The sequence below is a fragment of the Algibacillus agarilyticus genome, assembly GCF_003286125.1.
Classification (GTDB): Bacteria; Pseudomonadota; Gammaproteobacteria; order Enterobacterales; family Alteromonadaceae; genus Algibacillus; species Algibacillus agarilyticus.
On record NZ_QMED01000035.1, the window covers coordinates 1 to 49,821 of the forward strand.

Consider the following 49,821-nt stretch of genomic DNA (forward strand, 5'->3'; position numbering starts at 1 on the left):
GGGACATATATGGTCACTCCGATTAAATCAAGCTATATTGCCTGTTTTTTTGCCCGAAAATAGGGGTAAATCATTGAATAAATTACATATTTCTTTCTTACTAAACTGGTTTTATGCTTGGTAAAGTAACGGTTTCTTGACATATATCCGGCGTCTTGATGGCTTTAAATGCAGCCGCGCCCTAATGAGTTCCTGAATAAGGATGTCTTATTTGCCTTTGCAGGCATAATGCTTCTTCGACTCGTTATTATGCGTCTAGAGCAGCTGTCCCGGCGAGGTTCCAAATAAGACAAAACCGTTTAAATCATCAATACATATAGTACCGTTTAGCCCTTAAATGAGTGAGTGGTTTTATTTCTTAAATTCTACGTTTTTTTTGATTAAGCACAGGCCTTGTTTATGTCGAAATCTTGCTTATATGCCATGACTGACCAAGTGATACGCGCAAGTTTATTCGCTAATGCCACAACCGCTTTACAACCGTGCATACGGCTTTTTAGTTGCCTTGCCCAGCGATGTAATGAGGTATCTTTTTTAGTACACCAATTCATCACCGCTCTTGCGCCCATGATAAACAACCGCCTTAATGTGCTATTCCCGCGTTTGGTTATTTTACCCATTCTATTTTTATCACCACTGGCATGCTGAGAAGGGGTTATTCCTGTCCAAGCAGCAAACTGCCTACCGTTTTTAAAGGTGTTGGCATCAGTAACACTGCCCATGATCGCTGAAGCGAGTACAGGGCCAACACCAGGGATTGTCATTAAACGTTTATATTCTTTTTTATCTTTAACCAAGCTATCAAGCTCTTGTTGAATTGCGTCAAGTTGTTCATCTTGATTTTGTAAATTTTGATAAAGCCGACGAATGATTTTGCGGGCTGTCGCCGTCAATTCCATTTCATTACACTCTAAAATAATAGGGATTTCATTCATTAATGCGACACGGGTTCGCGGTACGACAACACCATACTCCGCTAATAACCCCCGTAATTGATTAGCATCACCGGTGCGTATTTTTATCATGCGCTCTCTGACGCGCTGCAATGATTGAATATCTTGTGCTTCAAGTGATTTAACTTCTATTTTTCGAATGGTTGGGCGGAAGAATGCTTCCGCGATAGCCAGTGCATCGTTGCGATCGTTTTTATTGCCTATCACAAAAGGTTTAACCGCAAATGCCGGGAGTAAAGAAACTTTATGGCCTAGCATTTTAATTCTGCGCCCCCAAGGGTTAGAGCTATAACACGCCTCCATTGCAACTTGAGTGGGTTCGTGTTGGCGAAGTTCGTGTAACAAAGCAGAGCGTTTCACTTTTTTGTTAAACAAAACGTTTCTGTTTTCATCTAAGCCACAGATTTGGAAAATATTCTTTGCTAAGTCAATACTAATTACGCTACATTTCATGATGGTCACTCCACAGTTTGATTAATGGTTTTGTCGCTTACAATCATGGCACATTATGATGCCGAATGTGGAGTGACCATCTCAGCAGTCATTGAATTACAGTGACTGCCGAGACGATTTTCACTCGTACCCTAACACACGCTATCAATATTCACTATGAGTGCTGACAATGTGCATTAAGGCAGCAGAGTTTAAATGGTTTTAGTTTTCATTTACTAATGCTTTTTGTTCTTGTGATTTAGCTAGATCGTAAATAACTGAGCCTGCAAGCAAATAAGCGCCAACACCGTAAAGCTGAGAGTCGCCATACTCAACGACGCCTGGCGCGGCATTTACGCCTTGCACCCAACCTAGTTTTCCGTCAGGGTGAACAGCATTCACCATCACTTGCCAGCCACTAGCAACCGTTGGCCAATATTCTGTTTTATCTAAAATACCGTTTTTAATGCCCCAAGCTAAACCATAGGTAAAGAACCCTGTACCGCTAGTTTCAGGGTAGGGGCTTTGCTCTCTTGCTAACAATGACATTGCCCAAGAACCATCACGTTTTTGCAATGTTTTCAATTTTGCGGCTAGCTTTTTAAAGGTGTTTTCATAAAAGGCGCGATCAGGATGATCGGTTGGCACATATTCTAACGTGCGGACTAGCCCGCCAATAACCCAACCGATGCCACGTGACCAAAAAACTTGTTCACCGTATTGGCCTGTTTTTGTTTTGGCGCGAAAACGGCTGTCACGGTAAACAAGATCCAGTTCAGTGTCATAAAGGTAGTCAATAGTGGCTTTGAATTCTTTGGCCGCATAGTTTGCATAACGTTGATCACCAGTAGCCTCGGTTAATGAGTACCAAGTGGGTGGCGACATAAATAACGCATCAGCCCAACACCAGCGTTTAAAACAGGGGTAGCCTTTTCCTTTTTCTTTAAAATATTCCAAACTGACTGTTGGATTTGCTTCAATGATGGTATCAAACGTCTTTTTAATATGTGCTATTTTATGCTTGCCGCCATAGCGCTTGTAATGCCATAAATATACATCGCCAAATAAGTGATCGTCGGCGTGAAATGCTCTATGGCCCAACTCCCACTTTGAATCGTTTCCTCGTAAATTAATCCACTTTTCATAAATAGGGTTATTTGAACGCTCTGCTAACTCAGCTAAACCAACAAAAAACGTGCCTTGTATCCATTCTTTCGGGCTTTCAGAGCGTTTACGTTTAAAGCCTAAATAATCTAATTTTTCTAAACGGGGTAACTGCCAATTAGCGACTTTTTCCATACCTTTCATGGTTTCCGTACTCGATGGATAGTTACCCGTATCAGCCGTTGGCTGTGGTATCGATTTTACGGTACTACAGCCGCCAACGAGTAATGCCAAGGCTGCCATGGCCGTAATAAATTTAGTTCTCATGTATACCCCTAAAGTATCTTTTAAAAGCGGCTACCAATATTTAACGCCGAAACCTTTGCTGGTAGGCAAAGAGCAAAAATAATCAATTCTATTTGTTACTTAAGATTAGTCATTTGAATAACAGTATTACTACCCCCCCTCCTTGATCAAAAATGATGGGTTTGATTAATTTTGCTAACCTTGATGCTGGCGATAATGGTTTTAGAATCGCCGCTACTCGCTAGTGTTAGTACCAATATTAAAGTCGGTGAATAGGGCACAGTAACGCTTAAACTGCCAAAAAATTGCTAATTATGAAGTATTCTCAGTGCAAGTATTCGATAGGCTAAACCCTTTAATCATTGATAAACGTTTGCTGGTCACCGTGCCAAAACATGGCTTTAGAACGGCACCAAATCGTACTTATCAACAAGATAAAAACGATGCGTTTACCTTCTATAGCCAAAAGACCATCCTGATGTTTAATAAAAACAGTCTGGTTTTTCTTTTTCGACGTGATTTCAACCGTTGGTTCTAAATGGAAGCCGGCTAAAGTGTTTGGGCCTGACGCACAACCTAAAAGGGTTGTGGAGCAAAGTAGCGGTAAAATTTCGATGCTTATCAACTGGAATAAGTCTGATAGCCAAGCCGAGCGTATTGATATAGAGATCGAATAACATTAAGCTCTATCAATCTAGCCAGTGAGCGTGTCATTTCTCGTTTGCTGGCGATTATTTTTACAGGAGTTGTTATGCACCCAGGTTTAAAAAGCATGTTAGGGTCAAGCTTGAAAAACAAGTTATTACTGCCTTTATCTTTATTGGTTTTTAGTCTGCCGGCATCAGCTAATAACGTTTATAAAGTTGATGAGTCATTTGAAGATGGCGGCTGGAACGCCGAACAACCAATGGGATTTACCCCCGGTTTAAAAAAAGATATTGCTAAGCGTTTTATGTTTAATCAAATGCAAGCTGATCACGCGTTTGTACTTGAAGATAAGGTGGTTCGCAACGGTAAATATGCTGCCAAGCTTGTGTGGAAACACCAGAACCCCGCGGCGTATAACGGTAAAAAAGATAAAGTAGACAATGTTGATCGCAAAGCAATGTTTCACGGCTATAAAACTGAGCAAGTGATGGGTGCTGAAGCTTGGTTTGGTTTTAGTTATTATTTCCCGAGTGAAGGCACAAAAACAGAGCCTAACCATTGGTTATTTTTTCAAATCCACGGCAGTGCTGATAAGCGTCTTAAAGAACACTCTAGAAATCCGCCGTTTAGCATCACCATGAACGAGAATGGCTTACATGGCAGTTGGAAATGGGATCCGGATGAAAAAAGCAAAACCAGAACCGGCAAAGGTACCCAGCTCTATACTATTCCTGGCGCTAAAAGTGGTTACTTAGATCGTTGGGTTGATTTTGTTTTACACGTTAAAGTGGATTATTCAGCGGCAAAAACCGGCTTAATTGAACTTTGGGTTGATGGCAAAAAAGTATTAAACCAGCATAATATCCAGTTTGGTTATAACGATGATAAAGGTATTTATCCTTCGTGGGGCATGTATTTTAATGGTGACTTAAGTGTGATGAAAAATGACCATTACTTGTATCTTGATGAAGTGAAAATGGCAGATTTTCCTGGTGCTACGTATGATGATGTTGCGCCTAAAGGAAATAAAACCAAATAATTATTGTTAATAAATCTTGCTTTGATAACCGATTCGTCAACGTTTACCGGTTTTTAAAGCAAGTATTTTCAGCCTAATCTTTGCGTTTCAAATCTATCTTATCAACACGCCCTAGCACCTTAATTTTGCCTTTTATATTCACGACTCAACGATTAAAACGCCTCTAGGCGCTGCGCCTTGCACCTCTCCAGCTTAGTCCTTGGCGTGTCATCAAATCTCACTAAATATTAGTAAAATACTCGTGGTTCAAAACCTGGTTTTTGGCCGCTAAGCAAGTTATGTATACCTGCTGAGTGTCATTGTTGTATCTGTACTGTAAGTAACTTGTTAATCATTCGGGTGAATATTGTTACTAAAATATCCTATTGGGGGTAGTAATTTTACACCCGAAAAGACTCTTGTTTAAGAGCGCGCGAGCGAACTCACTTTTAAATCCAAAATATCTAATAAAAAATATATAAACGAGGTAAGTATGGGAATTTTAAAACAACTACGAGGAGCCGGCTGTCGTCCGATTAAAACCGCTACGATGCTCTCTATCCTTTCTACATTGGTTCTAACCAGTAATGTAACCAATGCCACGGTAAAGATAACCACAGATATGACTAACTCAGATAATAAAAAGGGGAAAATTCATAACTATTGGAATGTGCGTAATGAAATTCCGCCTTACCCGAATTTGACCAATGTCGAGGTAGATAGACAAGATTCAATGAACCTCATTCGCTTGCTAGGCGGAGAAGCAAAGTCAGGGCAGAAAGTGACCGATAATGATGCCATTATTTACAAAAATGGCGAGTACGTTTTCCGATATTGGAAAGTGAGATCTCGTATTGATGCCGTAAAAAGTCACGGCTATAAAATTCATCAAATCGTATTAGATAACCCGCCATGGGCAATGCAGCGAGGTTTAAACTTTGTTGAAAACCCAACTAGAGAAGGTGAGTATGACATTGATGACAAAATTTCGACCTACGGAAATTCATTTCCGCCAGGCGAACCAGCAGTGTGGGCCGATTTTATTGAAAAGCTCATTGGTAATTTAATTCAAAAATACGGAGTTGAAGAAGTTAGCAGCTGGCGTTTTCGTGTACACACAGAAGCTGATTTTATACCACATCATTGGTCTGGCACTAAAAAAGATTATTTTGACCACTATAAAAATACGGTAAGAGCCGTTCGCAGAGCATTGCCATCAGCAAAAGTTGGCTCGCATTTCTTACCGCCGCCAAGTGGCTCAAACCGCTACGGTGTAGAGTTTGTTGGTTGGACGAGTGAACAAAACTTGCCACTTAATGATGTTGGTTTATCTTATTATCCTTTTTACAATAACAGTGCTCATGTCGACATGGACAGAGTATGGGAAAAGTTTGTAAAACCATTTAAAACATCATCAGGGTGGAAGGCGGGTACAAGCTTTAGTATTCCTGAATTTACCTTATTTACAGAAAGAGATGATGATGGCTATAACGTCCCTGTAGGAAGTGCGCATCGAGATGCATTTTACGCGATGATGTCGAAAATGGTTTTCGAAAAAGGCATTAATAAAGTACACACCTGGGGTGATAAAACGAATAATCCATTTTTCTTAGCGATTAAAACAATGGCAGGTAAAGATCGTTATAAAAATTGGCGCTCTGGAACACCACTTCAAAGTGGCAATATGGTCGACGGTTACTTTGCTGCCAGTACAGATAAAAAGAAGATTGATGCCATCGTGTTTAATTACAACGCTGATCCTCTGTATAAGGCGGATGACAAAATAGAGATTGCTGTAACGGTACCCTACCCACCAGGTACTCGTTTTAACTTTCGCTCTGCAATTAAGCGACGCGCCAATAATGCCCAACACCAATTTGCTCAGCAATATGTAAATGCTGACAAGTATGTAAGTGACGGTGGCTGGGTACTTGATAAAGTTAGACCTGATGCAACGACTAAAACAGACAAAAACGGGGATTATGGCACCATTTTAACGACATGGGGCAAAAATAAATGGAAAGAAGAAAAAGAAAACTTAAGTGGGTATCAGTCCTTAAACTTCTCCAGTAATACGACGGTACATAGTGTTGCGATTGGATCGAATCAAACTAAGTCTCAAATCAAAGTGCAGGTAAGCATGCCTTCATTTTCATTTCGTAAGGTAGAGTTTAGAAAGCAATAACGCCTTTTATACACTCTCAATAAATTTGAAAGCCTTGATATGAATATCAAGGCTTTTATCTTTATCAACGGTTAAATCCATATGTTTAGCTATACGCAAGTGACTTGGGTGTGTATGAAACATGAATTTTTTTTATTGCGGGTAGCAGTCACATTATTGATATGACTATTCTTTCTATAATTACGCGAATTTGTCACTACTTGGTACTGTTATGAATATTAATTTGATAAAAAAAATGGCATGGGCATTTAGCCTTACTTGTTTGTCCGCTTTAGCGGTAGCCCAGCAACCCAATGTGCTCTTTATTGCGGTTGATGATCTTAACGATATGCCGCGCTTTATGGGCAGTTACCCTGATGCTATAACCCCTAATCTAGACCGCTTAGCCGCCAAGGGAATTTCATTTGAGCGAGCTCACGCGCAAGTACCACTTTGTGGCCCGTCACGCGCTAGCGTCATGACCAGCACGATTGCGACCACACATGGATTTCATGGCCATATGTCTGACCAAAAAGTACAGCAGCGTGGCAAAGAAATGGGCACCAGTACCATCCCTGAGTATTTTAAAGATAACGGTTACCATGTTATGGCGGTGGGTAAAATATTCCATAAACATGTGCCTAACGGTGCCGTTAGTGAGTCAGGCGGTCGCGGTGGTTGGAATACCCACCCTAAAGGTAAACAAAACTATACGGGTGGCAGAACCTTTACCGATTGGGCGCAGTGGCCGGGCGCAGAAAATGAAATGACTGATTATCAATCAGCTGATTGGGCTGCTTCAAGGCTTAAGAAAACATATGATCAGCCCTTTATGATGATGGTGGGTTTTTTAAGACCGCATGTGCCATGGATAGTGCCAAAGCGTTGGTTTGATTTATACCCAAACCCTGAGCAATTAACGTTACCGCCTTATAAAGCAGACGATTTAGACGATGTGCCTGCTATGTCGGCTTTTTTAAATTTAGATGATGAAATGCCACGCACGAGTAAATTAATAGAGAAAAAACAGTGGCAAGATGTTATTCACGCTTATTTAGCGTCCACTTCATTTGTAGATCATTACGTAGGTAAAGTGATTGACGCTGTTGAAGCCGGCCCTAATGCTGACAATACGATTATTGTTCTGTGGTCTGATCATGGTTATCACTTAGGTGAAAAAAATACCTTTCAAAAGCAAAGCTTATGGGAACGTAGCTCACATGTACCCTTATTGTTTGCCGGCCCTAATATTAAGCCCCAACAAGTCAGTGGCCGCGTCGTTAGCTTAATCGATATATTACCTACGTTGGCGGAGTTATGTGGCTTACCAACGAATCAGAACTGGCAAGGACGCAGTATTAAACCGTTAATCGAAAATCCCACTAAAACATGGGACTATCCAGCGATCACTACTTGGGAAGGTAAAAACACAGCAGTACAGACCGAGCAATATAGATACATACATTACATCGATGGTTCGGAAGAGCTATACGATCATGAAAATGATTACAACGAATGGCATAACCTTGCCAAAGATCCTAAATATCGTGCCATCAAGAAAAAGCTAAAAGCACATGTACCAACAAGCTATGTTGAAAAATCGGTTGGTAAAAAGCAAAGAGGTATGGCTGGGGTGATCAGGAAGAAAAAGACGACTAACAAGAAAACCAACTCATAAAAATAATAATGACGAACACTAGGGAAAACAATGAAATTTACTATTAAGCACGCGGCTTTATTGACATTAGCTTGTTCGGTATTGCCTAGCTGCTCTATCAACAATACCTTATCAGAAGATACAATCGCGCCGCGATACACACCTTATGTTGAAGAAAGTCTTAATAACTTGATGGAATTTGGCACCGATAGATACGGCTCTGTGCATTCACCGATGTTGGTGACGATTTTAGATAATGACAGTAAAACATCGCCCAAACAACCCAAAAAATTAGATGGATATTATCGTGCTACTCGACTATTTAGACGCTCGCCAGCAGGGTCTAATTTTTTGACCGATCAGCCTACCATTAAAGCATTTCATGCGCTAAGTACTATTTCGGGTGATGAAAAATATACAAGCTTTGCCAATAGCTATGCTGATTATTTCATGGAAAATTTAACCGATGAACAAGGATTTTTTTGGTGGGGCTGGCATCGATATTACGATGTTTACGATGAGAAGAGAAAAGGCATTCATTTCTATAAAGCAAAGTGGGGAACCAAAACCTTTCCGCATGAAATACATTCTCAAATAGAAATTCACTGGGACAAATTATGGCAGATTAACCCAAAAGCGGTGACTGCTGAAATGGATGCCATTTGGCAGTGGCACGTTTTTGATAAAAACAGTGGTGAAATTAATCGTCATGGCGATGGGCTGAAAGGTTGTGACTTTACTATATCGGGTGGTTCTTATATTAATGCGTTTGCTTTTATGTATGCAAAAACCAAAGATGATAAATGGTTAAACCGCGCTAAATTAATTGCTGATTATTATTGGCAACAGCGAAACCCTAAAACCAATCTGTTACCTGAGCGACCAAATGCCCGAAAGCGTTTTGACGGCAGTACGTTTACCACTACAGTCACTGGTGTTCATAGTTTTGGTTTATTAAAGGCTTATGAACTGACCGGGGATGAAAGCTTTAAACAATATGCTCACTCTTATTTAACCGCTTATGCAAAATATGGCTATGATCAACACTCTGGGAAATTTTGGGGTGCGTTGAAACTTGATGGCACGCCAATTTCTGGGCCACGAGTATATACCGATAATGTTGATTCGCCAGCAGGTTACCTAGCGTCACAGCCGAGAGGTCATCTAGATTTGTGGGAACCTTATATTCTGGGTTATCAATACGGCATATATACAGCTCAAATGTACGCATATGCTTATCAATTGACCAAAGATCCGCAAATGTTAAAAAATGCGAAACGCTTTGCTAAATGGATCGAGCAAACACCGCCAGGAACACCTGAAAGTAAAGAAGCTTGGTACCGAGATTACTCAAACAAAGAAGGTAAACAAGGCACTTATGCGGGAAAATACGGACGTAGCATCTCGTTTTTATTGCACCTTTTTACTTTAACGGGTGAAAAACCATTTTTAGACCAAGCGGTTAAGCTTGCAGATGAATCTGTCGATAAACTTTTCTATAAAGGCTTATTTAAAGGCCATCCAGCAAAACCTTATTACGAAGCAACTGATGGTGTTGGTTATCTGCTTTATGCACTATTACAATTAGATCAAGTATTACAGGCGCCTAATAAAATAGTAGCAGAGCAAACCATTAAAATCGGCAAAAACAATGTGGTGATGCCGTTAGATAATTGGTAATCAACTTTATTTTATGAGCGTAAATACCTTCATTGAATCTACTTAATCTGAGTTCAGGTTACTTATATAGTCTTCTCGCTCAGGTTTTATGGTTCATTGTCAGCGCTTACTCTCGACTTTGGCTCCTGCGTCGTTCTAACACCTAAATCCATTTAGGCGGCCCCAATCACATAATAGAGCATATGCTCATGGGGTCTCGAAGCTTGACGGCTTTGCTTACATGGATGTAAGTACTTCGGTTTCGTCTGGAACTAGAAACCTGCCCCTAAAACACGATCGCTTTGACTATAGTGCGAGGAGTAGGACGTTGTTCTATACAATGAAGGTTATTAACGTGGCTAAACTAAATAAAAACAGAGTTAATACCTGGGTAAAAGTTATAAAGTGAACGATAAACGGTAAACAAATAAGGGGATGCTCATGCGGTTATTGTTGTTATTTGTATTGATATTAGCTGTTAGCAGCTATTTAATTATTCAATCTATTTTTCCAGCTAATGAGCCGCAGCTAAACGGTATTATTGAGCAGCCCTCAGATGAGCACTATATACACTCTAGATTTGACTCCAGCCAAGCACTGGTTAAGCGGTCTGATAGCGCGACACACAGTACTTTACGTAGCGAAGACACTGCGAGTAATGTAAACCATGGCAAGATATTAACGATGGAAGCGTTAATGAATTACCTAAAATATGCCCGTTTAAGCACGTTTGAAATGAGCAGGGTTATCGATTTGATCAATGCTTCGGAGCAAGCATACAACTATGTACTCGATAGTTACTTTGATACCCCAAACCCTGAACAGCGATCAATCTTGTTATCTATTCTTTATATTTGTGAGCGACCCGAGAAGACGGCCTTAGCACTTGATTTTATTGACTCAATTAACAAAGAAGAACGAAAACTAGCATACGCTTGGTTGTCTCAAGCAGAACAAATGGACTCTGAACAAACTACAGCTTTGTTTATTGATGCCCTTCTACAAGAGCAAAACAATGGACTGTTGTTACAGTTACTGCTAGCGACGCCTTTTCCTGAAGGGGAAGATAATACCCATTTAAAAGATAGCTCTGTGGCGCATATTCAGTCACTTATTTTCCATGAAAGTGAATTAGTATCATCGGTTGCGATCTCAACCCTTGCTCAGTTAGCGCCTAATGAACATACATTAACGATACTCAGTCCATTTTTAGCTGCGGAGTCTGAAATTAAAGTGCTAGCGGCAATAAAAGGGTTACATAATTATAAAAATTTGGAAGAGGATTTGATGGATACCCTGCGCACCTTGAAGCGTGATCCAAATATATCGCCTAAAGTCGTTGCAGCGGTTGCCAATTTGTTAACGTCGTTAGGGGAGTACCCTATTGGTATCACTGATCCTTTTGAAGAAAGTTAATCTTTATCGTGCTGTAACTTATTTCAAACACAGTAGCGCTATGCGGATAATACAGAAATTACGATTGTTGCTTAGATATCGCATATTGGTCAGCAAAAGGTATTGAATAAGGGAGTAGGGGGGAAATCGCAATGGTGCAAAGTGGCAGTAAATTGAAAATGCCTAGCTAAAAGCTAGGCATTTTACAGGTTGCTGTACTGCTTCAATAAGTCGAAATACAGCTAAGTAAATTATTGCGTCGTTAAAGTTTAGGCTCTGCCTTTTGTGCTGCACTTAGTTTACTTGCTTCGCTTTTTACACGCTTAATAATACCGTTATTACCTAATAAGATTAAGTTAACATAATCTTTGCTGGTACGATCCACTAATACATAACGAGCATCAGGGTGTGAATCAACAATTTCATCTGAAATATCCATCGACCCAGAGCCGCCATTGTATACTGTTTCGCCAGCAGTAAAGGTTTTGCCACCGTTGGAGGTTTTCCAACGAACTACTTTACCTACACCGTTTACTTTACCTGCAATTAACATTGTTGCATTGCGCGGCCAGTCAACATCCATGATGCCACGACCACCAGGTAGGCTTGCATCTGAATTGTTAGTCCATTTTTGTGCATTTCCATCCCAGCGGTAGTAGCGAAGTGTTTTAGGGCCACCAGATTTACTGCCATCGTCAGCACCTTCATTTAAGGTGATGTGAGGCCAGCCTTTTCTATCTAATACAACTTTGGGTCCATTTGACCACTTATTACTCGCTGTTTTAACCACTAACGCTTTACGGTCTGCGTAGTCTTTTTTGATCGGCATGGTTAGCTTTTCATTTTTAACGTTTTTAAATACACGGCCCCATGTTTTCATGTACATGTAATAACCATCACGGCGCTCTACGTCATGTGGACGATTTTCAGCATGATAATTAAAGGCAAAATCAATGCGATCGTTGGCTGTTTTATGTACGGTCATATACCAGTTATGGGTATGTGTATTATCTGTTTGCTTATCTGACGGGATCTTTTCCGATTTTAATACCGATACAGGGGGCTCAAAAGTAATACCATTATCGGTTGAGCGAGAATATACCCAATCACTGCTATGTGCGCCATGACGATAGAAAAGGAATATATCACCGTTGCCCATAGCTAGTGCCTGAGTGTAAGTACCAAATGGAGGAATGTTATCTAACGTTCTCCAGCTGGAAATATCGTAAGGGTTTTTACTAACGCGGTGACGCATCTCACCGCTATGGGTATTTCCTAATGGGTTAGCCCCGTGTAACGCTGTGTCTCCACCGTGGCCACCGTAAAAAACATGAATATAGCCAGCTTTATCAACCACTAACGATGGACGGCCATGGTTATCAATTTTAGTAACGTCGCCATCACCAAGTATGCTATGGCCGGCACGATAAGGCCCTGCCCATTTTTTGGTTTTATGATTATATGAAGCGACCCACGGGTTTTCTTTAGGGCCTTGATAGGTGATATAAGTCACGTTGCCATGGTGCACTCCAGGGGAGTATGCGACTGAATTACCAAATCCATTGTCAGTAAAGTAATCTGCCATGGTCGCTGCTTGGCTTGTAAAGGCGAGTAATAAAGTACTCACCGAGAGTATTAACAGTTTAACCTGCTTAATTATACTTTTTTTCATAGATTAATAACCTTGTAGTTTTGTTGTTTGTATAGGGTTAATCATCCATGATTCTTATTTCTTAATTCCGTATCCTTTTTAGCTTCCATCCGGCATCTTAGTTAATAGTTAAATACCGGAAGGCCTTTAATAACCTGACCTCTGGTTAACAATTTGCTTTCTAGTGGCTATTTTTATTAATCCAGATCTATAGTGGTCAAGTATTTCTGCATAATTTATTATTGTTCGTGAGCTCATCTTTTTTTATGAGGTTTTTGACTCAACCGATGCAAAGTGATAACCGATCGGCTGAGCACTATCACGTTGGTTTATTTAACTATTTTTCTTTCTTTCAGAGGGTACCAATCATCAAGTTTTGCCAGTAACGCTTTTACTTTTTCTGGGTGTTGGCTGGCTAAGTTGGTGGTTTCATATTCGTCATTTTTGAGGTGATACAGCTTAGGCGCCGTTAATTGATCATCATGAAACGGCTTGTATGAGGCATTTTTACCGTCGTAGCTGACAATTAATTTCCACTCATCGCTAATCACCCAGCGGTAAAGCAGCGTTGATTCAGGTTTGTTTAAGTCATCCATATCGTGAGCAAAACCTTCACCAAAAATGGCATCACGCTCAATCGGTGTTTCGTCTTTTAAGTGAGCGAATAAGTTTTTACCTGGCATTTCTGCGGGTACATCAATGCCGGCAGCCCCTAACACGGTAGGTACAATATCGATACTGTTTACGTACTCTGAACGCATTTGTGCTTTGAATTGGCTTGGCAGTGAGAACATGATGGGGGTACGGACACCGCTTTCATTAGGGCTTTGCTTAGACTTAGGTAAAAAACGGTTGGTTTTTTTCGGGTTGGTGATCCAGCCGTTGTCTGAAACATAAACCACTAAGGTATTGTCTTTAAGTCCTTTTTTCTCTAAATGATCCATCAATTGGCCGTTGGTTTCATCAAACCACTCGATCATCGCGTAGTATTTTGCAATCGGCAGCGCTAAGCCTAATTTGGTATATTTCTTTAATAAACGCTCTGGTGGTCTATGCGGTGTGTGCGGCATTAATGGTGCGTACCAAACCATAAACGGTTTGTTTTGCGCGCTAGTGCGATCAATAAAGTCTGTAATCGGTTTTACACCTTTTCGTCCGATAGATAAGCCGGCATCACCGTGGCGACCGCCTTTATGTGGAAAACCACGCGTCATGCCTTCATCAAAACCACCATGTTGATAACTGCCTTCCCACCACTTACCCGTTTGAAAAGAGACATAGCCTTTTTCTTTTAATAAATTAGGCAGGGTTTTAACGGCAGACAACTTATCAATAATTTGTCCCAGTTGTTTTTGGTACTCTGGCCCATTTCTACCACCAACGACTTTACCTGATGGGTTATTGCCAGTAATGCCATGCTGCGAAGCATATAAACCGGTAGCAATAGTGGCTAACGATGGGCGACATAATGAGGTAGGTACATAACCATGCTTAAAGGTGACACCTTCGTTAGCTAACTTGTCTAGTGATGGCGTTTTTACGATATCATGCCCCATAAAACTGTAATCATTCCACGCGTGATCATCAGATAAAATTAACAGAATATTTGGCGGTGGGGAGTTGTCAGCTTTTACAGAAAAATTGACATCTGTCGCTGTATTACTAACGCTACTGCAGCCAGCGGTTAGCATAATGATGGCGCTACATAATAGTGTTGAACGTTTAAATTTCTGCAAGCGATAAAAGCTGCGAGCGAGTGTGAATGTCTTCATAAATTACCTTGTTATGATAAGTTGTGTGGCTAGTTGACTCAGGTTAATTTGAGCAAACTAGCTGTTGGGCTTAAGCAGCAGCTGTTATAAAGTGTTAGCAGTGCTGCTCTTAGAAAGTTAATGGTGCACAATGGTGGCAGAGGTTGCTCTTAAAACCACTGGCCCCACTAAGCCAGCATCAATAAGTGGATCATCTTTTGTCACTAATTTATTGGTGACAAAACTAAAGCGTTTACTGGCGGGTTTGGGTTGGTTATTGGTATACCATTTAGGCATGACCGCGACTTTTTTATCTTCTTTGGTGAAAAAGCCTGCAGCATAGCCAGATGCCTCTTTTTTATTTTCTTTGATGAAAAAGCCTGAGGTATCTGGGTAGGCTTCATCAGTGATCAGGCGGTTTAGCCAAGTGTTAGCCACTTCAACCGTTAAATAGTTGGTGCCTGCTTGGACAATGCCGGTAACATCAAGGTGGTGTGGTGCCATCCAACTTACGCCTAAGTCTTTACCATTAAGAGTGACTTTGGCTGAGTCATACACTTGGCCTAAATCTAAACGCAGACCTTTCGCAGCTACCAGTTCAGCATTAAGTTCAAATGATTGCTGATATACAGCAGTACCAGAATAAGCACGTACTTCGTCGTTGTCAGAATCTTTCCAGCTGGTTAATTCATTAAAGGTTAAGGTCTTGTCAAAGCCGTATTTTTTGTTAAAGCTGACTTGCCAATTGCCCGTTAATATTTGTGGTGGTGCAGCACGGTTTAGTGATATTTCTTTTGTTTGGCCGTTTAGGGTGACAGGCACGGGGGCAGAGATATTTTCCGTTGTACGTAATTCAATTTGGTTTTGTTGATTGTAAATAGCGTCTACCCCGTGGTCGCGGGTCAGGCTTGGGTCAACCCGAGGCAAGCTTGCTGTCTCATCTTTATTAAGTGCTGAAAATACAACAAAAGTAGATTCTCCTGCTGCTAAGTTGAAAGCGACCTGGGTGAAATTTTCGTTGGTTTCATAGGCGGCTAATGGCGTAATTTTGCCTGTGTTAGCATTCCACAACGCCGGCGACTTATTGCCGACATTGGCTGTTAAATCAAATAACGCGTTGTTATCTTCGTCGTTGTAAACAAAGTAAATATCTTGCTCACCTAAGGTGCGATGCGCATAGAAAGCGTGGTCTTTATCTTTAATGCGTAAGTCAAAAGGAAGATTGTTGTCTTGGTAAATTTTATCCCAATTTGCAGTGCGGTAGGTGGTTGGCTGTGACCAAATAAAGTTAACCATTTTATCGAACTGCTGCTGTTGTTGGGCGGTAATATTTCGGCCCGCGAGTCGTTTAATTGGCTCACCAATAATGACACCACCTTGCAGGGCAAGTTGATAAATCTTCTTAACAGAGTCAAGGTACAAGGTGTCATGGTTGGTTAAATAGAGTGCTTTGTATTTCACTCCATGGTCGAAATAATAACGGCCGTTTTTAAACGACAACTCTGTTTGTAATTTCTCACGATTTACACAATCGTAATTAATATAATTTGGCAGTTTTTTGGTAATATTTTTGCGATCAGGGCAAGTGGTTGGTGCTGCGTCGCCTACATACCACAGTAAATCAGCAACGGGTAAACCTTGTCGTAATAAATATTGCCCGCGGCGTATATAGCTCATCCAAGCTTTACCTGCGGTATCCCACCACGGTTGGGTGCGGTCAATGTTTGCGCCCCAGTCGGCCATGGTCATACCCGGTAAAACATGGCTATTCGGCTGGTGAGCAAAACGGTGAAAAACGAATTGGTTAATACCAAAGGCCCAATTACGATCGCCATCTAACTTGCCGTAGGCAGGATTAAATACCCAGCTATGTTGCTTTCCGGCGGTAAACGATTCGGCACTGATAATATTTTTATTATAAATATGCGCAGCGGAGGTACTTGAGGCAATCATATACAGTTTGCTTTTTAGCCAAAACTCACCCATGGGAATGTCAGCTTTACTAGCCACATCAAGGTCATTAAATGGACCAAAACCATAAGGTTCAATGTAAGTGGTTAAACCGTCTTTATTGGCCAGTTCGGTAAAATAACCGTAGTAATTGTCGCTGGCTAATTGGTTATTTAAATCGCGGGTATCCCACAGTACATCTTGTGAGGTTGTGGCCGAGTCGATAAATTTACCGGCATATAAAGGCAAATAGTGAATCAAGTCGTACCCGTATTTTTGCTCGAATAGCTCGGCATAACCTTGGGTCCAGTTTTGGCCGCCAACTTCGTAACTGTCTATTTCGATGCTGTGTAAAGCGCCGGAGGCCACTTTTTTGGTTTGATTGATCACATTTCTGACATAATGTTCGTAGTGATGTTTAAACGCAGAGCGACTGTATTTATCTACCTCGAGGCCTTTACCGGCATCGGTGGCGGGTAAATTTTTCACGCCAGTTGAGGTGTAGCCAAAACGTAAAATGGTCCAGTTACCGGCAGGTAGTGAGGTTGTTAATTGACCTTTACTGTTCATATCGGCACTTAAATTACGGATTTGATCTGCTGGCACAATAAACTTGGCGTCAGGGTTACCTATTTTAGGAAACTTAGCAAAGTCAGTGCGTGCGCCTGAGCTTCGACCTAACGGATTACCGATCATGTCAGTGGTAAATAAATCGGCTTCATATAAGCGAATCGATTTATCCATCACAATGCGGAAGTACTTGGCGGTAATGCCTTCTAAATTGTGATCAATTTTATAGCGATTTTTACCTGGGCGACGCACGGTCATTTTTTCATGCTTAGTGAAATTTACCCCGTCATTAGAACTTTGAAATTCATATTTATGTCTTTTGCCTAGAAAAATATTCAGGCTCGCAAACCTAACGGTTACAGGTTGTTGATAGGAGAATTGCAGCCATACGGGTTGTTTGCCTTTCGCATTAAGCCAAGTGTATTCGGTTTCTTGTTGGTCGCTTAATAACGCGATATTAGTTTCAGGATCTGATGCGGTAATAGTGGGCTTGACTGCCGAATCATGCACTTCACTGTCGAGTGACGGGTAGGCTAACACGGCGATATCTTGATAATAGTTTTGCAGTGCCATGGGGCTGCTAAGCTGTACTTTAGTTGTTTTTGACGTTCCAGCTTGATTTTCAGGCACGTTAACAACCGTTTCACTCCACGTCACTTTTTTCATCGACAGCTCAGGTGTAATCCAAGGGCCGCCACTTGACGACCAACCATCACAATTATGGATACCAAAACTTAACCCTAAACGTTTTGATTCAGACGCCATATGGCCAATTAATTCAAGATGTTTAGGCGAGTTAAATACCACTGGGCCCTTTGACATAAAAATACCAATGTTAAAGAGAATGGTACCGCCAATGCCAACTTCTGCCATCGATTCTAAATCAGCGGTTATGCCTTCTTTTGACATGTTTCCATTCATTACGTGATACCACGTCAGTGGTTTGTATTCGTCTGCTGGGGTCATAAACTGCTGTTGCAATAGCGCAGTAGAGTTAGCGTCGAATGTACGGGCAGGCTTATGATTTAGTGCAGTTGATTGATCTGAACAGCCTATGAGTAAGGTCAGGCTCAACAGACAATAAAAAAAAGAGGTAATTGTGTTACGCAATACATGCATAAGTTGTTTCCATTTCTATTATTAATTTCTATACAACAATAGGCATTACCACATAACCAATTACTACCCCCGCATCTGTAAAATTGGAACTTTTTTTTAATTGCTTAAGTAGCTGTATTTTATTGCTTTTATTTTTTCGTGTTTTTATATGGGTACTGCGAATACGTTTTTATTACTTATTCGCAGACCATTTTGTTATTAAGGTTATATTGTTAATTAGAGATCACATCACTTTGTAGGTAGCCAATACGATGGGCAAACACTTCTAACTTCGCCCCTTGCGGTAAGGCGAATGGTTTTTGGTAAATAGTCCAACTTTTTGATGGCTTACCTGATTGCTGAATAATTTTGTAACCAATAGATGCCCCGTCTGTTTTACTCGTTATTGATACCATGCCATGCTTAAGGCTGATTTCAGGGGCTTCAGTAACGGGTTGGCTATCGCCACCATTCCACATGTCTGTGATCATTTGACGTTCTGGATAGTCTGGAGTGTCGCCAATTTCAGCTAACCAGCGGTCCATTTCGGTACTCAGTTCTTTGATTTTTTCAGCGTATTGCGGGTCGCCAGCAATATCATTGATTTCATGAGGGTCGTTCCAAGTATCAAAAAGCTCTTCTCTGGGTTTACTGGTTCTAAACCATAATGCTTGTGCTTTGGTAAGTTGGCCGGCATCACGTAATCTCAATAACTCCTGCATGGTTGGAATTTTTTCTCGGTAGCTCAGTTTTAGGTAATAAGGCTTTTCCGGTAGGTAATTACGAATATATTTATAGCGTTTGTCTTTAACGGCTCGGATCACGTCACCGTCGGCATCAAATCGATCTGCAGCAGCATGAATATATTGGCGTTTTTTATCACCATTATTGATAAAGTTTTGGCCGTGCATATGCTTCGGCACGTCAGCGCCCACCATCGCTAAGGTTGTTGGTGCAAAATCAATAAAGCTAACAAGTTGATCGTCGGTCATGCCCGCATAACGGCCATCAGGATAGCGAATAATAAGCGGTACTTTTAAGCCTGAATCGTAAATTAAACGTTTTTGTCGTGGTAATGGTCCGCCGTGATCGGTGTAAAAGACAATGATGGTGCTATCTAATAAACCATCTTCTTCAAGGTCTGCTAGTACCGCGCCAATTTGGCTATCGGCCTCGGCTAAGTTGTTATACATTTTCCAAAAGTCGCGTTGTACTAACGGAGTATCAGGTAAGTAAGGTGGAATGGTGGTAAATTTTGTATCTTTAGGTAAGTGCACGGGGGCTTCTGCCTCGCTACCTTTTTTTGGGTTACGCATGTTGTTTAAAGCGGTGATCTTTTGGGTTTGTCCGGCAATATAGTGACGCTGTTCAATATGGCGAATGCCGTAAGGTTCAAATAACCCCGATTCATGCGTGGTGGTAAAGTTCATAATTGAAAAGAACGGCTGATTTTTATTGGGACGACTGCGCCAATGACCCAGTACGCCGCCTTGATCCCACGCAGTCTTGGGCGGTTTAAATTGGTAATCGGTTTTACTGTTATTGGTGGTGTAGTAGCCTTGCAAGCGCATATAGTGGCTGAGCATTTTTACTTCTGCTGGTGGCACAGCTTCATATTTAGGTAGGCCGGTAACATGGGTATAGGTCCATGTGCGCATATTATTTGCGCCAATAGCTGACGGATACATGCCCGTTGCTAGCGCGGCACGGCTAGGCGCGCACACACCAGATGGAGAGTATACTTGAGTATATTTAACCCCTTCTTTGGCTAAGCGGGTAATGTTTGGGGTTTTGACCGTATGGTCGCCATACGCTTCTAAAATCGGGCTCATATCTTCCAAAACTAGCCATAAAATATTTGGTTGCTTGAGTTGTGTGCTTTGTTGCTTAGCATTATGAAGCGATGATTGTTCTGAAAAAATTTCGTTAGTGCAGGCGCTAAGTAATAGCGTCAGGCTTAACAGGGTAACCGTGTGAAATAGTGATTGGTGCAGATGTTTATGTGTCGTGCGTCTATATTGATAATTTTGCATGGCTTTACCGCCTTTCTTAGTTTTTATCTTGAAGTTAGCCTATTGACTACATTCGTCTATTGCGTCCGAATATGCTTGTTACTGCGCTAATACCTAGGGCGTGTTTATCTTTGCAGCACAAATTTCGCTCATACTATGGCGCAATGGGTAAAGTGGTCAAGACGATTTTTAGGTTTGAAAAATTTATTTTTTTGGGGTAGTAGCGGGGGCTCCTGCGAGACTATTACTTAGTTTAGCCTTGATAAAACATGAGTGAATAGGGGGGACTTAGATGGGATTTCTGCAGATGATCTTTCCTGAAAATTAACGCGTAATTTTTGTGTTCTCCTATACCGTGCTCTGCCGGTAAAGTGTATTTTTAAGGCAAGTGGTAACGGTTAATCTTAAGTAAATGACACCATACCTACTGATAATTATTACCGATATTCATTGCTAATTTTTTTGCTTTTTACCAAACCGCGGTGTCATGCCGATGAAAATGTTTCCCCTTTTTTACCCCTTGTGGGTAGCAATGATGTTGATGGACTGACTTTCTAAGATAAGAACTTCATTTTTATGACAATGCTTAAACGTTTTTCTAATGAAGGCATCGCTAGCTACTGGCTAGCGGATAATAAAAATTAATAAAATTAGGATGTTATATGTCAAAAATAAAATTACGCTACTTAATTCCTTTGTTCCTTAGTCAACCAGTGCTTAGTCAACAAGTGCTTAGCCAACAAGCAAATGCTGCTGAACCTGATTACCCTTTTGTTTTACCTGAAAACATTAGTGCGTCGATCGATGTAAAAACTGATCAGCAGCACGTGTTTAATAACTTGCAGCTCGGTACAAATATTTCAAAATTTATTAAAGACAGCGAGCAAAAATTAATTAATCACTTCGACCCGATTACGATCCGTTTCCCTCATGGTTTGCCGTCTAATTGGTATGACTGGAAAGTCGACTATGCGCGTGTTTATGGAACAGAAACCGTCCCTTTCAGAAACACAAGTGGTGGTATTTCAAATCGAAAAATTGACCATTTAGACGTAATTAAAAAATTTGAAAGTATGCAGCACAAAGAAGGGATTGGTGGTTTAGCAAAACTAAATACTGAGAAGAAAACACAATTAGGCCGTGGTTATGACATGCTGTGGACGTTCAATATGAGCGAAGACGGAGAGGATGGCAGCAAGCCTGAATCTGACGGTAGCTCTTCATCGGTAGCCCGTTACCATGCGATGGTAGAGCGTGGCTTTAAAGTTGACTTTATTGAATTGGGTAATGAAAATTTTTATCCTGGCCAGCGTAGTTCTATTATTCCAAATACTGAAGACTATATTGCTCGTGCAAAGTCGATGTCAACGGCCTTGCGGGCGCTAAATCCTAATATTCAGCTGTCTGTTCCTATGCTTCGACGTGCGAATACCGCAAACCCGAATTGGAATGCAGATTTAGCTGAAGATAAAAGCTATTTTGACGCCATGACCGTGCACACCTATGTTGGCAAGAACCCTGATGACAGTACCACGAGTGATGAAGCCTACAGTACGGCACTGGCAGCAAGAAAGTATTTAGCGGCATCAGTCAATGACTATTCATTAAAAGTTGCGCCTAATAAACCGATTTGGTTAACCGAGTGGGGCATTAATTCAGGTGGCGCTAATGCCGTGTCAGCATTGGGCATGGCCGACGCTTATATTTATTTAAGTGAAAACCAACAAACTTTCCAACGCGCTAATTGGTTTACCGTTAATGGTAAATTAAACTCGTTTTTAGCACATGATTTAACCATCACTGATTCTGGTTCGAAAAAAGAAGTGTTAGTCACCCCTTTACAAAAATCCGTGTTTGGGGCTTCTCACGAAATTATTCGCTCTGTTTTCGAAGATAGTGTCTTGCTAGGAAAAACTGTGGCCAGTCCTGAGCTTGAAGTGGGCGTGAAAGCCATTAATGCTCAAGCGGTGATTAAAAATAATAAAGTCACCTTGTTTGTGGTTAACTTAACCAATAAAGCTGCGCCTTTTACCATTAATCTTGATGGTAACATTTATAGTGACAATCTTGTACACAAGGCACTGACCTTCGACAGCTTAGCGCAAGTTCGCCGTTTTGATTATAATTCAACCGCAGAGACTACCCTGCAAACTATTCAAGAAACAGCGGGTGACATCACCTTACCTAAGTATTCTATTAATCGCATTGTTTTAAGCGCTACCGATATTAAGCCTGATGTGTTCGAAGTAAACCTAGCGACCAAGTCAGAGCAATATCGCATCACAAAAAATGACGCTGTTACTTTATATTCGGTGTTTGAACATAATGCAGACGACATTGAATTAGTCACTTTCTTTGCGAATAACAACGAAATAGGTAAAGCGACGACGGCACCATTCCAACAAGCATGGACCGCAACCACTGTTGGCATGAACGAGCTTAAAGTGATAGCCAAACGTAAAGATGGTAAGCAAGCTGTTACCGCTAAAAAGATCTATGTTGATTCTGATCAGGCGACGGTGATTAATGCCAGTTTAGCTGTTACAGCAACCGAAATTGAACTTGGACAAAGCGTATCGTTATCGGCAACGGCGTCAATCAATGTGGGTTCAATCAGCACGGTGAACTTTAGAGTAGATGGTGTAAGTGTGCATCAGGCCGCAACTGCGCCGTTTACTTATAATTGGACCGCCACTAATCTTGGTAGCTATAGTATAGATATTGAAGTTATTGCTGACGATGGCATTAAGCAGATATCAACCGCGCAAACCGTGACGGTAAGTGCTGTACCGGTTGTGATTGATATTAGCTTGGCTGAAATAACGATGACTGAAATCGAAGTAGGGCAGAGTGTGCCATTAAGCGCAGAAGCGTCTGTAGACCGTGGTCGTATTACTAAAGTGAACTTTATGGTTGATGGTACAAACGTTAACCAAGATAGCACTGCGCCGTATGGCTTCAATTGGGTGCCAACCGCAGCGGGAACCTACACTCTTGATGTGGAAGCGACCGCAGCAGACCAAAGCAAAAAAGTATCAAGTTCACAAACGGTTATTGTCAAAGCAGCGGTAGCAGTTGAGCCTGAAAAGCCAGCAACACCTGATGATAATAGCGGCGGTGGAACAGGTTACTTTGTACTGTTACTGCTCGGCCTAATGGGTTTCTATCGTAAACGTTAATGCATGTGCATAGTCCTTATCAACGTGTTTGTTCGTAACGCCATTGATAAGGACTTATGATTATTGAGTTGGTAGCAATAGGTTATAAAATAAAATTATTTTTCATCACTAACGACTTCAAGTGGTTGGCCTGTCAGCCGATCTAACGTCATGGTATTTTCGGCAGGTAGGAGAATTTTTATGTGCCTTGATAAGTACTTAGCACTTGGCGGTAAACCAAAATAATTATGTCCTTGAGACAAGTGCTTAGTATGCTCATTAATGATGTATGCGGATAATGAAAAGTTATAAAAAGCGACTTCATCAATCACGCCATTGAAGGCTGCATTCTTATGACGCTTTGATAATTTTGGACTGGGGAAGTTGGGCGAATTACCAATGTTGGCTTGTCCAGCACCGCCACTTAGCATTTTTGTGCTGGGCGGGTATTGGTAGTTTGCATGTAGTTTGCCATCAAGATAAATGGCTTTAATGCCTGTAGATGCATTATAGGTAGCAACAAGATGGTGGTAATTACCATCGTTGAGTTGAGCTAACGTTGGTCTGCCATTTAGCCCATCTAGTGGAAGTTGAAGTTTTTGATAACCATGGCCGAGTAAAAATAAACCAAAACTTATACTTTCATTAAATTGACCTTGTGGGCGAACAAACCTTGCATCGATATCATGCTGTAGGCTTAAAGAAATGCTTAATTCACCGTCAGACTGTCCTTTTCTAAAAATATGATCGCTATCACCACGATCTCCTGAATAGTTAGGTTTGATCAGTGCTTCAATTGAGATTCCGTCGGTAGCGGAAAATGTCCCTGTACCTAAAGCCGAGCCTCCGCCATTACCTATTACTAGACGAGCTTTAGCTGTATTATCAAAACTAAAAGCGCCTTTTCCTATAATGCCCTGCGTGCGCTTTGCGTTTGATTCAATAATACCATCTGAGCGACCTGCGGTGTCGATGGCACGATCACCATTACCATCAAAAGACCAGTAGTGCTTCGGCCGCCAGTAACGTGGCGATAATAATGTTTTAGCGCCACTTTTTACAGTTGGTTGCTCTGTGGTCAAATCGACAGATAAATTGCTGCCATTGGTATGTAAGGTAAAAAATTTCGTTTGTAATTCAATTTGAGTACTTTCAAGCGCATTAATTTTTATTGCGCCATTGTTTAGCGCTATTTCTTTAGCGCTGATAAATTTAAAGGAAGAGTTTGTAAGAAAGTGAATCGTTTCACCTGATTGTAATTGAAGACTTGAGCCTTCATCGGCTTCATATTTGCCTGTATATAGTGTGCTATCAGTTATTTGGCCATATTTTATGCTGGTGAATTGACCGCTTAGTATCTCAGCGCTGAACGTTTGCTGATTATTGTTGTTCTTATACCAGAGAAATAATGCGCTAAGCAAGCTGATAACGGTTAACGCTATGATTAGCCATGCATGACGTTTTAAAGGTGCAGCGACAGGCTTTGATGCTAGTGCGGGTTGTTGGACTGAATGATCAGACACAATACTGTCGACAGGAACGTCTTTAAGTTGCTGGGTTGATAGTGGAATGTCTGCACTACCAGCCTGGCGCATAATAAACTCTTCTTCGGTCAGACGGCGGTAGACAAATTCAACACTTTGTTCAGAGGAAATGGATAGCCGCGTGTGCAACCCGACATAGTCACAGTAAAAGCGCTGGGCATCTTTATTACTAGTCAGCATTTGCTTTAATTGCTCTACTTGTTGCGGAGTTGGCTGCCCATCACTTGCTTGTTGATCAAGCATTGCATCAATTAATGTTCTTAGCTCTTTATTGTCATCGCTACGCATTAGCTTGAGCCTTTATCTGTTTTGTGTTCAATACAGTCAAACAGTTTTTTGCGGAGTTTGTGCACTGATTTACGGATAGCATGAATGGAACGACCGGTAACTTCTGCTATTTCATTTGCTTGGTTATCTTCAACATAAAAAGAGCGATATATTTTTTTTAATGGCTCAGAAAGTTGTGTGGTGCAATGCTGCAAATGCCACCATTTGTCGGGCTTATTTTCGGCTTGTTGCAGGTCTTCTGCCATGGTTTGTTGTAGGTCAGCGAGAAGGTCGTCGCCTAAATCCAAAATGTATCTTTTATTGGTGCGCTTAAAAACCATAATACGATTAAAAGCAACAACATTAGCCCACTTCGAAAAGTTAGTACCTAGTTCAAACGAGTCAAACTCTCGCCACATGATTAAACTGGTTTCTTGAATAATATCATCAGCCGCAGCATGGTTGAGTACATACACATAAATGTACGCATAAAGCCGACTTTTATCCGCTTCAAACAGCTCGACAAACGTTTTTGATTTCGTTTGCAGCGAAGCATTATCAGTTGACTGACTCTCTGTTAAATCTGTTTTTGAAGACAAATGACCACTACCAACCGAAAGTGAATAGACCGAAGAAAAAGTGCACTATACCTTAGTGTAGCGCTTAGGTTAAATATTATCTTTTTGTTACAGTGCTGTAAATTACCTGTCATATATCTTTTGAATTATAGTTGGTTGTGACACTGACGATGATAATAAGCTTTCAAAGGTCATGATAAAAAGTCACTTATCTGATATGCAATCCCCTTGTGGTTTAGTTATTAGATTGCCATAAAATAATTAATAACCCGCGAAGGTCATCTAAAGCGATAACATGTATATCGTGCCAGTTAACGAATTATAGAACAGTACCAAACGCAACTTAGTTGACTGGTTATAGCAGCGTTATAGGATCACAAGGAAGTATAGTGCATAGAAAAAAACATTATCGAAACGTTACAATTGATTGCGTCATCAGAAAGTCAGTACACATACTAAAAAAATGTACCAATGAGGAATGGTTTGTCAGGCTTGCAAAGTGATTCAAATTGGTTTGTTATCTAATTGTGTGCAGGTAAATTATAAGACAGAATAAGTGGTAAGTATCATATAATAAATCAAGATAGGGGTCGCGAAGCCTGCCGTTAATCTAATTGTTGAACAAGCCCGATCGAGCAGATGATGCTGTTTATAGGAAATTACTTTTGGTGGCTAAACCTCAAGACAAGATCATTTTTATTTAAACTTTTAGTTTAACGCGGTAAGGCGGATTAAAACAGGCTTGATACCGCAGATGGTGAGGTAAATTAAACGATCTCCGGTAGGGTGCTTTAGTCAAAAAGGGAAGTGTAAGGCACCATCATACCTAAGCGAGAAGACTATAGTTGGCTGTTTACCGCGGTGTGCTTAGCTATGCGTAAGCCACTATTTGTATAAGCCAATGTTTATTTCATCATATTGGTTTTTTTATTAACCGTAAGTCAGTTATTAAATAAAAATCATCAAGCAGCTACGCTAAAATGTAGCAATTAAAAAAACATAAAAACGAGTAATTTTGCAGGCTCGTTATGCATTATTCAGAGGTTGTTAGTTATATGGCAAGATTAATTTTGGTTTGTGGCCCGACTGGAGTGGGTAAAACTACTTACTCACTATCACTCACTATCACTCGCTAAAGAAATAGAGGCAATAAAATTTTCTATTGATCCATGGATGCAAACACTATTTTCAAAAGACATGACCAGTCTAGATTTCGAATGGATGATGGAAAGAGTGAATAGGTGCTCAGAACAAATTTGGGATGTTAGTGAGCAGATTTTGGCAATTAATGGAAACGTGATATTGGATCTTGGTTTCACCACAAAAGAGCAAAGGGATATATTTGCTAATCGAGCTAGACTGCTTGGTTTAGATCCAGAGATACATTATTTGCACGCTTCTACAGATACTCGTAAACAGCGTGTAGAGAAACGAAATACAGAAAAAGACCCTCGTGTTTACTCTTTTGAAGTGACAGACATGATGTTTAACTTTATGGAACCTAGATTTGAAGTGCCAGATGAAGATGAATTAAAAAACGGGCGTACAATTAATGCATCATAAATCAGGATAGGGATCGCGAAGCCTGCCGTTCATCCAATTGTTGAACAAGCCCGATCGAGCAGATTATACTATTTATAGTAATTTGCTTTTGGTGGGCAAGCCTGACTTTAAACCCTTTTTTACTGTGTTTACCTTGGCGGCTGTGGGCACTGGGTCGATTCTCTTGGTTACCCGGTTCAGGCTACCCGTTCAGGTTAGCCAAGTTGTTGCGAATTTTTTGATAGCTTTTTCTTTAACAACATAACAAAACCTACGATCAATAAGATAAAGAAAATCAGGGTGAAGCTGCTTTTTAGCACAGTGAATAGACTCGCAATTTTAACCGTGCTCACTTGTAAATCTGGAAATGAGTTGATCATTTTGATGATATATATATTTTCAACGTAATCAAAAATACCGGCTAAAAAAGGTACCAATGCAAGGTAGTAAATTTTAGTATTTTTAATAAGTAGTTTTTTACAAAGCCAAACTAGCATTAATGAGTAAGTAACAGAAAATAAGCCAGGATAAATAAAGTCGAGTGGTAATTGAATCGACAAATATAAATTACGCCCATCTGCGCCTAAGGTATGGAGCAACTCATTTGCGTAATTATAAGCATAACCTGAAGGCGATAAATCAAACAACGGAATTTCGGGTGCAAATTTAGTAACGGCAGGAATGGAATAAGATAGCATCGCAATGTATACAACCATAGTGAATACAAATAACGCACTTATTATTTTTCCTGATGAGTATTTTTGCATAATACGAATTAAGGCTTCCATGTAAATGATGACTCCAATTGAATGATGGCTGAAGAAAGTATGAGTGTCCGTTATTGTTTATTTAACGGTTTATGGCCTGATGGCTTTTAAAAAATAGCCAACCAACACCGATACCAGTAAACCAAAAAACGATAACAGTCCCGTTGCTATGAGTATCGCGTTAATCATACTACTCTGGTCTTGTGTATTTTCAGCTAACCCTAAGTTATTTGATTGAAATGTATATAGGCCAATAAGTGAAATGACCACAATTATCGCCATCGATATAAAAGATGTACGCCAGAATGTGTGGGGGTTTTTCCAATGCATACCACCGGCAATAATGATTGAAAGCCCTGTTAATAAATATGAAATCAATTTGAAATCCTCTTGATAGCTAAATCAGTTGAAAAATAGTTTATGTATAGTCAAAGCGATCGGGTTTTAGGGGCAGGTTTCTAGTTCCAGACGAAACCTAAGTACTTACATCCATGTAAAGCAAAGCCGTCAAAGCTACCGCGTCCTGCTCTCGCCCCTTACCTGCATCCATGCAGGCAAGCTTCGAGACGCCATGAGCATATACTCTACTATGTGATTGGAGCGAGTAAGCGCTGACAATGAACCATAAAACCTGAGCGATAAGACTATAGTCGTTTTTGTAAGTGTGAACACTACCTGAGCTTGGCTATATTTTATTTGAATAATTAGATTAACCGATTGTGTTGTTTATTGGAAGTTTGAGTGCTTGCTGGGAGGTGGGGGGAATGAAACGATCTTGGGGTAGGTGCTTTAATACTGCTGAAAAAGCATACACAAAAGATAAACACGCCCTAGGCTAAAATGTAATGGCCAATTCAACTTGACCACTACACTGTAAATATTGCGTCTACTTTAAATGTAATAAAGCAATAATATACCCACAAGCAACAAAGCAACCCAAAAAACCATAGTTTCTGTTGGCCATAACTTAGCAAAGTAACCTTTGGGTTTTTCTTTATCCTTATCATAAGAGCTATTTATCAATTGGTTAATACCGCCTTTAGCTGCACTTTCAAGCTTGCCGATGCCTTGAATCACCGAGTAATAAATAGGCACAACAAAGCTAGGGGCTAGTTTGCGGTAAAGCCAGTCAGCATCTAAGTTGGTTGAAGGTAATTCTGGCGGATACATATTCTTTGAGTTTAGCCATACAAATGCTAGCGCAGAAAAGAATAAGAGTTGGAGTTGAGTGAGCACATGCGTGATATCGTAAGGTTGGTATTCAACCTCCCAAGGTAATAGGGCGTATACCGTTTGCGCCGGGAAAGTACCAATAATGACACACAGCACAGCGGCTATACCCATTGCAATTAACATGTTTTTAGGTGGCTCGGTTGTGCGAATGCCTGAATCATGCGCAAAAAAGGCAAAGTAAGGAATTTTAATACCTGCGTGATGAAATACCCCCGCAGCGGCAAACAATAAGGCTAGCCAAATATAATCATAACCTTCAGCAATAGCGGCACTCATGATCATCGATTTAGAAACAAAACCACTAAACAACGGGAAGGCAGAAATGGAGGCAGCGCCAATAATACAGAGTAGGGTTGTTTTAGGCATGCTTTTGTAAAGGCCGCCCAATTCAGAGCCGTTTATCTTACCGGTCATGTGCAATACGGCCCCCATTGTCATCATTAACAAGCCTTTAAATATCACGTCGTTAAAGGCATGGGCAACCGCGCCATTTAGCGCGAGCGAGGTGCCTATGCCCACACCCACAACCATAAAGCCAACTTGGTTGATCATGCTGTAGGCTAATACTCGGCGTAAGTCATTTTCGATAACTGCATAAAAGATTGGAAAACACGCCATCGTCACACCAATCCAAACCAGCAACTCAGTGCCCGCATAACCTCTTGCTAATGCATAAACGGCTACTTTAGTGGTAAAAGAGGCTAGAAAGATCGTGCCTGTGGGGGTTGCTTCGGGGTAGGCATCGGTTAACCAAGTATGCAAAAATGGGAATGCACATTTAATACCAAACGCTAAGAAGATTAACCAAGCGCCTAGATTTAATATGCCGTCATGTTCTAAACCAATATCTGAAAATCGTGCACTGCCTGTTTCGTTAATGAAAATAATCGCTCCGGCTAGCAATAACACACCCGATAGCACTTTAATCATGATGTAACGTAGGCCTGCGCTATAAGCTCGATCGGTACGTCTCGCCCACACTAAAAATACTGAAGTTAAAGCCAATAACTCCCAAAACACAAAAAGCGTTAATAAATCGCCTGCAAACACAGCTCCAACCGCACTCGCGGCATAACTTAGCCCTGCAACATGTTGAACGGTATCTTTAAGGTGCAACGCATAAACTACCGCGATAAAAGCGGCTAAATGAAATAAATAGCCAAAGACCATACTGAGCTTATCGACCCTTACCGGCTCCAATTGGTAACCCATAAATTCGAATGCCCAATATAGGCCATGTTCCATACCGGATAGCTGTATGGCTCCCCAGATAGGGGTAATAAGCATGATGGCGCTACGCAAATGCCCGCGTAAAAAAATAGCCGCCAGTGAACCAATTAAAAGAGGAAGAAATGGCGGTAGCTGTGGTAATAATAATGGCAAGCTACTCATCATAATAGTCTTCCTTTTTCATCAATACTTTCCGCATCGCTTTGGCGATAAGGACTAAAATAACACAACCTACAAACCCGTATATCGCGTAAAACGCAGGAATGTTCTCCCAGTCATGATAGATATGTCGGTGTACAATAAAATCGACAATGACCAAGACTGCACATATCACGTAAAACACCTTGATAATTTTAGCGATATTTTCGGGTTTATCGAAAAAGTCTGGCTTGTTTTGTTCTTTACTCATTTAAGACTGTCCTTTTACCGAAGTAGACACGCCCGGTATCAAATTAATCAAATCAAGAATGGGTTGTGGATAGAAGAACAACACCACACATGCCGTTGATGTTATGCCTATCGCAATTAAGCTAGGCAAAGGTGCCTCTTTGGTTTCTGACCATGACCAAGGTTGTAACGGTTGGTTGGTAGATTGTTGATTAGCTGAATTCGGTTTTATAGCATGAAAGAAAGCTTTGATTGGAATAGGGAGTAAGTAAGCCACATTGAGTAATGAGCTAATAGTCAGTACCGCAACAATAATCAATTTATCTGTCTCTAGGGCACCGACAATCAAATACCATTTACTCCATGTTCCGGCCATGGGCGGCAAACCAATAATACTCAACGCGCCTATTGCAAAGGCTGCCATCGTTATTGGCATTTTACGCCCAAGCCCTGCCATCTCGCTGACATTCTTTTTATGAGCCGCTACCATAATAGCCCCTGCACAGAAGAATAATGTGATTTTACCGACCGCATGCGTAACAATATGAAAAGTCGCCCCTGCGGCTGCAACAGACGATGCTAATAAAGCACCCACTACAATGTAGCTCAATTGGCTAACCGTAGAATAAGCTAATCTTGCTTTTAAGTTGTCTTTGGTCATAGCGACGCAAGATGAGAATAATACCGTCGCTGTAGCGATATATAACATGACATCTGTTGTAGCTATCTCAGATAAATTATCAATACCAAAGATATAAATGATGACCTTGAGAATACTGAATACACCCGCTTTAACGACTGCCACAGCATGTAATAACGAACTAACAGGTGTTGGTGCTACCATCGCCGCGGGTAGCCAACGATGAAATGGCATTAAGGCTGCCTTGCCAATACCATAACAAAATAGAACGAGTAATAAGGCAAGTAAACCATCAGATTGTGCATCAGAAAAAACGCCACCAGGGGTAAACTGTAAAGTACCGGCGCTAACCCAAGTGCCTAGAATAGCAAACAACAAGAAAGCGATTGAGGTACTAAGCAAAATACCCAGGTAAACTCGGCCACCGCGTTTTGCATCTTCAGTGCCTGCATGTGTTACTAATGGGTAAGTCGATAACGTTAATAATTCATAAAATATAAATAAGGTAAGTAAATTATCTGAAAAACAAATCGCCATAACCGTACTGATAGATAGTGCAAAACAGCAGAAAAATCGCGTTTGATTATCTTCATTATGGCCGCGCATATAACCAATGGCGTAAATGGTGGTGATGATCCACAAAAAGCTGGCCACTAAAGCAAACACAACCCCTAGAGGCTCTACCGAAAAGGCGATATCTAAACCGGGTAATAAGGTTACCCATGTTGTTGCCATCTCTACTTGATTGAATACATTGTCGGTTATGCTTAATACCAAGGTAAAAAGAATGATGGCAATTAAAATTGAAGCGGTTTCTCTCAGGTTTGGATATTTACCTAAGAGTACAACCAAAGCCGCCCCAATTAACGGAACGATAATTGTCAAATTAATTAAGAGCGAAGGTTCTAGTGCAGACCAGATATTCATTTTATTGTCTCCTCTGTTACAACAGAAGGGATACTAACAAAAGGTTCAGGAATCGATTGAGTTAACCATTGTGCCGCAGTATCGGCCGCGGTCACACTTAATGAAGTATCAATACCAAAATAAATATTTGCGATAACCAATATCCACATCGGAATTAACATGAGTATAGGCGCCTCTTTGATTGTTTTACCTTCGGTTAACTCAGAGGGTTTCTTGAAGTAAGCTGCTTCCAAAATTCGGCCAATATAAACAACCGCTAATAAAGAGCCAATTAAAACTAAAAACGCTACTATCCAGTGTTGTTGCTCAATTGCTGCCGTTACTAAATACCACTTACTGACAAAACCGGCAGTCAGAGGGACACCAATGATGCTTAATCCAGCGATAGCAAATGCAGCCATCGTTAATGGCATTTGTTTGCCTAAACCTTGAAAGGCTTTTATATCCACAGAGCCAATGCGATAAAATACCGCACCAACGGCCATAAACAAGGCCCCTTTCATTAGTGCATGATTAAAAACGTGCAATAGACCTGCCATTAATCCCGTACTGCTGACTAAACTAATGCCAAGGATCATATAGCCAATTTGTGCCACGCTACTATACGCGAGTACAGTTTTGATGTTGCTTTGCACAGTTGCCATAAATGAACATTTGAATATAGCGACAATCGCTAAAACCATTAAAATAATGTCCATATCCATCGTAAAGAAAACATATTCAGCGCCATAGATGGTAAAAATAAAGCGTATCATCACATAGACAGCAACCTTAGTGGCTGTGCTTGCTAAAAACGCACTGACGGCTGATGGCGCATGGGTATAAGCGGGAGGTAACCACATGTGCAGTGGAAACAGAGCTAGTTTGATACTGACACCCACAAGAATAAAAGCTAACCCGGTATTAATCGTTCGATTACCATCGTATTCAGCAATGCGATTTGCCAAGTCAAGCATGTTCAACGTGCCGGTTTTCATATACATCATACCCACACCAATGAGTATGAACGTCGCGCCAATCGTCCCCATCACTAAATAACGAAATGCCGCGGTAAGGCAACGTTTATCAGAAGCCAAGCTAACAAGCGTGTAGGTAGACAGAGACGATATTTCTAAGAAAACAAATAAATTAAAGGCATCGCCCGTGATTAAAATGCCTGATAACCCCGTTAAACAAAGTAAATGGGCACTGTAAAATAATGTGTGTCGGCTACTGTCGATTTCCTTCGCAATGCTTTCTTTTGCGTAGACCAAAACTAATGTCGAGATACCAGTGACCACACTTAACACGATGGCGCTAGCGGCATCAATGCGCAGTTCAATACCCCAAGGTGATTCCCAGCCCCCCACTGCATAATTTAATACGCCTTGCTCTAAGGTAGCAAAAAGTAAATCGACTGAAATGAAGAAACTGAGGCCGCTGATTATCGTTGCAAATACCCAAGCCAAATGACTTTTCATTAGTAAAATACAAATCGGCGCGGCAATCAATGGAAGAACAATAGGTAAAACCAGAAGGTGCTGTTCAAACATCAGATTAAGTCGTCCTTATCTTTAAATTCATTTTCTTCTACCGTCCCATAGGCGCGTTTAATTCTAACAATAAGTGCAAGCCCAACCGCAGTCGTCGCGACTCCCACTACAATTGCCGTTAAAATCAGTACGTGTGGCAGAGGGTTAGAGTAAGTTGTAATGCCTTCGGCGACTATAGGCGCACTGCCGTTAGTCACTTTGCCAATTGAGATATACATCATAAAAACCGAGGTTTGAAAAATATTTAACCCGACAACTTTTTTAACTAGGTTATTTGCCGATATGACAATGTAAAACCCTGCCATCATTAAAAAAACAACGATCCAGTAATTGTAATAGTCAATAATAAAACTCATGGAATATTCTTCCTTTCAGCTTGACCTGCAAAGGCATAAAAAATAGCGAGCATCGCGGCAAAAACGGTAATACCAACACCCAGCTCAATAATAATAATACCAAGGTGTTGCCCTGCAATTGGGTCACTTGCCAATACGTTATAATCTAAAAAGTTACCGCCTAAGAACAAACTAACAACTCCGGTTCCGGCGTAAATAAGAACACCTAATGCGGCAAGCACTTTAAGTAACGACGGCTGTAAAACATGGGTGGCTAATGGCAAACCAAACACTAATGCATAAAGAATGATTGCTGCCGCGGCTATTACCCCAGCTTGAAAGCCGCCTCCAGGGCCATAATCGCCATGAAATTGCACATATAAAGCAAACAGTAAAATCAAAGGGATTATAAGTTTGGCAACTACTCTTAACACCAAATGAGACTTTAACCCTGATTCAATAGCGGCTCTATCTCGTTTAGGTAACCCGAGCAAACTAAATACCCCGATGGCGGCTGCAAATACAACAGCGGTTTCGCCTAACGTATCAAAACCTCGGTAACTCGCTAAAACAGACGTGACCATATTGGGCAAACCAACTTCTTGTGGCGAATCTTGAATATAGCGCGGCGCAACATGTTGTTGAGCCGGGTTGTTTGGGTCACCAAATGGAGGCATATCTAACGTGCCGTATATCAGTGCAGCGCCGGTCGCAACCACCACCAATAACGGAAGCCATGATTTGTGATTATTGGTTTTTTCTTTACGCCCGGTTAACGCCAATGTGCCTAACATTAAAACGGTGGAAATACCGGCCCCTACCGCGGCTTCGGTAAATGCCACATCAACCGCATCAAGGTTGACAAAAATAAGTGCTGACAAGAAGCTGTAAATACCAAACAACATCACCACGGCAAAAAGATCTTTCAAAAAAATCACTCTCAAGGCTGTAATGGCCAACATGCCAAGCAACATTAAGTCAATAAACACGGCCATTAGTGAGCCTCCTTGTTTTTATCATCTCGAGTTTCTGCCATCGTTAGCAACCCGCCATGCCTTGCCGACTTCGCTAAAGCATGAGAAGCCGTTGGGCTTGTAAGTAATAAAAAAATAAGTATGAACAATAATTTAACCGCAATTAAACCAAAATCAGTTCGTAATATTAATCCGATGATAATTAATAGGGTTGCAATTGAATCGGTTATACTGGCCGCATGAACCCGTGTGAAAAAATCGGGAAACCTAAATAAACCAATGGCGCCTGTAATACTAAAAAAGGCGCCTAATACAAGAAAGATAATGCTCAGGGTTTCTAAAATCATGATGTTCGATCCTCTTTCGCTGTATCATCTTCTTGCTCTTCTGCTGCGGTATATTCAAAAAATCGCAACACTGCAATCATACCGATAAAATTAATTAACGCGTAAACGATGGCGATATCGAGAAAGTCAGGGCGACCACTAAAAAAACCAATAACAGCGATAAAAAGAACTGTTTTAGTACCAAACATATTAACACCCAGAATGCGGTCATAAACCGTATCTGCTTTTAATGCACGTGCCAATGCCAAAATCATGACTGACAATATTGCAATACAAGTTGCTGCTAGGATCAGCATTATTGTGCCCCTTTATATTCATCGTACACTTTATCGACCATATCGCCATGCTTAAGTGACTCTATCGATTCGTCATTTAAAGCGTGAATGGTGACGTATTTATCGTCAATATCAATGCTCAAGGTACCTGGAGTTAAAGTGATCGAGTTAGCGTAAAGCACTCGACTTTTTTGCGGGATTTTATCAATAGGTAATTTGCCAATTGCGGGTCTTAATTCTTTTTTGTTGCCCCAAACGAGTCGAGTGACACTAAGACTAGATGAAACAACTTGACCCAATAACCAGACAATATAACGAAGAAAGGAAAGGTTAAGCGCAAGCTTTTGCTGCTCTGTATCTGTGTTATCCATTCTATGCAGTAAAATAAGCACAAGCGTTACGGATATAAGACCAAAAGCGAGTAATAACGGTTTGAGAAACCCCGATAAAAGTAGCCAAAATCCAGAGAGTACTATTGCCCAAACTGATAAATATATTATTGTTTTTTTATCCATCTCAGTTCCAAATCACTTCTAAGCCAATTAACATATAGCTAGCATTTACTTAAATATCAAACTGTTAATTAATTTAAGCCAAATTTCAGAGCACTCTACACCATAAAAATACGCTTGTTAAAGCGTGTATGCATAATTTCTCTTTATATTCATTATTTTTTTAGCTCAATTAATAAAGAGTCCGTTCTTAAATTGTGCATTGTTTTTTCAGCGACATTGCCTAATAATTTGCCTTTAAGGCCCGTTCTGCCTGTGCTGCCCATGATAACGAGTTCTGCTTTAAGTTTACTCGCACAGTTGGGAAGTGTTTTTTCTGGTGCACCAGCCGTTATATGTATTTGAACATTAGGCAGGTCATAATCTTTAACTAGGGTTAGCAATTTTTCTTCACCTTCTGCGCGGTGCTCACGGGTGTATTGTTTGATATCGATAATATCGAGTTCTCTTAGAATATTAGAGACAGGCAAGCTATAGACTAGATGAATTTGACAGTTAAATGTTTCGGCCCATTTTTTTGTCCATTTTAGGATGGTATCGTTTAATTCTCTGTGCGCTTCGTCTTTAACATTAGGGTCGAGTGCCGCTAATACAACGTGTTTTTGTCGCCAATGTTGTTGGCTTGCGATTAAAACTGGAATGTCTAATTGACGAATTAATTCCCAATCACATGGCGTATGAAACAAGGTTTCTGAACGATGCCCAGCTTTTAAAACTAAATCAAAGTTTTTGTCTTTACAATAGTCTACGACCCACTTTGCAATATCTTGTGTGGACACCACTTGTGTGCGAATAATATCTTTTTGTTCATAGTCTTTAAAAATATCAGCAACACAATCCGATAATTGAGTTGTTTCTTCATCAAATTCCGCGCGACCTAATTCATTTTGTTGAATAAAACGGACTATATCTATTTCATCTCCTAGGGGGGCTGCAATATCATGTGCTTTCTTTATTGAACAGTTCTCGGTGTCGTGCACATCAGTGATCACTAAGATAGATTTAGCCATAAATTTCCTTGAAATTGAACGAATTAAGTAAGTTGATATAACTAAAAGTAGCATAGTAATTAAATGTTGCTTGAGAATGTTTAAGCTAGCCTCATCACTTTTTAGCTGTTTGATACTTTTTCAATGTAAACGCACAATCTGGAGGGCTTTATCTTAATTAAATTAAGCTAACGTAATAAATGTGCTTTAAACAGCGGTAAGGCTTAAAGTGTGAAAAACATGAAATATCAACTAGTTGATTTGTGAGATTCGGTGTTTAAGTGTGTTCTAACTGCTAAACTAGTTTGGAATAAAGCTTGTTTGATAACTAGAGGGCCAAATGAAAAAGGGGAATGCTTATACAAGCTTGACGGTAATTGGTGTGCTGATAGGCATTTTGTTATATGGCTTAAATACACCCTCTGATACAACTATTTTAGTCGATAATGTTATCGACGACTTAACTCCAGTTGCCGCGCCTGATTATCAAAATGAACCTGAGGTTGCTGAGTTAAAAGTGCAACCTTTCAATACCGCTGAACAGGATCGTTATAAACGAATAAAAGAGCAAGATGCCAAAATAGAACCGATATTAAGTTTTGAAGACGATTGGTGTTTTCGCTCAGAGTTAACTAAAGATGATATTCAGTATGCTAAATTTCAAAAAAATGAGTGGGATTTAGCCCGAGGTTCACTTAACTTTTCGACGAGAAAAAACAGCCGGTCTAAAAACTTTACCGATAACGATGCTCTCGCATTATCATACAAAGTAATGAATAAAGCTGATTTAATCACTTCGGCTAAAAGCGGTGACGTGATCGCCAAAATTGCGTTACTAAAACGCAGAGGCCTTTCTCGTAAAACAAAAATAAACCTAGCTCACCACCTGTTAGTAGAGGGTAAAACCGGCAACGCATTAGTCTTTTTAGTCGCTCAAAAAGTAGGACCACTCAATCGAGTTATCAGATCGGGTAGAGAGTTTACTGAAAAACATAAATCAGCGTTAATGAACGCACTCGTCTATGCCAATTTCGGATTAGAACGTTACGATGATTCAGCTTTATTGGCACTGATGGCTCCGACAAAGCAAAACCAAACGCTAAAACTACTGTCAATGTTAACGCCAGAAGACATGGAAACGGTTGAACTACGTTTACAAAAATTTAAAAGCAGGATTGATGAAAAAAGGCTAGAGAAAGGTTACCCGCCAATTTCAGATATCGAGATCCCTAAAATAGCAAAACATGATTTCGAGTGGAATATGGGGTTTTGGTTTAACGAAGCGGGTGAAGAAATGAGGCTTTATCGCGACCTTAACGCCTCTCATATCGAACAATTAACAGAGAGTGAATGCACTAAACGTGTGTCCGAACAATTAAAAAAGACTGAAGAAGATAATGCACATGTTGAAGTTGATTAAATTAGCTAATACCCAATATTTTTATTGTTCAATTCATGGTCAATAAAAATTTATTCTATTTAACTCACCAAATCAAATTATCCCTTATGTAGATGCGAGTCAGGCCTCGTTAGGACATCCATTAATAACACCTCATCGCCTGATTGGTTTACCGTGTAAATCAAATTTAATTATCGGTGACTGTTCTGCGTGGTTTAATATTAAAAGTTGGTTACTTCCATTACTTAAATCGTAAACATCAAATTGTCATTATTTTGTCTTCAGTTAATGTACTGATTAATAGGTTAAGCATTAACACTTATACCAATCCGTAATAATAAGTGCCCACTCAGCGAGCGTTTAAATGCGCTTAATCAAGACGCTTGAATGAAAGAATAGTAGTGCTCTTTTGAGTTCGAGTAACACAGACTAAACGCATCTAAAACTCGCCTGAAAGGAATGCCCCAGCGGCTTTTGACCTGCGTTATCGGTATTTGAAAGGGAACAACCATTCCTACACACCGACGCCTTGTTCAAAAACCGCTGGATGCATTCTGAGAGATCACTTATTTATATGAATTGGTATTATTTTACGTATAACAAGTTGTGATATTGCGCTTTTGAACTTATTTATGGCATTATTGGCAAGATCTGGTTTCATTCCAATTGTAAAAATTGGTAACCATAAAATTAATAGACTATTACCTGTGGATCTTATGTTAAAAAATACTGCTTTTACGTTATCTGTTTTAGTTGTTGTCGCACTGGCAATGATCTTTCCGAGCCTTTTTCAACAGGTTGGTGATTATAAGTTAACGGGGCTTATTGTTCCGTTGTTGATGATCATCATGTTTGGTATGGGTACGTCAGTCGGCATAAAAGATTTTTTACGCGTGGCTAAAATGCCTAAAAGCATCGCCGTGGGTATTATTTGTCAATTTACTATTATGCCGTTTATCGGGATGTCGCTCGCTATTATTTCAGGCCTACCGCCTGAAATTGCTGCGGGTATTATACTGGTGGGTTGTGCGCCGGGCGGATTAGCGTCTAATGTGATGGCGTATATATCAGGTGCTAATTTAGCGCTTTCGTTATCGCTTACGGCTATATCGACTTTAATTGCTCCATTTGCGACCCCTTTATTGATGTCGGCATTAGCAGGTGAGTATATACCGATTGATGCGGTGGCTATGTTTTGGAGTATCACTAAAATTGTTATTTTACCCGTCGTTGCTGGTTTGGTTTTTAATCACTTTTTACATGGGAAATATCCTATTGTTGATCGCGCAATGCCGATTGTATCGATGGTGGGGATCGTTGTTATCATTGCTGTAATTACCGCGGCGGGCCGCGATAATTTGATCACACTTGGGTTTACGTTAATTGGCCTTGTGATGTTGCAAAATATTTTAGGCTTAACACTCGGTTATGGTGTTGCGCGACTTATTCGTATGGATGAGCCATCAGCTCGAGCAATTGCGTTTGAAGTTGGCATGCAAAACTCTGGGTTGGCATCGGGTATTGCGGTTGAAATGGGGCGAGTTGCCAGCATGGGGATCGCGCCTGCGATTTTTGGTCCGGTGATGAATATTAATGGTTCTATTTTGGCTTCGTATTGGCGCAAGAGTGCTAACAAATTTAATAAAAACAAAAATAAGTAAATATTTTTAGACACTATATTCGTTTATATAAAACGCACCTACCTTAGGTGCGTTTTGATTTATTTAGTTGGTATGTTTTTAATGGTCATGTTCTTTTTATTGGCCTTGCACAATGATTTATCTGGTTACGATCTCACTTCTTGTATCGCTTTTATCTTGGCTAAATTAACTAATTTGAGTGTAGATAACAATAAACTAAAACCACGGTTGTTATTAACACAACGCATTAGCCCGTTTGTTTTCTAGCGTTCAGGTTGACTAAATTATTTAACGGTTCTGGTTTATGAAAATGAAACCCTTGTAAATAGTCGACTCCCACGTCAATTAAATAATCGGCAATGGCTTCAGAGGTAACAAATTCGGCGATGGTTTCTATGCCTAAGGTTTTGCCTATATCCGCCATCGATTTAACCATGGCTTGATCAAGTGGGTCTTTATCAACATTGGTAATAAAACAGCCATCAATTTTTAGATAGTTAACCGGTAAATTTTTAAGATAATTAAAGGATGATAATCCAGCACCAAAATCGTCAAGGGCAAATTTAAACCCTGCTGTTCGCAACCGTTCAATAAAAGCCGATGCTTTTGATATGCTGCCAATCGCGGCGGTTTCAGTGATTTCAAAACAAATATCAGCCGGATTAATGTTAAATTCTTTTTGGTAGGTTTCTATCTCTTCAATTATTTCGGTTTTATCAATCGATTTACCCGATAAGTTAATGGCGCATGTAATATCGTGATCTCTCAATATTTCTCGGTGTTTATTTAACCATGCAAAGGTTTGGCGAACGACACAAATATCAACGCGATGAATTAAACCATAACGCTCGGCTGCGGGTAAAAAGGCATTGGGGGTAATAATTAAACCATCATCTTCTTTCATGCGAATGAGTATTTCAAAGTGTAAGGGCGTTTTGTGCCCTTTGGTATGAGAGATTGATGGGGTAATAAGTTGAAAGAAAAGTTCAAAACCATTCTCTTGTGTTATTGCATCTTGCAAACGCCGAGCCCATTGTGCGTCACCACTCATTTGGTCTATTTCGGTATCTGATTTTTTGAATACAGAAACTTGGTTTTTACCTCGTTTTTTTGATGTGTAGCAAGCAGTATCGGCTTGTATTAACACGTCTTGCACGTTCGTGGTTTGGGCGTTTATTTCGACTAACCCGATACTCGTCGTTACCCCGAATTCTTTATTGTCTTGTTTGTATTTATATTCTGCTATTTTAATTTTTATTTTTTCAGCGATCGCGATACTGCGATCAATAGGGCAGTGCGTTAAAATAATCGCAAACTCATCACCGCCTAAACGAGCTAATGTATCGTGATGGCGAATGTTATCTTTCATCAGCGTGCTTACCTCTTTTAGCAAAACATCGCCGGCTGCATGTCCACAAATATCGTTTACAAATTTAAACTCATCTAGATCAATAAAAATTAAACTGTGTTTAATGTTCGATGCTGTTTCAGCTTGCACTTCATTGACTATTTGCTGTAAACGAAGATCAAATTCTCGGCGATTATACAGGTCAGTCAGTGGGTCATGCGTGGCTTGATGATTTAGCTTAGATTGAATTTGTTGTGATTGGGTGATGTCTTGAAAAACAATAACAATACCACTTAGATTTTTAGCTTTGTCAAAAATAGGAGAGGCGGTATATCGAATGGCATAAATATCATCGCTGCGACTAAATAACAATTGGCTTTTTTGAGAAATAATTGTTTTTTTATTTTGGTTTATATTTGTTATTAACTGATCATTGGGGTGATCGGTAATTTTATCGACAGCACAAAATACACGATGTAAGGGTTTGCCCAGTGCATCTTTTTCATGCCAGCCGGTTAATTTTTCTGCTGTGCGGTTTAGGTATTGCACATTGCCACGTGGCGAAATTGAAATAACGCCATCGCCTATCGAATCTAAGGTTTTTTTTGCTCGTTCTTTTTCTTGAAATAAATCATTTTCAGCAATTTTTTGCAGTGTTATATCATGCACAAAACAGATGGTTTGGTCTTCGCGGTGGCTACTGGCCGATGCAGTCATATTCAGAAATATAGGTTCTTTTGATGTTGCTAGTTGGCCTTCAATAAATATGTCTTCGATCGTATCAAAAATCGCGCCCCAAGGTAGGTGTGTAATTATCACTTCTTGCGGCAAGGCTAATGCTTTTTCTCGATGAATTAATTCATTAAATGGAATCGGGAAGTGCATGTTTTGCTTTATACCAAAAATGGCTTTGGCAGCCGGGTTCGCATTTATTACTTGGGCATCTTTATCTAAGGTTAAGATCCCGGCTTGCACATCTTTAATAATCGTTTTAGTTTTTTTTACGGCGTCTTCAGCTCGTTCCATTAACTGATTATATTTTTGCGCAACTTGGCCGACCTCTGTAAAGGGTTCAACGGGCAATCGCTTTGATAAATCGCTATCTACATTAGCGTCATTCACGGTTAATAAAAAATCAATTAAGTCGGTACGCGCGTCATGTTCAGATACGTTTAATCCGATGTATTCTTGTTTGGGGGTAACCCGTAATTTATAGCAGTAACTCGCTACTTTTAATAAACCCCAAGTGATAGAGAATGTCCAAATTGCACACGTTACTATGCCTATTAATTGGGTTTGTAATTGTTCCCACCGCGAAAGTCCTGTGCCTAATAATTCAAGATCAGCAAATATGGCAACAGCGAGTGTTCCCCATATGCCGGCAAATAAATGAGCTGGTATCGCATCAATTGCATCATCGATTTTGTAATGTGCTAACAAGGCCGACCCATAATAAACAATTACGCCCCCGATCGCGCCAATCATAATAGCCGAGGGCTGACCAACCGCATGACAACTCGCCGTAATAGAAACCAATCCCGCGATAATACCATTTAGTGGTGCAACACTGGTTTGCACGTAAGGGCTTTTAACTATTGTGCTGAGCAAATAACTACTAATACCGCCGGCCATTGCTGCCATGATGGTATTCACAATAATAGTTGGGACTAGATTATTGAATTTTAAGGTACTGCCAGCATTAAACCCTATCCAGCCAATAATAAACATAATAATTGCGAGTGTGGCTAATGTTAGGTTACTGGGCGAGACATGTTGTCGTCCTTTTTTAAATACGCCCGTTCTAGGGCCTATAATTAAAATAGCAGCCAGTGCAGCCCAGCCGCCTAAACTGTGCACGACGGTAGAACCCGCAAAATCGACAAAGCCTATGCTACTTAAATAGCCCTTTTCGCCCCCTAGTGCACCACCCCAAGTTAAGTGCGTAAAAACGGGGTAGATGAGAGAGGCAATAATAACGGCAATAAATAAGTAAGCGATAAATCGCGTGCGTTCGGCAATGGCGCCAGAAACGATCGTTATGGCGGTTGCACAGAACATAGCTTGAAATAAGAAAAAACTCCCGAGCTCAGGTGAGTTTTGATCAATACTAACAAAAAAATAATCGGTGCCAACAACCCCACTCCACGAATCACCAAATGACAAACCAAAGCCAATAGCCCACCAGATCATAAAAGTAACGACTAAATCGGCTAAATTTTTCATCGCCACATTAATAGAGTTTTTAGTGCGGGTAAGCCCAGATTCAAAACAAAGAAACCCGGCTTGCATAATAAGCACCAAAATAGTGCCAAACATCAACCATAATGTATCAATTGTCACTTTACTTCCTTTTCGTTAGATAGGGATAGAACTCGTTTTAAGTTTAACTTATTGATATAAAAGTATTTATTATTCCTTGATTAACACTTAATAAAGAAAACGAGTGTGGGTTATGTATAAAAAGCAATAAACCTGCCACCTCTGCTATTAATTGACCGTAAGTTAATATGGGTTTTAGCCCATTAAATTATCAACTATGCAAAGTTAACAAGATTAAAGTTTTTATGATTGTGATGATTTTTATTATGCTGGTGGGGTTTCGCGAGAGCACCGAAGTTATTGGTTTTTGTTCATCAACAGATGCTGAAATTAGCCTGAGTTAGAGATCGAGGTAGTGGTTTATCGACGCGCTTAATTTAGGATTGTTGATATCGTTAACCCAATTTCGTGCCGCAATTGGATCTTGTTTTTTGTATTTTTCTAACACGGCAACATGTGCACCCACTATGTCTTCAAACTTTAATGGGGATGTTGTTAAATCATCTAACCAAGTTAAAGCTTCGTATGGGTTTTTATCACCCCACGCAAGGGCGATTTCAAAAACAATATCGGGCCAAATTTGTTCTGTTGTTAAATGTTGTAGCTGATAAAAAACATAGTCGGGTTGTTGTTTGGCATAATTTTTTAAAACAGATCGCATGAGTAACTGATATTCAGATTCAGAAAATTTGTTACTTTGAGTTTGTAACCAATTTAGCGCTATTTCAGGTGAGGTGAGTCCCCAGTTATTTATCAAAGAGAGACTTAGAGCAAATTGCTCCGGAAGTTCAGCCTGATCGAGCAATATCGCCGCTTGTTCAGGGGCGGTTTGGTTGAGTTGATAAATACGTGAGATTAAAGTAATAGGAGGCTTTGTAACAGGTGTATTTTGCGGTGCTGTTTTATTAGCTGCGTTATTTAACGGCAAAGCGCTGAGCTTAGCTATATTATGTTGAGAATTATGTTGCGATTCTATTTTGTGAGGTGCTTTAGGTTGGCTGTTGGTTAAATCGAGTGACTGAACCTTATTATTAGGATCTGTTGTGTTTAACCAAAAAAATACGGCAATAGCGGTGAGCAAAATAAGTATGATATCAATGCGGCTTATAATTTTTTTGGTCATCGTTTTATGTCATTTATATTGGTCAATTAAGTACGTGGCCTCACATGAATTTGAGGCAAGAGCCTTTGCTTTTGGGTTAAAATTTTTATTGCTCATTCATGTCGGTATACGACAACACGCTGTAATGGGTAGCAAAACGCGCCCCTGGCGCGTTTTAACTCAATAGTTTTAATTTAAGGTTGCACGTGCACCACTAACATAAACAATTTGCTCGTCATTTATTGTGCCGTTTAACACGCCACTTTCGCCACCTTGAACATAAATACCCCAACGCGCAACGGTCGGTGTGTTACCTCGTTCCCAAGTGCCTGCCGCTTTTTCAACATTGTTAATAAAGGCTTTATAATTATATCCGTCGTCGACGACTCTTAAGTTAAAACCCTGACCCACGTTATAGCCTGTATCAATTTTTTCATTTTGGCTAAACACTGAATTACGTTTTACTAAAATAACATCGCCATCTTTTTCAACCCACAATGATATTCCCCAAGCTGGATAAGTTCCGTCTTCGGTGTTTAAGCCACTGCCTTTTGATTGAAACAACATAACATCTTTACTGCCGTTATTTTTCTCAACTCTAAAGCGAGCAGAAAATGTCATTGTTTTGCCATCAGCTTCAACGGTTGATAAATGCCTGCCTACAAAAGCTTCACTGCGACCCGCACCAACACGGTTACCATAATGGTTTTGATCGCCCGGAAAAATTCTAAAAACTTGAGTATTGCCATCTTTTTGATACCAACGTGTACTCGGCGACGTTGAATATGTTGTGCCAAAAGGGTTGTGCCAAAGCATATCGCTATTTGGCATTACACTACGTGAGCCTGTTCCTGTGGTTTCAACGGCGGCATTATTAACGTTTATTTGTGTGCCACGGGTATCAATGTTTCCATTTTTTACATTGTTTACCATTGCTGATTGTTGAGCCGATGTAACCGCTCTATCAACGTTGCTGGTTAAATTGGTCCAATTGGGGTTCCAACCTTTAAAATCTGCATGAGCTTGAGTTGATAAGATCGAAACTACAATGCCCATGGCCGCATAAGTATATTTTTTATTCATTATCATTATTCCCGTTTGATGTTGTTTTTATGTAAATTTTTAGTTTTTTAATTGTTATTTATTTTGTTGTTCGCGTGTAAGGTGCACTAAAATAGATCAAAATGCAACCTTATGATCTTATTGTGACTTAATTAAATTGTATTTGGTTGTTTTTAATTGTTAATAAAATGGGACTTTAAATAGGTTATAAGTGAATAATTCAAGGGGCGTAATTTTAGTTTTGACACTATTAAATTAATTAAAACAATTAGTTATTGATTTTTACGCTTTTAAACTTATTTTTTTGCTAGGTTAATTTAAAGCGGTTCGGTGTGATTTTTAAATGACTAGCGGTTATTTTATTTTAATATTACAAATGTGAATATTTTAAACCGGCTGGGTAACCTAAAGTGGTTATAGTTGGTTTATTTTGATTTTGTCTTTTCTGATTTCGTGATTAATATGTTAAGAAATAGCAGGTGGTGCGACCTTATGTTACTTCAAGGACTGTCATCGGTGTGTAGTCGATTCGCTTATGTAATATCGAATTAGATCAGAGGTTTATAGGTCGGAGTCCTGCATGGTCGTTATACTCAAGGCAAGGGCTAAAATAATGACTTCAATTATAATAAATTCAAACACAAAAAATTCGGACATCACCAATTAAAACAAACCAATTCAAACTAAACTAGCCTAAGAATAAGAGTATTATTTCATTCAAAAGGTAGATTATATACTTAAATCATTTGGGCATATTTTTAATTCCCCCCTAAAAAATATATAGCGATGGCATAATAAAAAAGTGATTTATCGTCTGAAAAACACATTTAAGATAACCCAATCGCCCCAACAAAATAAAACTTCATTAATAAAGGGATTATAGTCAGGTAATCCATATTTTTTGCACACTTTGAATTTATAGTTATTTTAACTCACGATGGCTTGCTTCTAAATCACTTAGATCGTTAGCGTAAATAACAATAAAAAAGAGGATAATATGGAAATATTTAAAAATGATTTTGGCTGTGAATTACACGGACTTAATATCAATTCGCTAACAGAAAAAGATGAAAAAATCATTAAATCTTCACTGTATGAAAACCGCTTGGTGATTATTAAAAATCAAACACTCACCAATCAAGAATATGTTGATTTTGCCAATAAATTTGCAACACCGGTGCCCTACTTACAGGAAAATTATCACCACCCTGATCACAAAGAAATATTCGTTTCATCAAATATTCAAAAGACAAAAGACAAAATGGGCGTAGCCAGAACGGGAGGGTATTGGCATTCAGATACCGCTTTTGAACAAAACCCTAAAGTGCTCACCATGTTAATGCCTAAAGTTATGCCCAAAACAATAAAACGGACGACTCGATTTATTGATATGGCGAAAGTATACCAAGCGATGTCATTAAAACAGCAGCAAACCTTATCAAAAATGACATTTATTCATAGTGGTCGTTGGCGCTATAAAGTCAGACCAGAAGATATAAATTTAGACTTAACTGAAATTTTAGCCATGATCCATGCAGTACAGCCACCAGTTGAGCACCCTGCGGTGATCACACACCCTTTCACCAAAGAAAAAATTATTTACGCGAGTCGCGGCTTTACTATTGAAGTAAAAAACGAAGGGCTAGACCAAAGTAAAGTTATCTTAGATGAATTATTCGATTTTGCTGAACAGGCACAATTTATCAAAGAAGTCACCTGGAATTTAGGCGATCTAATCATTTGGGATAACCGTTTTTTACAACACAGTTCAGGCCGTCAGGCGGCTGTTGGAGAAAACTTACAAGCCGAAATAACCAAAGAAGAAGAAACAATGATGTTTAGGATCACACTGCTAGACGGTATGCCTTTATGTGATAGTTTACGCGAAAACGCAGGCGTAGCCATTCCAGAAATGGAGGTATAACAATGCTTACAGCAATAACTCAAACAACACAAAAAGCAAAAAGCCCAACGAACGATCCATTATTAATTGAGCCTACTTTATTAAAACAAGTGCTTAAACCGTATTTTAGTCACAGCACCTATTTGAAAAGTGCCGTTATCGACGATGTTAATAGTGAAGCACTTGTTACCGCTCGAGGTCAATTTGCCATAGAAAAAAGTTGTTACATTGATGATACTGGCCATTTTAATGCTGTTGAATTCAATATCTGTTTTAATCAACTGTCATATGTCATTGTCGCTCAGTGCATAGAGTCCGGTATATTTAAAGCTCTAAATCCTAAATGGGCTGCGTTATGCCCTAAAACGTTACAGGACTTTTTTGAAGATCAGTTAGCTACCATATTAATATCCAAACTCGAATCTAAATTTTTAAGGCCTCTAAACAGTCGAGCATTTGAAGGGCTATTCACGGTTGATAAACTTTCAGTAATTAAAGGACGTTTGTTTATGCACACCAGCATTGCATTTTATGATGAGCAAGGTATCGCTGCAAAAGGAAACGTGCTTGCGTGTTATGTACCCGGTTTAAAAGAGGTCAATGCAAATGCACAAAGCCATTAAATCGGCACAAGCCGTTGCTGCGTTAAGGGCGGCAACTCAACAAGACAATATAAATTTAGGCTATCAAGCAGATTATTTAGCGGATAATTTTATTGATGGACAATATTCTATGTTAGCTAAAATGCGTCCACGATGGCTACGGCGCAAGTTGATTGAGCGTTTGCACCCAGGTAGTTATTGCTTTTCGATCATCCGTACACAGCATATTGATAAAATATTACAACAACAAATCGACTCCGGTATCGAGCAGGTTGTCATATTAGGTGCAGGTTATGACACGCGCGCATTACGCTATAAAAAAGTGTTACGATCGGTCAATGTTTTTGAATTAGATTTTCCGCCAACGCAAGCTTATAAATTAAATCAACTAAAGCAAACAGATTGCAACATTCCAGATAATGTTAGCTACATTCCTATCGACTTTAATCAAGAAGACATCGCCCTTGAGCTCAAAAAAAATAATTTCTCCTTTTCTAAAATTACGCTTTTTATTTGGGAAGGCGTTTCGTATTACCTAGAAAAAGAAGTCGTTAGTTACATTTTAAAATTAACGGCACAATGTGCTAAAGGCAGTTCAATTGTATTTGATTATTCATTGCGTAGTTTTGTTAATGGGGATCATTCAACTTACGGCGGCAAACAAATAGCCCATTGGCTTAAAAAAATAAACGAACCTTTTTTATTTGGTTGTAACTCAGATGAAATCAACCGTTTTGTCATTGATAACAATCTAAAATTAGATTCAGATTTTGGAGCCGATGAATTAGAAAATTTATATCTATTGAAACCAGATAATAAATTGCTAGGCCGCACACTTGGG

General features: G+C 40.0%; 36 protein-coding genes. 13 read left to right on the forward strand and 23 right to left on the reverse strand.

Annotated features, from left to right (window positions below; translation table 11 throughout):
• Positions 1-380: 380 nt before the first annotated feature.
• Positions 381-1,406: an IS110 family RNA-guided transposase gene (locus DPX34_RS18745; RefSeq protein WP_111979359.1), complete on the reverse strand. Its 1,026-nt coding sequence runs from the start codon at positions 1,404-1,406 to the stop codon at positions 381-383.
• Between the two features lie 201 nt (positions 1,407-1,607).
• Positions 1,608-2,816 (reverse strand): glycoside hydrolase family 88/105 protein, encoded by a 1,209-nt coding sequence (locus DPX34_RS18750; protein ID WP_111979972.1) that lies wholly within the window; start codon positions 2,814-2,816, stop codon positions 1,608-1,610.
• A 494-nt stretch (positions 2,817-3,310) separates the two neighbouring features.
• Here DPX34_RS18750 and DPX34_RS21810 point away from each other — a divergent pair, with 494 nt between their 5' ends.
• The 6 genes from DPX34_RS21810 (at position 3,311) to DPX34_RS18775 (ending at position 11,357) form a co-directional block, all read left to right on the forward strand.
• Positions 3,311-3,472 carry a hypothetical protein gene (locus DPX34_RS21810; RefSeq protein ID WP_157964791.1) on the forward strand — a complete coding sequence of 54 codons (162 nt, stop codon included), beginning with the start codon at positions 3,311-3,313 and terminating at the stop codon, positions 3,470-3,472.
• A gap of 74 nt (positions 3,473-3,546) precedes the next feature.
• Positions 3,547-4,482 (forward strand): heparin lyase I family protein, encoded by a 936-nt coding sequence (locus DPX34_RS18755; RefSeq protein ID WP_111979973.1) that lies wholly within the window; start codon positions 3,547-3,549, stop codon positions 4,480-4,482.
• A gap of 472 nt (positions 4,483-4,954) precedes the next feature.
• Positions 4,955-6,646 (forward strand): GH39 family glycosyl hydrolase, encoded by a 1,692-nt coding sequence (locus DPX34_RS18760; protein WP_111979974.1) that lies wholly within the window; start codon positions 4,955-4,957, stop codon positions 6,644-6,646.
• A gap of 211 nt (positions 6,647-6,857) precedes the next feature.
• A complete protein-coding gene (locus DPX34_RS18765; protein ID WP_111979975.1) occupies positions 6,858-8,303 on the forward strand; it encodes a sulfatase in 1,446 nt (481 codons plus the stop codon).
• A gap of 30 nt (positions 8,304-8,333) precedes the next feature.
• Complete coding sequence (locus DPX34_RS18770; protein WP_111979976.1) at positions 8,334-9,962, forward strand: glycoside hydrolase family 76 protein; 1,629 nt, start codon at positions 8,334-8,336, stop codon at positions 9,960-9,962.
• A gap of 420 nt (positions 9,963-10,382) precedes the next feature.
• Entirely contained in the window at positions 10,383-11,357 is a 975-nt protein-coding gene (locus tag DPX34_RS18775) for a hypothetical protein (RefSeq protein WP_111979977.1), read from the forward strand.
• A gap of 241 nt (positions 11,358-11,598) precedes the next feature.
• On the opposite strand, the gene DPX34_RS18780 is transcribed toward DPX34_RS18775, so the two are convergent.
• The 4 genes from DPX34_RS18780 to DPX34_RS18795 all read right to left on the reverse strand — a co-directional run bounded on the left by DPX34_RS18780 (position 11,599) and on the right by DPX34_RS18795 (position 20,389).
• Positions 11,599-13,008 (reverse strand): BNR-4 repeat-containing protein, encoded by a 1,410-nt coding sequence (locus DPX34_RS18780; protein WP_111979978.1) that lies wholly within the window; start codon positions 13,006-13,008, stop codon positions 11,599-11,601.
• 308 nt (positions 13,009-13,316) lie between these two features.
• Positions 13,317-14,759 (reverse strand): sulfatase family protein, encoded by a 1,443-nt coding sequence (locus DPX34_RS18785; RefSeq protein ID WP_111979979.1) that lies wholly within the window; start codon positions 14,757-14,759, stop codon positions 13,317-13,319.
• A gap of 117 nt (positions 14,760-14,876) precedes the next feature.
• On the reverse strand, positions 14,877-18,377 hold the full coding sequence (locus DPX34_RS18790; protein WP_232824801.1) for a glycosyl hydrolase: 3,501 nt from the start codon (positions 18,375-18,377) through the stop codon (positions 14,877-14,879).
• A 212-nt stretch (positions 18,378-18,589) separates the two neighbouring features.
• Positions 18,590-20,389, reverse strand: coding sequence for a sulfatase family protein (locus DPX34_RS18795; RefSeq protein ID WP_111979980.1), 1,800 nt, complete (start codon positions 20,387-20,389; stop codon positions 18,590-18,592).
• 641 nt (positions 20,390-21,030) lie between these two features.
• Between DPX34_RS18795 and DPX34_RS18800 the strand changes: the two genes are divergently transcribed.
• Entirely contained in the window at positions 21,031-23,547 is a 2,517-nt protein-coding gene (locus tag DPX34_RS18800) for an Ig-like domain-containing protein (RefSeq protein WP_111979981.1), read from the forward strand.
• Positions 23,548-23,642: 95 nt separating this feature from the next.
• Here DPX34_RS18800 and DPX34_RS18805 read toward each other — a convergent pair whose 3' ends face one another.
• Both DPX34_RS18805 and DPX34_RS18810 read right to left on the reverse strand, forming a co-directional pair.
• The gene (locus tag DPX34_RS18805; protein WP_111979982.1) at positions 23,643-25,358 is read right to left on the reverse strand and encodes a LamG domain-containing protein; all 1,716 of its coding nucleotides are present in this window, start codon (positions 25,356-25,358) and stop codon (positions 23,643-23,645) included.
• Positions 25,358-25,936, reverse strand: coding sequence for a sigma-70 family RNA polymerase sigma factor (locus tag DPX34_RS18810; protein ID WP_232824802.1), 579 nt, complete (start codon positions 25,934-25,936; stop codon positions 25,358-25,360). Before DPX34_RS18810 ends, DPX34_RS18805 begins: the two co-directional genes overlap by 1 nt.
• 1,056 nt (positions 25,937-26,992) lie before the next feature.
• Here DPX34_RS18810 and DPX34_RS18815 point away from each other — a divergent pair.
• A complete protein-coding gene (locus DPX34_RS18815) occupies positions 26,993-27,478 on the forward strand; it encodes a P-loop nucleotide/nucleoside kinase family protein (RefSeq protein ID WP_232824803.1) in 486 nt (161 codons plus the stop codon).
• 194 nt (positions 27,479-27,672) lie between these two features.
• On the opposite strand, the gene DPX34_RS18820 is transcribed toward DPX34_RS18815, so the two are convergent.
• The 12 genes from DPX34_RS18820 to DPX34_RS18875 all read right to left on the reverse strand — a co-directional run bounded on the left by DPX34_RS18820 (position 27,673) and on the right by DPX34_RS18875 (position 37,626).
• Positions 27,673-28,245: a hypothetical protein gene (locus DPX34_RS18820; RefSeq protein ID WP_111979983.1), complete on the reverse strand. Its 573-nt coding sequence runs from the start codon at positions 28,243-28,245 to the stop codon at positions 27,673-27,675.
• Between the two features lie 69 nt (positions 28,246-28,314).
• Positions 28,315-28,602 carry a hypothetical protein gene (locus DPX34_RS18825; protein WP_111979984.1) on the reverse strand — a complete coding sequence of 96 codons (288 nt, stop codon included), beginning with the start codon at positions 28,600-28,602 and terminating at the stop codon, positions 28,315-28,317.
• Positions 28,603-29,115: 513 nt separating this feature from the next.
• A complete protein-coding gene (locus DPX34_RS18830; RefSeq protein WP_232824804.1) occupies positions 29,116-30,852 on the reverse strand; it encodes a Na(+)/H(+) antiporter subunit D in 1,737 nt (578 codons plus the stop codon).
• Positions 30,842-31,096, reverse strand: a complete 255-nt coding sequence (locus DPX34_RS18835; RefSeq protein ID WP_111979985.1) for a hypothetical protein — start codon at positions 31,094-31,096, stop codon at positions 30,842-30,844. The genes DPX34_RS18830 and DPX34_RS18835 overlap by 11 nt, the downstream gene beginning before the upstream one ends.
• On the reverse strand, positions 31,097-32,641 hold the full coding sequence (locus DPX34_RS18840; RefSeq protein ID WP_111979986.1) for a monovalent cation/H+ antiporter subunit D family protein: 1,545 nt from the start codon (positions 32,639-32,641) through the stop codon (positions 31,097-31,099).
• A complete protein-coding gene (locus tag DPX34_RS18845; protein WP_111979987.1) occupies positions 32,638-34,173 on the reverse strand; it encodes a monovalent cation/H+ antiporter subunit D family protein in 1,536 nt (511 codons plus the stop codon). The genes DPX34_RS18840 and DPX34_RS18845 overlap by 4 nt, the downstream gene beginning before the upstream one ends.
• A complete protein-coding gene (locus DPX34_RS18850) occupies positions 34,173-34,529 on the reverse strand; it encodes a cation:proton antiporter subunit C (protein ID WP_111979988.1) in 357 nt (118 codons plus the stop codon). Before DPX34_RS18850 ends, DPX34_RS18845 begins: the two co-directional genes overlap by 1 nt.
• Complete coding sequence (locus DPX34_RS18855; RefSeq protein ID WP_111979989.1) at positions 34,526-35,503, reverse strand: DUF4040 domain-containing protein; 978 nt, start codon at positions 35,501-35,503, stop codon at positions 34,526-34,528. The genes DPX34_RS18850 and DPX34_RS18855 overlap by 4 nt, the downstream gene beginning before the upstream one ends.
• Positions 35,503-35,829 carry a monovalent cation/H(+) antiporter subunit G gene (mnhG, locus tag DPX34_RS18860; RefSeq protein ID WP_198673756.1) on the reverse strand — a complete coding sequence of 109 codons (327 nt, stop codon included), beginning with the start codon at positions 35,827-35,829 and terminating at the stop codon, positions 35,503-35,505. The genes DPX34_RS18855 and mnhG overlap by 1 nt, the downstream gene beginning before the upstream one ends.
• Positions 35,826-36,125 (reverse strand): MrpF/PhaF family protein, encoded by a 300-nt coding sequence (locus DPX34_RS18865; protein WP_111979991.1) that lies wholly within the window; start codon positions 36,123-36,125, stop codon positions 35,826-35,828. Before DPX34_RS18865 ends, mnhG begins: the two co-directional genes overlap by 4 nt.
• On the reverse strand, positions 36,125-36,619 hold the full coding sequence (locus DPX34_RS18870) for a Na+/H+ antiporter subunit E (protein ID WP_111979992.1): 495 nt from the start codon (positions 36,617-36,619) through the stop codon (positions 36,125-36,127). Before DPX34_RS18870 ends, DPX34_RS18865 begins: the two co-directional genes overlap by 1 nt.
• 152 nt (positions 36,620-36,771) lie before the next feature.
• Complete coding sequence (locus tag DPX34_RS18875; protein WP_157964792.1) at positions 36,772-37,626, reverse strand: universal stress protein; 855 nt, start codon at positions 37,624-37,626, stop codon at positions 36,772-36,774.
• A gap of 319 nt (positions 37,627-37,945) precedes the next feature.
• On the opposite strand from DPX34_RS18875, the gene DPX34_RS18880 reads away from it, so the two are divergent.
• Both DPX34_RS18880 and DPX34_RS18885 read left to right on the forward strand, forming a co-directional pair.
• Positions 37,946-39,025: a hypothetical protein gene (locus DPX34_RS18880; protein WP_111979994.1), complete on the forward strand. Its 1,080-nt coding sequence runs from the start codon at positions 37,946-37,948 to the stop codon at positions 39,023-39,025.
• A gap of 695 nt (positions 39,026-39,720) precedes the next feature.
• Positions 39,721-40,665, forward strand: coding sequence for a bile acid:sodium symporter family protein (locus DPX34_RS18885; RefSeq protein ID WP_232824805.1), 945 nt, complete (start codon positions 39,721-39,723; stop codon positions 40,663-40,665).
• A gap of 226 nt (positions 40,666-40,891) precedes the next feature.
• Here DPX34_RS18885 and amt read toward each other — a convergent pair whose 3' ends face one another.
• The 3 genes from amt to DPX34_RS18910 all read right to left on the reverse strand — a co-directional run bounded on the left by amt (position 40,892) and on the right by DPX34_RS18910 (position 46,496).
• Positions 40,892-44,332, reverse strand: a complete 3,441-nt coding sequence (gene amt / locus DPX34_RS18895; RefSeq protein ID WP_111979997.1) for an ammonium transporter — start codon at positions 44,330-44,332, stop codon at positions 40,892-40,894.
• Between the two features lie 319 nt (positions 44,333-44,651).
• Positions 44,652-45,434, reverse strand: a complete 783-nt coding sequence (locus tag DPX34_RS18900; protein ID WP_111979998.1) for a hypothetical protein — start codon at positions 45,432-45,434, stop codon at positions 44,652-44,654.
• A 168-nt stretch (positions 45,435-45,602) separates the two neighbouring features.
• A complete protein-coding gene (locus tag DPX34_RS18910; protein WP_111980000.1) occupies positions 45,603-46,496 on the reverse strand; it encodes a hypothetical protein in 894 nt (297 codons plus the stop codon).
• Between the two features lie 976 nt (positions 46,497-47,472).
• On the opposite strand from DPX34_RS18910, the gene DPX34_RS18915 reads away from it, so the two are divergent.
• The 3 genes from DPX34_RS18915 to DPX34_RS18925 form a co-directional block, all read left to right on the forward strand.
• A complete protein-coding gene (locus DPX34_RS18915) occupies positions 47,473-48,399 on the forward strand; it encodes a TauD/TfdA dioxygenase family protein (RefSeq protein WP_111980001.1) in 927 nt (308 codons plus the stop codon).
• Positions 48,400-48,401: 2 nt separating this feature from the next.
• Positions 48,402-49,001, forward strand: coding sequence for an FcoT family thioesterase (locus DPX34_RS18920; RefSeq protein WP_111980002.1), 600 nt, complete (start codon positions 48,402-48,404; stop codon positions 48,999-49,001).
• Positions 48,979-49,821 (forward strand): class I SAM-dependent methyltransferase (locus DPX34_RS18925; RefSeq protein ID WP_157964793.1); only part of this gene is annotated, 843 nt, incomplete at its 3' end. The genes DPX34_RS18920 and DPX34_RS18925, both read left to right, overlap by 23 nt.

What these genes read in the sequence shown, in the direction of transcription:
- DPX34_RS18800 (WP_111979981.1), top strand. Translation starts at nt 21,031, where the DNA reads ATGTCAAAAATAAAATTACGCTACTTAATTCCTTTGTTCCTTAGTCAA.
- DPX34_RS18760 (WP_111979974.1), top strand. Translation starts at nt 4,955, where the DNA reads ATGGGAATTTTAAAACAACTACGAGGAGCCGGCTGTCGTCCGATTAAA.
- DPX34_RS18765 (WP_111979975.1), top strand. Translation starts at nt 6,858, where the DNA reads ATGAATATTAATTTGATAAAAAAAATGGCATGGGCATTTAGCCTTACT.
- DPX34_RS18780 (WP_111979978.1), bottom strand. Translation starts at nt 13,008, where the DNA reads ATGAAAAAAAGTATAATTAAGCAGGTTAAACTGTTAATACTCTCGGTG.
- DPX34_RS18745 (WP_111979359.1), bottom strand. Translation starts at nt 1,406, where the DNA reads ATGAAATGTAGCGTAATTAGTATTGACTTAGCAAAGAATATTTTCCAA.
- DPX34_RS18850 (WP_111979988.1), bottom strand. Translation starts at nt 34,529, where the DNA reads ATGAGTTTTATTATTGACTATTACAATTACTGGATCGTTGTTTTTTTA.
- DPX34_RS18900 (WP_111979998.1), bottom strand. Translation starts at nt 45,434, where the DNA reads ATGACCAAAAAAATTATAAGCCGCATTGATATCATACTTATTTTGCTC.
- DPX34_RS18835 (WP_111979985.1), bottom strand. Translation starts at nt 31,096, where the DNA reads ATGAGTAAAGAACAAAACAAGCCAGACTTTTTCGATAAACCCGAAAAT.
- DPX34_RS18870 (WP_111979992.1), bottom strand. Translation starts at nt 36,619, where the DNA reads ATGGATAAAAAAACAATAATATATTTATCAGTTTGGGCAATAGTACTC.
- DPX34_RS18915 (WP_111980001.1), top strand. Translation starts at nt 47,473, where the DNA reads ATGGAAATATTTAAAAATGATTTTGGCTGTGAATTACACGGACTTAAT.
- DPX34_RS18790 (WP_232824801.1), bottom strand. Translation starts at nt 18,377, where the DNA reads ATGCATGTATTGCGTAACACAATTACCTCTTTTTTTTATTGTCTGTTG.
- DPX34_RS18795 (WP_111979980.1), bottom strand. Translation starts at nt 20,389, where the DNA reads ATGCAAAATTATCAATATAGACGCACGACACATAAACATCTGCACCAA.
- DPX34_RS18845 (WP_111979987.1), bottom strand. Translation starts at nt 34,173, where the DNA reads ATGTTTGAACAGCACCTTCTGGTTTTACCTATTGTTCTTCCATTGATT.
- DPX34_RS18865 (WP_111979991.1), bottom strand. Translation starts at nt 36,125, where the DNA reads ATGCTGATCCTAGCAGCAACTTGTATTGCAATATTGTCAGTCATGATT.
- DPX34_RS18910 (WP_111980000.1), bottom strand. Translation starts at nt 46,496, where the DNA reads ATGAATAAAAAATATACTTATGCGGCCATGGGCATTGTAGTTTCGATC.
- DPX34_RS18775 (WP_111979977.1), top strand. Translation starts at nt 10,383, where the DNA reads ATGCGGTTATTGTTGTTATTTGTATTGATATTAGCTGTTAGCAGCTAT.
- DPX34_RS18805 (WP_111979982.1), bottom strand. Translation starts at nt 25,358, where the DNA reads ATGCGTAGCGATGACAATAAAGAGCTAAGAACATTAATTGATGCAATG.
- DPX34_RS18855 (WP_111979989.1), bottom strand. Translation starts at nt 35,503, where the DNA reads ATGGCCGTGTTTATTGACTTAATGTTGCTTGGCATGTTGGCCATTACA.
- DPX34_RS18785 (WP_111979979.1), bottom strand. Translation starts at nt 14,759, where the DNA reads ATGAAGACATTCACACTCGCTCGCAGCTTTTATCGCTTGCAGAAATTT.
- DPX34_RS18770 (WP_111979976.1), top strand. Translation starts at nt 8,334, where the DNA reads ATGAAATTTACTATTAAGCACGCGGCTTTATTGACATTAGCTTGTTCG.
- DPX34_RS18755 (WP_111979973.1), top strand. Translation starts at nt 3,547, where the DNA reads ATGCACCCAGGTTTAAAAAGCATGTTAGGGTCAAGCTTGAAAAACAAG.
- DPX34_RS18820 (WP_111979983.1), bottom strand. Translation starts at nt 28,245, where the DNA reads ATGGAAGCCTTAATTCGTATTATGCAAAAATACTCATCAGGAAAAATA.
- DPX34_RS18840 (WP_111979986.1), bottom strand. Translation starts at nt 32,641, where the DNA reads ATGAATATCTGGTCTGCACTAGAACCTTCGCTCTTAATTAATTTGACA.
- DPX34_RS18875 (WP_157964792.1), bottom strand. Translation starts at nt 37,626, where the DNA reads ATGGCTAAATCTATCTTAGTGATCACTGATGTGCACGACACCGAGAAC.
- DPX34_RS18885 (WP_232824805.1), top strand. Translation starts at nt 39,721, where the DNA reads ATGTTAAAAAATACTGCTTTTACGTTATCTGTTTTAGTTGTTGTCGCA.
- DPX34_RS18880 (WP_111979994.1), top strand. Translation starts at nt 37,946, where the DNA reads ATGAAAAAGGGGAATGCTTATACAAGCTTGACGGTAATTGGTGTGCTG.
- DPX34_RS18920 (WP_111980002.1), top strand. Translation starts at nt 48,402, where the DNA reads ATGCTTACAGCAATAACTCAAACAACACAAAAAGCAAAAAGCCCAACG.
- DPX34_RS18750 (WP_111979972.1), bottom strand. Translation starts at nt 2,816, where the DNA reads ATGAGAACTAAATTTATTACGGCCATGGCAGCCTTGGCATTACTCGTT.
- mnhG (WP_198673756.1), bottom strand. Translation starts at nt 35,829, where the DNA reads ATGATTTTAGAAACCCTGAGCATTATCTTTCTTGTATTAGGCGCCTTT.
- DPX34_RS18830 (WP_232824804.1), bottom strand. Translation starts at nt 30,852, where the DNA reads ATGATGAGTAGCTTGCCATTATTATTACCACAGCTACCGCCATTTCTT.